At 65.9% G+C, this 56,239-nt stretch carries 55 protein-coding genes, 2 tRNA genes and 2 pseudogenes (1 of these 59 cut by a window edge); 42 read left to right on the top strand and 17 right to left on the bottom strand.

The features are described 5' to 3' along the window. The 19 genes from ACEVQ6_RS19855 to ACEVQ6_RS19765 form a co-directional block, all read left to right on the top strand. Nucleotides 1-343 carry the 3' portion of a hypothetical protein gene (locus ACEVQ6_RS19855; protein ID WP_374890788.1) on the top strand. Its footprint begins 38 nt before the window's first position, so only the last 343 of its 381 coding nucleotides appear in the window; its start codon lies off the left edge, out of view; the stop codon is at nt 341-343. Next, nucleotides 340-720 (top strand): hypothetical protein, encoded by a 381-nt coding sequence (locus ACEVQ6_RS19850; RefSeq protein ID WP_374890787.1) that lies wholly within the window; start codon nt 340-342, stop codon nt 718-720. The genes ACEVQ6_RS19855 and ACEVQ6_RS19850 overlap by 4 nt, the downstream gene beginning before the upstream one ends. Nucleotides 721-736: 16 nt before the next feature. Continuing rightward, a complete protein-coding gene (locus ACEVQ6_RS19845; protein ID WP_374890786.1) occupies nt 737-1,102 on the top strand; it encodes a DUF2730 family protein in 366 nt (121 codons plus the stop codon). After that, on the top strand, nt 1,099-1,398 hold the full coding sequence (locus ACEVQ6_RS19840) for a VpaChn25_0724 family phage protein (RefSeq protein ID WP_374890785.1): 300 nt from the start codon (nt 1,099-1,101) through the stop codon (nt 1,396-1,398). Before ACEVQ6_RS19845 ends, ACEVQ6_RS19840 begins: the two co-directional genes overlap by 4 nt. A gap of 3 nt (nt 1,399-1,401) precedes the next feature. Further along, the gene (locus ACEVQ6_RS19835; RefSeq protein WP_374890784.1) at nt 1,402-1,989 is read left to right on the top strand and encodes a DUF3486 family protein; all 588 of its coding nucleotides are present in this window, start codon (nt 1,402-1,404) and stop codon (nt 1,987-1,989) included. Then, entirely contained in the window at nt 1,986-3,635 is a 1,650-nt protein-coding gene (locus ACEVQ6_RS19830) for a hypothetical protein (protein WP_374890783.1), read from the top strand. The genes ACEVQ6_RS19835 and ACEVQ6_RS19830 overlap by 4 nt, the downstream gene beginning before the upstream one ends. 1 nt (nt 3,636) lies before the next feature. Further along, entirely contained in the window at nt 3,637-5,112 is a 1,476-nt protein-coding gene (locus tag ACEVQ6_RS19825) for a DUF935 domain-containing protein (protein ID WP_374890782.1), read from the top strand. 1 nt (nt 5,113) lies between these two features. After that, nucleotides 5,114-6,352 carry a PBECR2 nuclease fold domain-containing protein gene (locus tag ACEVQ6_RS19820; protein ID WP_374890781.1) on the top strand — a complete coding sequence of 413 codons (1,239 nt, stop codon included), beginning with the start codon at nt 5,114-5,116 and terminating at the stop codon, nt 6,350-6,352. Nucleotides 6,353-6,462: 110 nt separating this feature from the next. Then, nucleotides 6,463-6,981 carry a phage virion morphogenesis protein gene (locus tag ACEVQ6_RS19815; protein WP_374890780.1) on the top strand — a complete coding sequence of 173 codons (519 nt, stop codon included), beginning with the start codon at nt 6,463-6,465 and terminating at the stop codon, nt 6,979-6,981. Between the two features lie 200 nt (nt 6,982-7,181). Then, complete coding sequence (locus ACEVQ6_RS19810) at nt 7,182-8,315, top strand: peptidase (RefSeq protein ID WP_374890779.1); 1,134 nt, start codon at nt 7,182-7,184, stop codon at nt 8,313-8,315. A gap of 12 nt (nt 8,316-8,327) precedes the next feature. Further along, nucleotides 8,328-8,699: a hypothetical protein gene (locus ACEVQ6_RS19805; protein ID WP_374890778.1), complete on the top strand. Its 372-nt coding sequence runs from the start codon at nt 8,328-8,330 to the stop codon at nt 8,697-8,699. A 27-nt stretch (nt 8,700-8,726) separates the two neighbouring features. After that, complete coding sequence (locus tag ACEVQ6_RS19800) at nt 8,727-9,662, top strand: major capsid protein (protein ID WP_374890777.1); 936 nt, start codon at nt 8,727-8,729, stop codon at nt 9,660-9,662. A 117-nt stretch (nt 9,663-9,779) separates the two neighbouring features. After that, complete coding sequence (locus ACEVQ6_RS19795) at nt 9,780-10,271, top strand: hypothetical protein (RefSeq protein WP_374890776.1); 492 nt, start codon at nt 9,780-9,782, stop codon at nt 10,269-10,271. A gap of 2 nt (nt 10,272-10,273) precedes the next feature. After that, nucleotides 10,274-10,699: a gp436 family protein gene (locus tag ACEVQ6_RS19790; protein ID WP_374890775.1), complete on the top strand. Its 426-nt coding sequence runs from the start codon at nt 10,274-10,276 to the stop codon at nt 10,697-10,699. Further along, entirely contained in the window at nt 10,696-11,115 is a 420-nt protein-coding gene (locus ACEVQ6_RS19785; protein ID WP_374890774.1) for a phage tail terminator protein, read from the top strand. Before ACEVQ6_RS19790 ends, ACEVQ6_RS19785 begins: the two co-directional genes overlap by 4 nt. Nucleotides 11,116-11,117: 2 nt before the next feature. Then, on the top strand, nt 11,118-11,315 hold the full coding sequence (locus ACEVQ6_RS19780; protein WP_374890773.1) for a hypothetical protein: 198 nt from the start codon (nt 11,118-11,120) through the stop codon (nt 11,313-11,315). Beyond that, nucleotides 11,305-12,234, top strand: coding sequence for a phage tail tube protein (locus tag ACEVQ6_RS19775; protein WP_374890772.1), 930 nt, complete (start codon nt 11,305-11,307; stop codon nt 12,232-12,234). Before ACEVQ6_RS19780 ends, ACEVQ6_RS19775 begins: the two co-directional genes overlap by 11 nt. Nucleotides 12,235-12,267: 33 nt before the next feature. Continuing rightward, nucleotides 12,268-12,681 carry a hypothetical protein gene (locus tag ACEVQ6_RS19770; RefSeq protein ID WP_374890771.1) on the top strand — a complete coding sequence of 138 codons (414 nt, stop codon included), beginning with the start codon at nt 12,268-12,270 and terminating at the stop codon, nt 12,679-12,681. A 77-nt stretch (nt 12,682-12,758) separates the two neighbouring features. Continuing rightward, complete coding sequence (locus tag ACEVQ6_RS19765) at nt 12,759-13,070, top strand: DUF1799 domain-containing protein (protein ID WP_374890770.1); 312 nt, start codon at nt 12,759-12,761, stop codon at nt 13,068-13,070. A 13-nt stretch (nt 13,071-13,083) separates the two neighbouring features. Here the strand turns inward: ACEVQ6_RS19765 and ACEVQ6_RS19760 are convergent, their stop codons facing one another. Further along, the gene (locus tag ACEVQ6_RS19760) at nt 13,084-13,395 is read right to left on the bottom strand and encodes a hypothetical protein (protein ID WP_374890769.1); all 312 of its coding nucleotides are present in this window, start codon (nt 13,393-13,395) and stop codon (nt 13,084-13,086) included. Nucleotides 13,396-13,405: 10 nt separating this feature from the next. Here ACEVQ6_RS19760 and ACEVQ6_RS19755 point away from each other — a divergent pair, with 10 nt between their 5' ends. From ACEVQ6_RS19755 to ACEVQ6_RS19705, 11 genes are all read left to right on the top strand, one after another. Next, entirely contained in the window at nt 13,406-17,101 is a 3,696-nt protein-coding gene (locus ACEVQ6_RS19755; protein ID WP_374890768.1) for a phage tail length tape measure family protein, read from the top strand. Further along, nucleotides 17,095-17,520 carry a hypothetical protein gene (locus ACEVQ6_RS19750; RefSeq protein ID WP_374890767.1) on the top strand — a complete coding sequence of 142 codons (426 nt, stop codon included), beginning with the start codon at nt 17,095-17,097 and terminating at the stop codon, nt 17,518-17,520. Before ACEVQ6_RS19755 ends, ACEVQ6_RS19750 begins: the two co-directional genes overlap by 7 nt. Then, entirely contained in the window at nt 17,517-18,044 is a 528-nt protein-coding gene (locus ACEVQ6_RS19745; RefSeq protein ID WP_374890766.1) for a hypothetical protein, read from the top strand. The genes ACEVQ6_RS19750 and ACEVQ6_RS19745 overlap by 4 nt, the downstream gene beginning before the upstream one ends. Further along, on the top strand, nt 18,041-18,457 hold the full coding sequence (locus ACEVQ6_RS19740; protein WP_374890765.1) for an NlpC/P60 family protein: 417 nt from the start codon (nt 18,041-18,043) through the stop codon (nt 18,455-18,457). The genes ACEVQ6_RS19745 and ACEVQ6_RS19740 overlap by 4 nt, the downstream gene beginning before the upstream one ends. Then, complete coding sequence (gene gpJ, locus ACEVQ6_RS19735) at nt 18,454-21,771, top strand: TipJ family phage tail tip protein (protein ID WP_374890764.1); 3,318 nt, start codon at nt 18,454-18,456, stop codon at nt 21,769-21,771. The genes ACEVQ6_RS19740 and gpJ overlap by 4 nt, the downstream gene beginning before the upstream one ends. 9 nt (nt 21,772-21,780) lie before the next feature. After that, nucleotides 21,781-24,441, top strand: a complete 2,661-nt coding sequence (locus tag ACEVQ6_RS19730; RefSeq protein WP_374890763.1) for an SGNH/GDSL hydrolase family protein — start codon at nt 21,781-21,783, stop codon at nt 24,439-24,441. Nucleotides 24,442-24,449: 8 nt separating this feature from the next. Beyond that, nucleotides 24,450-25,172: a hypothetical protein gene (locus tag ACEVQ6_RS19725; protein WP_374890762.1), complete on the top strand. Its 723-nt coding sequence runs from the start codon at nt 24,450-24,452 to the stop codon at nt 25,170-25,172. 1 nt (nt 25,173) lies between these two features. Next, on the top strand, nt 25,174-29,673 hold the full coding sequence (locus ACEVQ6_RS19720; protein ID WP_374890761.1) for a GDSL-type esterase/lipase family protein: 4,500 nt from the start codon (nt 25,174-25,176) through the stop codon (nt 29,671-29,673). 8 nt (nt 29,674-29,681) lie between these two features. Next, nucleotides 29,682-30,404, top strand: coding sequence for a hypothetical protein (locus tag ACEVQ6_RS19715; protein ID WP_374890760.1), 723 nt, complete (start codon nt 29,682-29,684; stop codon nt 30,402-30,404). Between the two features lie 147 nt (nt 30,405-30,551). Beyond that, a complete protein-coding gene (locus tag ACEVQ6_RS19710) occupies nt 30,552-30,743 on the top strand; it encodes a Com family DNA-binding transcriptional regulator (protein ID WP_374890759.1) in 192 nt (63 codons plus the stop codon). Beyond that, nucleotides 30,718-31,623 (top strand): DNA cytosine methyltransferase, encoded by a 906-nt coding sequence (locus tag ACEVQ6_RS19705; protein WP_374890758.1) that lies wholly within the window; start codon nt 30,718-30,720, stop codon nt 31,621-31,623. The genes ACEVQ6_RS19710 and ACEVQ6_RS19705 overlap by 26 nt, the downstream gene beginning before the upstream one ends. A gap of 491 nt (nt 31,624-32,114) precedes the next feature. On the opposite strand, the gene ACEVQ6_RS19700 is transcribed toward ACEVQ6_RS19705, so the two are convergent. Then, nucleotides 32,115-32,190, bottom strand: a tRNA-Ile gene (locus ACEVQ6_RS19700). 137 nt (nt 32,191-32,327) lie between these two features. Here ACEVQ6_RS19700 and ACEVQ6_RS19695 point away from each other — a divergent pair. Next, nucleotides 32,328-33,083: an SIMPL domain-containing protein gene (locus tag ACEVQ6_RS19695; protein ID WP_374890757.1), complete on the top strand. Its 756-nt coding sequence runs from the start codon at nt 32,328-32,330 to the stop codon at nt 33,081-33,083. A 533-nt stretch (nt 33,084-33,616) separates the two neighbouring features. Here ACEVQ6_RS19695 and ACEVQ6_RS19690 read toward each other — a convergent pair. Then, nucleotides 33,617-33,859, bottom strand: a pseudogene (locus tag ACEVQ6_RS19690) (transposase domain-containing protein); the annotation flags it as partial. A 134-nt stretch (nt 33,860-33,993) separates the two neighbouring features. On the opposite strand from ACEVQ6_RS19690, the pseudogene ACEVQ6_RS23685 reads away from it, so the two are divergent. After that, nucleotides 33,994-34,523 (top strand): annotated as a pseudogene (locus ACEVQ6_RS23685) (IS481 family transposase); the annotation flags it as partial. 77 nt (nt 34,524-34,600) lie between these two features. Then, on the top strand, nt 34,601-34,948 hold the full coding sequence (locus ACEVQ6_RS19675) for a hypothetical protein (protein ID WP_374890756.1): 348 nt from the start codon (nt 34,601-34,603) through the stop codon (nt 34,946-34,948). 47 nt (nt 34,949-34,995) lie between these two features. Here ACEVQ6_RS19675 and pheT read toward each other — a convergent pair whose 3' ends face one another. The 6 genes from pheT to ACEVQ6_RS19645 all read right to left on the bottom strand — a co-directional run bounded on the left by pheT (nt 34,996) and on the right by ACEVQ6_RS19645 (nt 41,046). Continuing rightward, nucleotides 34,996-37,422, bottom strand: a complete 2,427-nt coding sequence (gene pheT, locus ACEVQ6_RS19670) for a phenylalanine--tRNA ligase subunit beta (protein ID WP_374890755.1) — start codon at nt 37,420-37,422, stop codon at nt 34,996-34,998. Between the two features lie 3 nt (nt 37,423-37,425). After that, nucleotides 37,426-38,094 (bottom strand): 3'-5' exoribonuclease domain-containing protein, encoded by a 669-nt coding sequence (locus tag ACEVQ6_RS19665; RefSeq protein WP_374890754.1) that lies wholly within the window; start codon nt 38,092-38,094, stop codon nt 37,426-37,428. Beyond that, the gene (pheS, locus tag ACEVQ6_RS19660) at nt 38,091-39,176 is read right to left on the bottom strand and encodes a phenylalanine--tRNA ligase subunit alpha (RefSeq protein ID WP_374890753.1); all 1,086 of its coding nucleotides are present in this window, start codon (nt 39,174-39,176) and stop codon (nt 38,091-38,093) included. The genes ACEVQ6_RS19665 and pheS overlap by 4 nt, the downstream gene beginning before the upstream one ends. Before the next feature lie 138 nt (nt 39,177-39,314). Beyond that, nucleotides 39,315-39,719 (bottom strand): 50S ribosomal protein L20, encoded by a 405-nt coding sequence (gene rplT / locus ACEVQ6_RS19655; RefSeq protein ID WP_374890752.1) that lies wholly within the window; start codon nt 39,717-39,719, stop codon nt 39,315-39,317. 37 nt (nt 39,720-39,756) lie between these two features. Beyond that, nucleotides 39,757-39,960 (bottom strand): 50S ribosomal protein L35, encoded by a 204-nt coding sequence (gene rpmI / locus ACEVQ6_RS19650; protein WP_374890751.1) that lies wholly within the window; start codon nt 39,958-39,960, stop codon nt 39,757-39,759. 162 nt (nt 39,961-40,122) lie between these two features. Continuing rightward, entirely contained in the window at nt 40,123-41,046 is a 924-nt protein-coding gene (locus tag ACEVQ6_RS19645) for a lysylphosphatidylglycerol synthase domain-containing protein (protein ID WP_374890750.1), read from the bottom strand. A gap of 124 nt (nt 41,047-41,170) precedes the next feature. Between ACEVQ6_RS19645 and ACEVQ6_RS19640 the strand changes: the two genes are divergently transcribed. Together ACEVQ6_RS19640 and ACEVQ6_RS19635 are read left to right on the top strand one after the other, a co-directional pair. Further along, nucleotides 41,171-42,196, top strand: a complete 1,026-nt coding sequence (locus ACEVQ6_RS19640; RefSeq protein WP_374890749.1) for a glycosyltransferase family 2 protein — start codon at nt 41,171-41,173, stop codon at nt 42,194-42,196. Nucleotides 42,197-42,198: 2 nt separating this feature from the next. Continuing rightward, nucleotides 42,199-43,686 (top strand): glycosyltransferase family 39 protein, encoded by a 1,488-nt coding sequence (locus ACEVQ6_RS19635; protein ID WP_374890748.1) that lies wholly within the window; start codon nt 42,199-42,201, stop codon nt 43,684-43,686. A gap of 21 nt (nt 43,687-43,707) precedes the next feature. Here the strand turns inward: ACEVQ6_RS19635 and ACEVQ6_RS19630 are convergent, their stop codons facing one another. Both ACEVQ6_RS19630 and efp read right to left on the bottom strand, forming a co-directional pair. Further along, nucleotides 43,708-44,979 carry a class I SAM-dependent methyltransferase gene (locus ACEVQ6_RS19630; RefSeq protein ID WP_374890747.1) on the bottom strand — a complete coding sequence of 424 codons (1,272 nt, stop codon included), beginning with the start codon at nt 44,977-44,979 and terminating at the stop codon, nt 43,708-43,710. A 104-nt stretch (nt 44,980-45,083) separates the two neighbouring features. After that, nucleotides 45,084-45,653 carry an elongation factor P gene (gene efp, locus ACEVQ6_RS19625; protein WP_374890746.1) on the bottom strand — a complete coding sequence of 190 codons (570 nt, stop codon included), beginning with the start codon at nt 45,651-45,653 and terminating at the stop codon, nt 45,084-45,086. A gap of 160 nt (nt 45,654-45,813) precedes the next feature. On the opposite strand from efp, the gene epmA reads away from it, so the two are divergent. Together epmA and ACEVQ6_RS19615 are read left to right on the top strand one after the other, a co-directional pair. Further along, nucleotides 45,814-46,869: an EF-P lysine aminoacylase EpmA gene (epmA, locus tag ACEVQ6_RS19620; protein ID WP_374890745.1), complete on the top strand. Its 1,056-nt coding sequence runs from the start codon at nt 45,814-45,816 to the stop codon at nt 46,867-46,869. After that, entirely contained in the window at nt 46,866-47,909 is a 1,044-nt protein-coding gene (locus ACEVQ6_RS19615; RefSeq protein WP_374890744.1) for a lysine-2,3-aminomutase-like protein, read from the top strand. Before epmA ends, ACEVQ6_RS19615 begins: the two co-directional genes overlap by 4 nt. A gap of 78 nt (nt 47,910-47,987) precedes the next feature. On the opposite strand, the gene ACEVQ6_RS19610 is transcribed toward ACEVQ6_RS19615, so the two are convergent. The 3 genes from ACEVQ6_RS19610 to ACEVQ6_RS19600 all read right to left on the bottom strand — a co-directional run bounded on the left by ACEVQ6_RS19610 (nt 47,988) and on the right by ACEVQ6_RS19600 (nt 50,028). Then, nucleotides 47,988-48,653, bottom strand: a complete 666-nt coding sequence (locus ACEVQ6_RS19610) for an OmpA family protein (protein ID WP_374890743.1) — start codon at nt 48,651-48,653, stop codon at nt 47,988-47,990. Nucleotides 48,654-48,911: 258 nt separating this feature from the next. Continuing rightward, entirely contained in the window at nt 48,912-49,445 is a 534-nt protein-coding gene (locus tag ACEVQ6_RS19605) for a GNAT family N-acetyltransferase (protein WP_374890742.1), read from the bottom strand. A 10-nt stretch (nt 49,446-49,455) separates the two neighbouring features. After that, nucleotides 49,456-50,028, bottom strand: a complete 573-nt coding sequence (locus ACEVQ6_RS19600) for a helix-turn-helix domain-containing protein (protein WP_374890741.1) — start codon at nt 50,026-50,028, stop codon at nt 49,456-49,458. Nucleotides 50,029-50,149: 121 nt separating this feature from the next. Between ACEVQ6_RS19600 and lepA the strand changes: the two genes are divergently transcribed. Further along, nucleotides 50,150-51,985: a translation elongation factor 4 gene (lepA, locus tag ACEVQ6_RS19595; RefSeq protein WP_374890740.1), complete on the top strand. Its 1,836-nt coding sequence runs from the start codon at nt 50,150-50,152 to the stop codon at nt 51,983-51,985. Between the two features lie 122 nt (nt 51,986-52,107). Next, nucleotides 52,108-52,281, top strand: coding sequence for a hypothetical protein (locus ACEVQ6_RS19590; protein WP_374890739.1), 174 nt, complete (start codon nt 52,108-52,110; stop codon nt 52,279-52,281). Nucleotides 52,282-52,307: 26 nt separating this feature from the next. Here the strand turns inward: ACEVQ6_RS19590 and ACEVQ6_RS19585 are convergent, their stop codons facing one another. After that, on the bottom strand, nt 52,308-52,757 hold the full coding sequence (locus ACEVQ6_RS19585) for a DoxX family protein (protein WP_374890738.1): 450 nt from the start codon (nt 52,755-52,757) through the stop codon (nt 52,308-52,310). A gap of 202 nt (nt 52,758-52,959) precedes the next feature. Here ACEVQ6_RS19585 and ACEVQ6_RS19580 point away from each other — a divergent pair, with 202 nt between their 5' ends. Next, nucleotides 52,960-53,262: a SelT/SelW/SelH family protein gene (locus tag ACEVQ6_RS19580; protein ID WP_374890737.1), complete on the top strand. Its 303-nt coding sequence runs from the start codon at nt 52,960-52,962 to the stop codon at nt 53,260-53,262. Between the two features lie 72 nt (nt 53,263-53,334). Here the strand turns inward: ACEVQ6_RS19580 and ACEVQ6_RS19575 are convergent, their stop codons facing one another. Beyond that, nucleotides 53,335-53,706, bottom strand: coding sequence for a BA14K family protein (locus ACEVQ6_RS19575; RefSeq protein WP_374890736.1), 372 nt, complete (start codon nt 53,704-53,706; stop codon nt 53,335-53,337). 190 nt (nt 53,707-53,896) lie between these two features. On the opposite strand from ACEVQ6_RS19575, the gene ACEVQ6_RS19570 reads away from it, so the two are divergent. Together ACEVQ6_RS19570 and ACEVQ6_RS19565 are read left to right on the top strand one after the other, a co-directional pair. Then, the gene (locus ACEVQ6_RS19570; RefSeq protein WP_374890820.1) at nt 53,897-55,360 is read left to right on the top strand and encodes a phosphomannomutase; all 1,464 of its coding nucleotides are present in this window, start codon (nt 53,897-53,899) and stop codon (nt 55,358-55,360) included. 92 nt (nt 55,361-55,452) lie between these two features. Further along, nucleotides 55,453-55,537 (top strand) — tRNA-Leu (locus ACEVQ6_RS19565). Nucleotides 55,538-55,891: 354 nt separating this feature from the next. On the opposite strand, the gene ACEVQ6_RS19560 is transcribed toward ACEVQ6_RS19565, so the two are convergent. Then, a partial coding sequence (locus tag ACEVQ6_RS19560; protein ID WP_374890735.1) for an ATP-binding protein occupies nt 55,892-56,239 on the bottom strand: 348 nt, incomplete at its 5' end.

Below are 56,239 nucleotides of genomic sequence, written 5' to 3'. Positions count from 1 at the left end.
GCCGGATCTGATCGACCTCCTGATCTCGGTGATCCTCGGCGTGGCGCTGCTGTACTGGCGGCGCTGGACCGGCATCGAGATCGAGGCAAAGCGGCGCGAGGCGCTGCAATCGGCGCTTTCGAACGCCGCTAAACTGCTGCTGCTCGACGATGGCGACATGGATGACGCCGTCTTCTATGTGCGGCGGTCCGTTCCCGACGCGCTCGCCTACTTCGGGCTGGATGACGAGGATATCGAGACGTATCTCGCGCCCAAGATTGCGGCGCAGGGGCGTGACCCGATGCTGGCTCCCGAGCCCGTCCGTGCGGAAGCGGTGACGGGTTTGACGGGAGAGCCGGTATGAGCGGCCGCGCGATCCAGGCCGCGAAGGCCCTGATCTACTGGCTTGCGGTTCTGGTCGTCGGCGCTGTGTTCGGTTTGGGGCTCGGCAAGATCCTTGCGGCGCTATGGCTGTTTCTGATGCCGGCAGCGTTCGCCCATGACGCGCCGGCCGGCTGGAGCTATCCGCTCTCGTGCTGCTCGGGATACGACTGCCGGCCCGTCCGGGGCGCCAGCGTGAAGGAGGGCGCGGACGGCTATACCGTGCCGAGCGGCGAGATCGTGCGCTATCGCGATGCCCGTGTGCGGGACTCTCCGGACGGCGAGTTCCACTGGTGCACTATCGGCGGCAAGGACGACGGCCGGACAATCTGTATCTTCGTACCGCCTCGGGCGTACTGACCAAGGAATTCGCCCTGTGGACCTTCTGGACAATCTCAAATCCTGGCTTGGCCTGCTCGCCCTGGTGATCTCCGTCAGCTCCTCCGTGTGGGTGATCATCTCGTCGAGCGCGCGCAAGACCGCCTCCGAGCTGGAGACCTTCCAGAAGCGCAATGCCGAAGAAATGAAGGTGCTCATGGCGGCGGTGACGGAACTCAGCAAGCGCACCCAATCGCTCGAAAGCGACATGAAGCACCTGCCTGACGCGAAGGCATTCATGGAACTCCGGCTGGCGATCAGCGAGCTTTCCGGTCGCCTGGGCCGGATGGAGGAAACGCAGATCTCGACGGCGCGCACGGTGATGCTCGTCCAGGATCACCTACTCAAGACGAGTGCAGCATGAGCAGCTTTGCCGACCACCTCACCCATGACGCGCGGCTCGTGATCCTGCGCGAGCTCTCCGCCCAGACGGACAACCGCCTGAACGAAACGCTGCTGACCGCCGTGCTCGACAACTTCGGGCATCGCCGATCGCGGGAATGGGTGCGCGTGCAGCTGCGCTACCTCGCCGATATCGGCGCGATCCATATCACCGAGGCCGGATCGGTGATGATCGCCGAGCTCCGGCGCGGCGGACAGGATCATGTCGAGCGACGCATCGTGCTTGAAGGTGTCGCCCGTCCGTCCCTGGGGGCGTAGGAGATGGCGAAGGGACTCGGCCGTCGCTCCAGCATCGAGCTCTTGCCGGAGGAGTGCGCGCCGATCATCGCCTGGGCGGCCGACGAGATGCACGCGAAGAACCGCACGCTCACCGACATCTACGGCGAGTTCGTCGAGCGGCTGGAGGCGTTGCAGCGCGAGTATCGGGGCGAGCTCGAATTCAAGATCCCCTCCTTTTCGATGTTTCATCGGCACGGCGTGAAGCTCGCGACCGTCTCGGCGCGGCTGATGCAAACACGCGAGATCGCCAGCACGCTCGCGGAAAAATTCGACGCAGCGCAATCCGACGACCTGACGCTGATCGCGGCCGAGGCGATCAAGACGCTGATCTTCGAGGTGCTGACCATGGCCGGTGAAGGCGGCATCGATCCGAAGGGCGCGATGGCGCTTGCCAATGCGCTGCGCGCGGCGACGCAGGCGCAGAGCGTTTCCACGCAGCGGCGGCAGAAGGTCGAGAAGGAGTTTGCCGATAAGGTCGACCAGGCCGTCGAGACGGCCGGCCGCGTCAAGGGGCTGAGCAAGGAAACTGTCGACGACATCAAGAGACAGATCCTCGGGGTCGATCCGTGAACGCGATCGTCGACCATACTGCGCTCGTCACGGAAGAAGACTGGACGAAGCATCGCCGCGCCATGCTGCAGGCCTTGCCGCCGGAACTCGCCGGGCAGGCGCTGCCCGACATCCTTCTGCAGCACCAGAAAGAGCTTCTCGCTGCCACCGCCCGCTACAATCTCGTCGTCACCGATAAGAGCCGTCGCGTCGGCGCCACCTGGGGTGTGGGCGCGGATGCCGTCCTGACCGCCGGTGCGACGCTCGCCGCCGGCGGCATGGACGTGCTTTATATCGGCTACAATCTCGACATGGCGCGCGAGTTTATCGACTGCTGCGGCATGTGGGCCAAGGCCTTCGCGCCGGCCTGTTCGGAGGTCTCGGAATTCCTTTTCCTCGAAGAGGGCGAGAAGGGTGAGGACAAGGCGATCAAGGCCTTTCGCATCACCTTCGCCAGCGGCTTCGAGATCGTGGCGCTGTCGTCGAAGCCGCGCTCACTGCGCGGCCGACAGGGCTATGTCATCATCGACGAATTCGCTTTCCACGATGACGCCGAGGCGTTGCTGAAGGCGGCGCTGGCGCTGCTGATCTGGGGCGGCAAGGTTCTCGTCATCTCGACGCACAACGGCGTCGACAACCCGTTCAACGAACTCATCCAGGAGATCCGTGCCGGCAAGCGTCCGGGCCATGTGGTGCGCGTCACCTTCGACGATGCGCTCGACAACGGCCTTTATCGCCGCGTCTGCCTTAAGACCAGGCGCGAGTGGTCGCCGGAGGCGGAAGCAAAGTGGCGCGCCGAGATCTACAAGACCTACGGCGCCGGCGCCGACGAGGAGCTGCGCTGCATCCCCTCACAGTCCGCCGGCGCTTTCCTGCCGCGCACGCTGATCCACGCGTGCATGCACAGCCACATTCCTGTGGTCCGATGGACGCCGCCGCCGGGCTTTGTCGACTGGTCCGAGGACCTGCGCGTAGCAGACGTCAACGAGATGTGTGCGATGCTGCTCAAGCCGCATCTCGACAGTCTCGACCCACGGCGCAGGAGCTGCCTTGGACAGGATTTCGGCCGATCGAGCGACCTCTCCGTGATCCATCCGATGCAGATCCGCCAGGACCTTTCCCGTGCGACGCCGTTTCTGCTGGAGCTCCGGAACGTCCCCTTCGAAGCGCAAAAGCAGATCGTCTTCTACATTCGCGACCGACTACCGCGCTTCTTCCACGCGGCCTTCGACGCGACGGGCAATGGTGCCTATCTCGCCGAGGTCGCAAGGCAGAAGTTCGGGGTTTCCATGGTCAGCGAGATCAAGATTTCCAGCGCGTGGTATCTGCTCAACATGCCGAAGTTGAAGGCGTCTTTCGACGACCGGTCAATCGAGCTGCCGCTCGATGACGACGTCATGACGGACTACCGCGCGATCAAGGTCGTCAAAGGGATCGCCAAGGTGCCGGACGATGCGCGCAGCCAGGGCGCGGACGGATACGATCGCCATGCCGACAGCGCGATCGCCGGTGCCATGGCGATCTATGCCAGCGAGCAGAGCGGCGGCGAGGTCGGCGCCGGCAGCACCGGCGAGACGCGGACGTCGTCGACGATCGCCGAGGCGCTTGGCGGCAGTTTTGGCACGATCCAGCCCAGGGCCGACCTTTCCGATTTCATGAGGATGTGAGATGGCCAACCCGCCGATCGCCGAATTCGCCTCGATCCGGACCGACCCCTATGTGCCACAGTACCAGGGCGTCATGCAGCCGACAGACGAGACGCTGCGCGGACGCGGCAAGGGCGTCGACACCTATGACGAGGTGCGGCGCGATCCGCATGTCTATGCCGTGCTGCAGAAACGCAAGCTGGAGGTCTGCTCTCGGGAATGGGCCGTGTTCGAGGCGAGCGAAAGTGCGATCGACAAACAGGCGGCGGAGCTCGTCCAGACGCAGCTGAAGGGGATCGACTTCGACCGGCTGACGCGCGGATTGATGGGCGCGGTGCTAAAGGGCTACGCGGTCGCCGAGGTGATCTGGAAGCGCGTCGACGGGGCCTGGACCGTCGCCGATGTCAAGGTCAAGAAGCAGCGGCGGTTCCGGTTCAACTCGGACGGCGAGCTGCGCATGCTGACGCGCAGCAATATGCAGGACGGCGTTGCCGTGCCGGACCGAAAGTTCGTCGTCCACCGGCATTCGATCGACGACGACGATGACGATCCATACGGCGTCGGCCTCGGCTCGGTGCTGTTTTGGCCGGCCTGGATGAAGCGCCAGGTGCTGGCGCACTGGCTGAGGGCGACGGAAAAACACGGAACGCCGACGATCAAGGCGACCTATCCCGGCGGCTATGACGAGAAGCGGCAGAAGGAGCTGCTCGACATCCTGCGTCAGGTGGCGAACGATGTCGGCATCGTCGCGCCCGAAAACACCCTGATCGAGTTGCTTGAAGCCAAGGGCGGCGGCGGTGGCGAGTTTCTGGAGGCGCTTAGCCGCTATCTCGACGAGCTGATGAGCGAGGCGGTTCTCGGCGAGACGCTGACGACCAATTCCGGCGAGCGCGGCGCCAGGTCTCTCGGCGAGGTGCACAACGAGGTGCGCGAGGCGATCGCCAAGGCCGATGCCGACCTGATCTCCGCGACGCTGAAGCGGACGCTGGTGCGCTGGATCGTCGAATTGAACATACCGGGCGCCGGCGTGCCCGACGTCTGGCGCGACTTCTCGGAGGCCGAGGACCTGAACGACAAGGTGGTCCGCGACAAGACCCTGCACGATATGGGCTACGAGCCGAAGGACGTGCAGTACATCGACGACACCTATGGCGGCGAGTGGGTGAAGCGCGCGAAGGAGCAGACGACGGCGCCGGGGAAGCCGCCCGCGACGGCGGGGCTTGAGTTTGCCGAGAACCCTTTCCGCGCGGCGGCCGATGCGCGCAACCAGGCTGTCGCCGAGCTCGCCGACCAGACGGCGACCGCGGCAGCACCCTCGATCGAGGCGATGGTCGAGGCGATCCGCCTGGAGTTCGCCGAGGCACGCGACTATGACGACCTGATGGTGCGGCTTGCCCGGCTTTCGGGCACGCTCGGCGTCGACGATCTCGCCGGGACGCTGGAACAGGCGATCATGCTCGCGCGGCTCGAAGGCCACGACAGCGTGACGGCGGCCTGACATGGCGGGCGTGCTGCCGTTCCAGGAGGCGATCGACTTCCTTGCCGGCAAGGTCAACCTGCCGACATACCGGTCCGACGACCTCAAGGCGGCCGCGCATGTGCGCGCCTTCTCGGTCGCCGGGGTGACGCGCGACGACATGCTGGCGGATTTTGCCGCGGCGATCCTGCGGGCGCGGACGGACGGCAGACCTTACGAGGATTTTCGCAAGAGCTTCGACGAGATCGTCGACCGCACAGGATGGGTGTTCAAGGCGCGCGGGAAGACGGACGAGGAGCGGCGCGACTGGCGGGCGCGGATCATCTTCAACGCCAACATGCGCGTCAGCTATATGGCCGGCCGCTACGCGCAGATGACTGATCCGGACGTGCTGCGCTACCGGCCTTACTGGCGCTATGTCCATTCCGGCGCCGAGCATCCGCGCCTGCAGCATCTTGCCTGGGACGGGCGGGTCTGGTCGGCGACCGACCCCGTGTGGACGTACATCTACCCGCCGAACGGCTTCGGCTGCGGCTGCGACGTCGAGGCGCTGTCGCGGCGCGATCTCCTGGCCGAGGGGAAGACCGAGGCCGATCCGTCGCCGGAGCTCAAGTTTTACGACGGCCGCGATCCGCGCACCGGACTGCCGGAGCTGCGCGTCGGCGGCATCGATCGCGGCTGGGAGTACAATGCCGGCGAGGAATGGCTTTCCGGCATCGTGCCGCGCGCGCTGCGCCAGCCGCTGGCGCCGATCGATACCGAAGCCCCGGCCATGGACCTGCCCGAGCTACCACTACCGACGCGCGCCGGACCGGATGCGGTGCTGGCGGACAATCTCACGGATGAGGCCTATGCCGAGCACTTCCTTTCCCGCTTCGGGCTGGAGCCTGGTGAGGAGGGCTTTTTCCGTGACCGTTCCGGCGGCATCATCACCATCTCACAGCGCCTGTTCGAACAACGCAATGCCGAGGGCCAGCCCATCCGCCTGAAGAGCAACAAGCTTGGTCGAGGCCGCTATGTCAGGCTGATGGCGGAGGCGATCCAGGAGCCAGACGAGATCTGGGTAAACTGGGCCCGGATCGGCGATCGTGTCGTGCTCCGGCGAAGCTATCTGCGTCGTTTCGTGCTCGCGAACGGCCAGCCGATCTTCGTCAGCTTCGAGTGGACCGGAAAAGGATGGCATGCGGCGACCGGCTTCGATGCATCAGAGGCCTACCTGCAGAGGTTTCGGCGTGGCGCGATCCTCTACCGCAAACGATAGGGGCACCCCTCCGATCCGGGGCGCCCCACCCGCGTGGCTTACCGGTGCGGATCGGCCGCTCACCACGCTTGGCATAAAGAAAATAAGCCTGCGGGCGGAAGGATGCAAGCATGGCCGGCGCGACACTGACCTTCGACGCTTCTGACGCCGACGACGCGCTCGGCAGGATGCTTTCGGCCGCCGGCGATCTGCGGCCGGCGCTGAAGAACATCGCCGAGCACGAGGTGCCGGCGACGAAGCGGCGCTTCATCGCGCAGGCCGATCCCGAGGGAAAGCCGTGGGCGGCGCTCAATCCGCTCTATGCCACGACGAAGAAGGGGCCGGGCATCCTGCGCAGTCCGAACCGGACGCTGTCGCGCGAGATCCTCTACCAGCTCGCCGACCAGTCGGTGACGATCGGCTCCAACCAGATCTATGCCCGCATCCATAACGAGGGCGGCACGATCGTGCCGAAGACGGCCTCGGCCCTGGTGTTCTCGATGGGCGGGCAGACGTTCAAGGTCAAATCCGTGACCATCCCGCGCCGGCAGTTCCTCGGCTGGTCGGAGACGGACATAAGGGCGGTGATCGACATCGTCGCCGACCATCTGATGCCGGATCGCGGCGCTCCGGAGCCCGATCCGAATTAGCGGCCGCTGGAGCGCTCTGGCGATCCGAGCGCGGCAATGATAGCCTTGAGCCGTAAACGCGCGCCCACGGGCTTTGAAGCCGCTTCAAAATCGATGCTGGCGGCCTCCCGGGGAGACTGTCGGCCGCCCCGATGAGGGGGCGTTACCCACAAGGTGGTTGCGAATAGTTTCGGCCGTGCCGGTCGGGCACTGTCCGGACCATGAAACCGTTCGAGATCTTCCGCGCCGGACAGCACACGTCAAGCCAGGGCATTGCGCTCGGGGCGAGCGTGGAAAGCCTTGTCGCCTTCGCCGAGGCCTATGATCCGGCGCAGCACCAGGCGCCGATCGTCATCGGCCACCCGAAGACCAACGCGCCGGCCTGGGGCTGGATCAAGAGCCTATCGGTCAAGGGCGACCGGCTGATCGCCGAGGCCGAACGGGTCGATCCGACCTTTGCCGAGATGGTCCGCGAGGGGCGCTACGACAAACGCTCGATCGGCATCTACGCACCGGCCTCGCCCGGCAACCCCACGCCCGGCCAGTATCATCTGCGCCATGTCGGCTTCCTCGGCGCCGAGCCGCCGGCGGTCAAGGGGCTGGCGCCGATCGAGTTCGCCGAGGCCGAGGATGGCGTCATCACCATCGATCTCGATTTCGCCGAGGGGCGGCGCGCCTGGATGTTCGAAAGCATCGGGCGGCTCCTCTCCGGTATCCGCGATCATTTCATCGCGTCGAGCGACGTCGAGACCGCCGACCGGCTCATCCCGAAATGGGAGCTGGACCAGCTGACGCAGGGCGCGGCCGAGATGCGCGCCGAGGATCGCCCTGCCTCCCCGACCTTTTCCGAAACCGAAACCACGGGTGACCCCATGCCATCCCCCACCATTCCGCCGGCGACGTCGTCGCCGGGCGATGCCGATCAGCGCCTTGCCGAGATCGAGGCGCGCGAACAGAAGCTCGCTGCCGATCAGCTGGCGTTCTCCGAGGCGAGCCGCAAGGCGCAGGCAAAGCAGGATGCCGACTTCGTCGACAGCATCGTCAAAGCGGGCCGCCTGCCGATCGGGCTGAAGGACAAGGCCGTCGTGCTGTTCTCGGAGCTCGACGACGGCGTCTTGACCTTTTCTGAGGGCGGCACGGACGTGACAAGCACGCCGCGCGCGGCCTTCCGCTCGCTGCTCGAAAGCCTGCCGGTCCAGGCGATCGAGAAGGAGCTGGCGCCGGGCGAAGGGCTCGACTTCTCGGACCCGAAACAGGTTGCCGCCGCCATCGACACCGAAATCCGCGACGCGAAGGCGAAGGGCGAGGACCTCGGTCCGGCCACGGCCGCCATGCGCCTGCAGAACCGCCGCTGAGGGGACACGACCATGAACCCGCATACCCAGACCTTCGTCGCCTCCGGCGCCATCGGCCATCGTCGGCTGGTGAAATTCACGAGCAACGATGGCGAGGTGGCGCTGGCGACGGCTGCGACGGACCTCGTCATCGGCGTCACCGACTTCCCGAACGGCGCCGTCAGCGGCGGCCGCGTTGACGTGGTGATGTTCGGGCCGACCGAGGTCGATGTCGGCGGCACGATCACGCCGGGCGCCTACTTCGTCGCCGACGCCAACGGCAAGGCGGTCGCGGCCGCGCCCGCCACCGGCGTCAACAACAATGTCGGCGGGCGTCTATCCGTCAACGGCGCCGATGGCGACATCGCCCGGTGCTTCGTCAACCCCGTCCGCATCCAGGGCTAAGCCCGGTCGATCTACAGGAGCCTTTGCATGGCTGGACAGCCCTTCCCCGTCGATCCGGTGCTCACCGGCATCGCGATCTCCTACCAGAACGGCGAGATGATCGCCGACCAGGTGCTGCCGCGCCTGGAGCCGCGCCTGACAAAGTCGCTGTTCAAGTACATGATCTTCTCGTTCGGCCAGATGATCACAATCCCCGATACCAAGGTCGGCCGCAAGTCCGAGCCCGGCACGGTCGAGTTCAGCGGGACCGAACAGCCCGGCGTCACGCTCGACTACGGCCAGGACAGCATCATCCCGATCGACGACATCAACCAGGCGCCGCCGGGCTACGATCCGCGCGCCTTCGCCACGCAGATGCTGACCAACCTCGTCATGCTCGACCGGGAGCGCCGCGTGGCGACCAAGGTCTTCGACGCCAACACCTATCCGGCCGCGAACAGGGAGACCCTGTCCGGCTCGTCGCAGTGGTCGCACGCCGACAGCACGCCGATCGACGACGTCGCCGAGGCGAAGGACAGCATGGTGATGGACCCGAACATCGCCGTGATGGGCCGGCTCACCTGGTCGGCACTGCGGCGCAACGCGCAGATCCTGAAGGCGCTGACCCCCTCCGGCACGAGCGAGGGCGTCGCGACGAAACGCGCCGTCGCCGATCTCCTCGAGCTCGACGACATCATCGTCGGCCAGAGCTTCGCCAACTCGGCCAAGCCGGGCCAGACACCGGTGCGCTACCGGCTCTGGGGCAAGCACTGCGCGCTCATCCGCCGCGAGCGCAGCGTCTCCTCGCTTGGCGAGGTGCCGACCTTCGGGTGGACGGCGCAGTATGGCGACCGTGTCGCCGGTTCGATCGACGAACCGAAGATCGGCCTGCGCGGCTCGGTGCGGGTGCGCTCCGGCGAGAGTGTCGCGGAGGTCATCTCGGCCGCTGACCTCGGGTACTTTTTCCAGAACGCCGTCGCCTGACGCCGCACGACTGGCGGCGCGGACAGACGGCATGGGCCGGGCCTCTAACCCGGCCCGAACCATCCGCAAAGGGCCTTTGAAGACCCTTTGCCGATCGTTCGAAAGAGGCAGACGCTCATGGCCCCGAAGAAAACCAACAAATCCGAAAGTGCATCCCCGGTAGAGGCGGATCAGCCTGCCGCCACGACAGGGGTGCCCGAGGACGTGGATGCGGTAAGCTCCTCGTCTGCCCCGTCAGGTGAGAGCGCGCCTGACGGGATGAATACCGGCCCCGCCGACGGTGAGGATCAGGCAGCCACAGGCGCTGATCCGCATGTAACCGAGGGGCACGACCAGACCGATGCGGCGGCGGCCGCTGCATCGGTCGACCATTCCGAGATAACCCCCGAGAGCGACGCGGGCGGGGACGGCAATCCGGCCGTCCCCGCAGGCGGTCTCCCCCAGAGTGAGCCGACGCAGAAGCGCCGTTTCGCCGTCTATGCACGCGTGCGTCACAACGGGGCGGCGCTCGACTTCGGGGATGACATCGTCCTGACGAAGGCGGAGCACGATGTTCTGCCCGAGCATGTCATCGCGCTTGCGCCCTGGGAAGCCGGTGAGGTCGTCTGAGGATGCCCTACGCCAACCTTGAGGCCCTGATCGAGCGCGCGGGCGAGGCGGAAATCCTCCAGGTGGCGGACCAGGACGGCGACGATGTCGCCGACGCCGATGTCGTCGCCGCCGCGCTCGACCATGCCGACAACCTGGTCAATTCCTATCTGGCAGCGCGCTACGCCATGCCGCTTGGCCCCGTCCCGCCGATGGTGGTGACCTGGGCAGTGGCGATCGCGCGCTACTACCTGCACCGCGACGGGCCGCCGGACTATGTCGTGCGTGACTATCGCGACACGCTCAATCATCTGGCGCTGGCGGCACAGGGCAATATCGCCATTCCCGGCCTCGACGGCGCGACGCCGGAGGCTTCCGGGGCGGGGCGCGTGCTTATCACCGGGCCGGCCCCGGTGTTCACCGCCGAGAAGCTTCAGGGCTGGCTATGATCAACGCGGTCATCGCCCGGCTCAAGGATCGCGCGCCCGAACTTGCCGACGTGCTGCCGGCCGAGGATGTCGATGCGATTGGCAAGGGGCCAGCACCGAGGAACGGCACGGTGTTCGTGCTGCCCTATCGCGAGCAGGCCGAGCCGAATGAGCTCGCCATGGGCGGTTTCGAGCAGCGCGTGCTGGTGCAGATCCTGACCGCCTTCGTCGTGCGCCGGCATGACGATGCCAAGGGCGGCAGGCGGGTGCTCGACTTCGACGCGATCAAGGCGGCGATCGAGGGCGCGATCGCGGGATGGGCGGTCTCGCCTGGCAACGATCTTTTCGAGCTGGTCGCCGGCCAGGCCGGGAGCCTTGGCAACGGCGTCAGCATCTACGTGCAGACCTGGCAGACGAGCCGGGTATTGGAGGCCTGACGATGACGGACACGAATACCGGCGGTTCTTGGGTCCGCCAGCCGGACGGCTCGCTGAAGCGGGTCGAGGGCACCGAGCAGCTCACCGCGCACGAACTCTCCAGGAAAGCCGAGGCTGAACAGGCCACGGCCGACGAAGCGCCGGCCACCGCGCCGGCGGCGAAGAAGTCGGAGAAGAAGGACGCCACGCATGGCCAGTAAAAAGTGGGCGATGCGCGCCCTGCTGCTGAAGCTCGAAACCACCTACGGCGCGGACAGCGTCCCGACCGGCGCCGCGAATGCGATCAAGGGTGTCGAAATCGACTTCAACCCTTCTGTCGGCGGCGAGATCCCGCTCGATTACATCGTGCCCTGGCTCGGTCATCAGGGCGTGATGCTCGACGGCACCTATGGCACGGTGTCGTTCTCCGTCGACATCACCGGCGCCGGTGCTGCCGGAACGGCGCCGGCCTATGGCCCGGCTCTGCGGGCGTGCGGCCTGCGTCAGGTGATCAACACCGGTGTCGACGTCCAGTACAACCCGATTTCCTCGCTGGAGGAGTCGTGTTCGATCCGCTGGATCGGCGACGGCATCCAGCACATTCTTCTCGGCGCGCGCGGCACCTTCACGCTGTCGATGCAGCCGGGGCAGATCCCGCGCATCCGCTTCACCATGTCCGGCCTCGTCGGTACGATCTCCGACGTCAGCAATCCGGCGCTGACGCTTGCGAGTTTCCAGCCGGTGCAGCGCGTCAACAAGGCCAACACCACCTTCTCGCTGCATGGCTATGACGGCGGTACCGAGGGGATCACCATGGACCTCGGCGGTCGGGTGGAGCCGGATTTCCTCATCAACTCCGAGGCGATCGAGATTACCGACCGGCGCACGACGGGCAACGCCACCATGCGCGCCGCCGCTCTTTCCACCGTCAACTGGCTCGCGATTTCCGAGGCTGAGACCCGTGGCGAGCTGGTGGCTCAGCATGGACAGGGCGCCGGCAAGATCTTCAGGCTGGAGGCCGACTACACCCAGATCGGCCGCGTCGGCTACAGCCAGACGCGCGGCTTCATGAACAACACCCTGCCGCTGATGATGACGACGGGCAGCGGCAACGACGAATTCCTGATCACCGTCAAGTGACGGTCGCCATCCCCTCGTTTTCCGGAGATCCCCATGTTCGTTGTCGTCGATACGCTTACCTGCTGGTGGCCCGTCAAGGTCCTGGAGCCGCACCCGACCAGGGTCGGCGTGGTCGTCGAGCACGAGTTCGAGGTGGAGTTCGAGATCCTCGACCGTGAGGAAAACAAGGTCCTGCAGGACATGCGCGCCGCCATCCTGAAGGAGGCGGCCGAGATCGGCGGCGATGACGCCATTGCCCAGGCGGAACGCAAGCTTGAGGAGCATGACGAGGAAGCCTTCCGGCGGGTGCTGCGCAACTGGCGCAAGATCGTCGACCAGAACAAGGCCGAGATCCCGTTCACCCTGGAAAACCTCTCCCGCGTCCTGACGCGCGACCATGTGCGCGCGGCGATCAACCGCGCCTACCAGGACGCGATCAGCCAGGACAAGGCCCGCCGAAAAAACTGACAGAGGCGGCCGTCGCCTGGGCGCATGCCCGCCTTGGCCGCCACGACCGGACCCGACCGGTTCCGCTCACCGACGACATGCGCGAGCAGTTCGCGCGGATGGGCGTCGTGATCGAGGAGCCGGAACCCGACGATGACGACGCGATCGAGGACGATGACGACGCCATGCAGATCCCGCTTGCCAACCTGCCCAGCATCAACGCCTGGTGCGCCTGCGAAACGCAGTGGCATGTGGATGCGACACCGCACGGGCTCGTCTGGTTCGGGCTGCGCTACGCGGATTGCCGCGCCGTCCTGGATGACCTCGGCTCGCCGCCTCATGTGTTCGCCGACCTCCGCCATATGGAGGCGGAGGCACTGCCCTATCTCAACGCGCGTGAGGACGGCTGATCATGGCCGCGCCCTATCGCGTCAATATCTCCGCCAACATCGATGCCGCCGGCGCCAAGGCCGGCGCCGCCGAGACGAAGGCGGCCGTCGAAGGGATCGGCGCGGCGGCGAAGGCGGCGAAGCCGAGCCTCGACACGCTCAACAGCACGATTGGCCTCGGCGGCAGCGCCAACGACAACCTTGGCGCCTCGCTCGACCGGCTACGCGCCAAATATGTGCCGCTGGCTGCGACGATGCAGCGCCATGCCGAGACGATCGGCGAGATCGCCCGCGCCGAGAAGGACGGCGCGCTTTCCGCCTCGCAGGCGATCGAGGCGCGGATCAAGGCAAAGAATGTGCTCGACGCCGAGGCGAGCGCCTGGCAACGCCTCGGCGCCGCGCGCAAGGCGGCGGCCGAGGCGATGGTGTCCAGGGCGTCGATCGTACCGGATCGCGGCGCGGATATCGGTGCATTCCTGCAGCAGCGCGACGATCTGCGCGCGCGCTACAATCCGACCTTTGCCGTGATCCGCGACTACAAGGCCGAGGTCGCCGGCATTCGCGAGGCGCACCGCACCGGTGTCATCGGCGTCGACGAGATGACGGCGGCGCTTTCGCGGGAACGACGGGCGGCACTTGCCTCGATCGACGCCATCAAAGGGCGCAAGGCGGCGCAGGCGGCAGGCGGCGGGCTTGAACCCTGGCAGCAGCAGAACCTGCGATATCAGGTGATCGATACCGTGCAGAGCCTCGCGCTCGGCATGCCGGCGCATATGGTGCTGATGCAGCAGGGGCCGCAGGTGCTGCAGATTTATGGCTCGATCGGCGCGGCGGCGAAGGCGGCGGCGGCCGCGGTGACGCCACTGCGGCTGGCGATCGGCGGCACGACGGCGGCGCTAGCCATCGGAGCGACCGCCTGGCAGGGGTATCTGACCTCGATTAAGGAAGTGGAGACGGCGGCCTCCGGCCTCGGACGCTCCGTTGCCGGAAGCCCGGCGGAGATGGAGCGGGCGGCGCAGGCCGGCGCGGCCGCCGCCGGGATCTCGGTCAAGGCGGCGCGCTCGATGGAGGCGCAGTTTCTCAGGACGGGGCGGATCGGCTCGGAGAACTTTGAGGGGCTGATCGGGCTTTCGAAGGACTTTGCCGCGACGATCGGCGTCTCGGCCGACGAGGCCGGCGGTGCGCTTGCCGAGATGTTCGCCGACCCGGCCCGGGCGGCCGACACGCTCTGGCGGAGGATGGGGCTGATCGACGGCGCGACCGCCGAGCTCGCGACCTCGCTTGCCCGGCAGAACCGGATTTCCGAGGCGCAGGCCGTGTTGATCGACGCACTGCCCGACCGGCTTGCCAAGGCCAGCGAGGCGACGACGGCGCTCGGTCGGGCGTGGAACTGGGTAGCGATACAGGCCGGCGACGCGATGGACGCGATCGGCGGGGCCATCGACAAGGTTGCAGACGGTGTCGTTAACGGTGAGCGGCCGCTTGCCGTCGAGCAAAACCTTGATAGCGCCATCAAAACCGCCCAGAGCCGCCTTGACGCGCTCCGCAAGGGCGATGTCGGAATGTTCGACCGTGTGCGGCAGATGTCTGGACTTGGCCAGTCCGAGGAGGGGAACCTCCAGGCCGATCTCAACACATTGTACGCCATGCGGAACCGTCGCCTGGAAGCCGACGCCCGGCGGTCGGAACGCGAACTCTCCATCAGACAGGGAGCTGACGCCTACTCGACGGCTGAAAGCTCGCCAGCCAATCAGTCCGCAATCCGGCGACGGGATCTTGCTGCCGAGCTGGAGCGTCTCCGGCGCGGTGCAATCGCCGAAGGGCTTGGTGCGGAGCACCGCGCCTTTATAGAGCGCGCTGACGCCGCCACGCAGCGCGCGATCGAAACCTACATCCCCGAGGCCGAGAAGGCCTTGCGCATCGCGGAACTGGACCTGCGCATCCAGACAGAGCGCAACGGCCAGATGCGGGCGACGCTGGCCGGCGAGCGTGAACGGGTGTCGCTGGCGGGCGAGGTGATCGAGCCGAAGACGGCCGAGGCGCGGATCGAGAATGCGCGGCGCACCTCGCTGCAGCAGTCGATCGCCGTCGAGCGTCAGGCGGCGGAGGAGCGCCTGCGCTCCCGCGACGAGATGATCGCCGGCCAGGAGCTGGAGATCTCGCTGATCGGCAGGACGGCGGGCGAAGTCGAGCAGCTCCAGGCGCGCCACCAGATGCTGGCCGATGCACGCGCGGCGGCCTTTGCCGAGGGGCGCAGCGTCGACGCGGCTGAACTCGCCGCGATTGAGGAAAAGGCCGCGGCGCTCGGGCGGCTCGCCGACCAGGCCGCGCGCGTGAACTTGCGCAGCAATCTCCAGTTCGAGCGCGACCAGCTTTTCCGATCGCCGGTCGATCAGCGCATCGCCTCGGAGCTGCGCGGGGCCAATCTGCCGGTCGATCTCCAGTCGACCGAGGCGCAGGAAATCAGGATCAACGAGATCCTGAAAGAGCGCGTGAAGATCTGGGAGGATACCCGCGATGTCGGCCGCGACGCAGTGGACAGCCTGGTCGACAGCGCGAGCAAGGGGTTTTCCGATATCGGGGACGTCGCCGAGGATATCGGCAAGGAAGTCCAGAAGACGTTTCTCGATCTCGCGATCAAGAACCCGCTGAAAAATGCGATCTACGGCGACAGCGCGCCGACACTCGACAGTGTCGGCGGGATCGGCGGGCTGTTCGGCGCTCTCCTGGGCAAGCCGAACCCGGCATTGCAGGCGGGTGCACAGTCGGTCGGTGCCATGACGGTTTCCGCTGGAACCGTCGTCGTCAATGGCGGGATCGGCGGCGGATTGCCGGGCACTGGCACGCCGGGAAGCGCTGGCCTGCCGGCACTGACGGGCGCCAATGATAATGCGGGTGGCTTGCCAATCGCCGGGAAGACGCGCGGCGGGATCGACCTCGCCACAGTCAAGACCGCCGAGGGACTGACGGCGCAGGTCAATGCCAAGTATGCGGCAAACTTCCAGGGCGTGATCGACGACCTCGAGGCGACCGGCTACCGGATCAAGTCGCTCGGCGGTTACAACTACCGCAACATTGCCGGCACGAACCGCCTTTCGAACCATGCTTACGGCAATGCGATCGACATCAACCCGGCCGAGAACCCGATGGGGTCGCGGCTTGTGACCGACATGCCGTCGACGGCGAGCATGATCGCGCGGCAGAACGGCACCTCCTGGGGCGGGGACTGGCGATCCAAGAAAGACGCCATGCACTTCGAGATCAACGAGGGCAGCGCCATGGGCGCGGTGCAGCGCATGGCGAAGGGCGCAGATCAGGCGGCCGCGAACCTGACGCAGGTTTCGCAATCGTCATCTCTCGCCACCCAGGGCCTCGGCACGCTCGGATCGGGCATGAACAGCTTCGGCCAGCAGCTCGGCAACCTGCAGTTCCCGGCCGCGCCTTCGGGGGGCGGTGGAGGGCTGTTTGACGGGCTCCTCAAGCTGATCCTGCCGGACTTTGTGCCTCACGGCGCTCAGGCATCGCTGGCCGCGTCGGGCAATTATATAGGCATGTTCGCCGACGGCGGCGGACCGCTGTCTGCGAAGAGTGCGAAGGGCAAGATCTCCGGCCCGGGCGGCCCGCGCGAGGATGCGATCCTGCTGAGTGCCTCCGCCGGCGAGTACATCGTCAATGCGGACGCGACCGCACGGAACCTACCGCTGCTGGAGGCGATCAACGCCGGACGGCCGGTGACCTATATCGGCGGCCGCGCTAACGGGGGCCATATCGAGACGCGGCCGGCGCCGGCGATGCAGGCTATGGCGGGTGCACCGTCGCAGGCCGCAGCCGGCGGCGCTGCACGGGGTTGGCAGCCGATGACGCTGGCGGTCCACGATTATGTCGGCGGCGTCGATGTCCAGGGCCGCCAGCGCCAGGACCAGAACGGCAATCCACAGATCGAGCTGCAGCTGTCCCGCGCGGTCGCGCGCGGCATGTCGGCCGCAGGCGGCGAGGCGGATGAACTGCTGGATCAGCGCGGCGCGCGGAAGCCGGTGATCAGGCGATGGTAAATCCCGTCTGGCCGACATCCCTTCCCCTCCCGAACCGCGACGGCTTCCGGCGCGGATGGGAAGATCCGCGCACCCGCCGCCAGCGAGAAGCCGGCCCGCCTGGCTATCAGCGCCGCTATTCCCGGCCGGCAAAGCCGATGACGCTCGTCCTCGATTGTTCCCGCGATCAGTTCGCGGAGCTTGAGCGGTTCTTCGAGGACGATCTCCAGCATGGATCGCTTGTATTCCAGATGCCGGATCCGATCACCGACGGCTGGCCAGCCCTGCTCGATGATGGCCAGCCTTGGCTTGACGATGACGGAACCCCGATCCTGCTCGATGCGACACTGCTGATGCTCTGGGGCGACCAGCCGCCGGAAGTCACAGGCATCAGGGGCGTGCGGTTCACGGTCGTCTGCCCGCTGTGGATCATGCCATGACGCGCGCGATCTCCCTCACCAAACGCAAGTCGGACGACGCCGAAACCAGCGGGGACGTCGAGGTCTTCCTGCTGCACATCACCCATCCGGAAATGGAGGAGACGGTGCGGCTTTCGTCCGACGACACCGTGCGGATCTCGCACGATCCGCTCCTCTATGCGACCCACTCGACCTGGCTGACCGCCAATCCCTATGCGGACCCGTATATGTTCATGCCCATGACGGTCGACCGCCCGCACGACCAGAAAGGCGTCCAGGCGTCGGCCACACTGCGGATGCCGAACATCAGCGCGGAAATGGAACGCATCCTGCGCAGCGTGCGCAGCCGATCGACGGTCGACATCGCCGTGGTGATGGCCTCGGATCCGAACTACGTGCAGGACCAGGTGCTCGGCCTGAAGCTCGTCGATCATTTGATTTCCGCGACGGAAATCTCTCTGTCGATCTCGCGCGCGTGGAAGGGCGACGAGCCGTGGCCGTCCGGCCGCATGACGCAATTCGTGCTTCCGGGGCTGCATCTATGAGCTGGACGGACCGCTATATCGGCATCCCCAAGGTCAATCTCGGCCGCGATTGGCAGGGCTGCGATTGCTACGGCCTTGTGCGCCTCGTCTACGCCGAGGATCTCCGCATCCCCTTGCCGACCTATCTCGGCGCCTATGCCGACGCCGACGAAAGCGCCGAGGTGCACCAGCTGCTCGGCGAGGCCCGCACGTCAGGATCGTGGGTGAGGGCGGAGCGGCCGCAGGCTTTCGATATTGTCTGCTTTCGCCGGGCGTCGATGGACCGGCATCTCGGCGTCGTCGTCGACCGGACGCTGATGCTGCATATGCCCGAGGGCCATTCGCGCATCGAGCCCTGGAGCGAAGGTCGCTGGTCGCACAGCCTGGAAGGCGTTTACAGGCATATCGAGATGGCTTCGAGGGGGATTGAATGACCCTTCACAGCGTTCCCGTCCTTGCCACGCCCCTGATCGATGTCGATGCAATCCGGGTCGAGATCGAGCTCCCTTTTGGTCTGACGATCACGGCGATGATCGCCGCCGCCCTGCCGGATGGCGGGCCGGCCGAGCGCTCGCGCGTGCGGGTGACGCTGGTGACATCGCGCGGCGTCGAGGTCGTGGAGCCACAGTTCTGGCATCGCACGCGGCCTCGTCCCGGCGTGCAGGTCGTGATCCGTGTCATTCCTGCCGGCAAGATCTTCTCGTCGCTCATCCAGATCTTCGTGACGGTCGCGGCGCTGGCGCTCGGGCAGTTCTGGTTCCCCGGCCTTGCCGCCACGACCCTTGGGAAGGCCGTGATCGGCCTGGCTGCGAGCGCAGTCGGTTCGCTGGTCGCGCGGGCGTTCGTCAAGCCTCCCGAACAAGACAAGCGGCGCGATCGCTACACGATTTCGGGCATTCGCAACGAAATTCGGCTCGACGGCGTCATCCCTTACCCGTTCGGCACGATACGATGGACGCCCCCCTTCGCGGTCGCGCCCTACAGCGTCATCCGCAACGGCGAGCAGTATGTGCGCCTCGCGCTGCTCGCCGGTTATGGCGAGCAGGTCATCGACGAGGACGATATCCGCATCGGCGAAACGCCCTGGTCGAAATACGACCACAAGAAGATCGAGATCATGCCGGGCGTGGCCGGCGACCCGACGTCGACCATCATCACCGAGACGGTGATCGAGCGTCTCTATCGTTCGGAACTGACCCGGCCCCGGCCGCGCGACCAGTATGGCGAGATCATCGATGGCGAGGCGATCGAGACGCCGGTCGTGCGCTACTCGGCCCGGGACGCCAAGACGCTCAGGGTGATCCTCTGGTTCGGCGGCGGCCTGTGCTCGGTCGACGACGAGGGCGGCCTGCGCGAGCTGACCGTCGAGGTCCGCATCCGCATGCGCCCGGCCGACAGCACCGGCGACTGGACCGATGTCGTCGTCCTCACCATCGCCGAGGCGACCCGGACGGCGTTCTTCCGCGAGCATGTCTGGGACGTCCCCGTCCGCGGCGCCTATGCCGTCGAGATCACCCGCATGACGCCGGAGCGCCGGTCGACGCAGGCGCAGGACACCATGACGCTGCTGGCCATCCAGTCGATCCTGCCCGAATACCCGCTGAATTTCTCCGAGCCGATGGCGCTGGTGATCGCAGAGATCAAGGCGACCTACCAGCTTTCCGACACGCTCGACCCGATCAGCATCCTCAGCCGGCGCAAGGCGCTTGACTGGAACCACCTGACCGAAGCCTGGGAGATGCGCGAAACACGCAGCCCCGCATCGGCGCTGCGCCAGGTACTGCAGCGGGGCACGCTGTTTCCCGAGGATGACGCCGGCATCAACCTGCCGCAGATCGAGGACTGGCACGACCTCTGCAGGGTGCGCGGCTACACCTATGACCGGGTGCATGACTTCGAGGCGAAGCGCGACGAGGTGCTCGAGGCGATCGCTGCCGTCGGGATGGCCGCACCGCGCTTCGACGGCGTGCGCGAGGGGGTCGTGATCGACAACCCTGCGGCCTTGCCGATCATCGACCATATCGACAGCCGCACGGCCGACGGCTTCGAGAGCACGCGCGAATACATCGACCCGCCGCATGCCTTCGTGGTCGAATTCCTGGACGAGACCAACGATTACAAGCCTGCGAAGCGCATTGTCCGCTGGCCCGGCTATACCGGCGACATCACCGTCACCGAGCGGCTGGAGTTGCCGGGCCTGACGGATCCGGCACAGGTCTGGCGCGCCGCACGCCGCCGGCAGCTGGAGTTCGTTCATCGGGCCGACGACTACAAATGCGTCCAGACAGGCACCGCGCGCATTGCGACGCGCGGCAGCAAGGTCCGCGTCGCAAGCCCGGTCCTCTCGACGCTCCATCGCGCGGCGCGGGTCCGGCAGATCTCCGGCGGCTCGATCGTCCTCGATGACGACGTGCGGATGACCAACCCGGAAGGGACCTACGCCGTCGCCTACAAGGTCGGCGGCGAGGATGGCGATGCCGCCGGTACATCGATCATCCGGCAGGTGAAGACCGTCACCGGCACCACGCGCGTCCTGCGCATGCTGGAGGCTGACAGCCGCTTGACTGTCGGCATGACGGTGCATTTCGGGCCGATGTCGGCGGCGTCGACCGAGAAGATCGTCACCCGTGTCGAGGCAGGGCAGGAACTGACCACCATCCTGCATATGGTGGATGCGGCGCCGCAGATCGACACGATCCTCGCAGCAACGGAAGTGCCGGCCTGGTCGAGCCGGCTTGGTACCGAAGTGCCGACGATCACCGAAGCGCCGGATGCGCCCGTGTTCGCGCGCATCCTCTCAGGCGTCAAGGGCACCGCGAGCGCCAACGGGCTCACCGTCCGGATGAGGCAGGCGACCACCGGCGGCGATGTCCATGTCTTCCAGGTGCAGCACCGCGGGGCCGGCGACACCGTCTGGAACACGATATCGATCCCTGCCGGCTCATCGTCGACCGCGATTGCCGGCTATGTGCGAGGTGACAGTGTCCAACTGCGCGCGCGGGGCGTCGCGAAGGACGGAACCACGGGCGCCTATACCGACGTTGTCACTGTCGTGATCGGCTCGCTTGATCCCGGTGCGCCGCTTGCCCTCGATGGCGCGGCGATCTCGATTACCGGCGGCCTTGGCATGGCGACCGTCAGCCTGCGCACCGGCGCTGACCTCAACACATCCTCGATCGCCATATGGCGCGCTGCCGGCGTCTCGCTCAACAAGGAGACAGACGTGCTGGTGACGACGATCGATGTGGCCCCACGGCGCAACTACACGGTCACCGATGGCGATCCGGGCCTCGTCAACATGCTCGATGCCGACGAGGAAGGGAACCTCTACTGGCGCTTCGACGATGGCTGGCGGGCCTTTAACGGCTCCGCAACCCATTCGACATCGGGCCCCGGCGTCCTGTCCTTCTCGATCCCTGCTGCCTCGGGGAGCGTCTATCGCATCGGCTGGCGCATCCGCAGGATCACCGCCGGCACGGTCAAGGCAAGGCTTTCTGGGTCGCCGAACGTCGATGGAGCCGAGCAATCGACCACCGGCCGCAAGCTGGCACGGCTTGCGTCGACCGGTCAGGGGGCGCTCTCGCTCGTCGGCTCGGCCGATTACGCCGGAGAGATCGACAGCATCGTCGCCTACATCGAGACGCCGGCGTGCCTTTCTCAGGGCACCGCCCGATACTTTTTCGAGCCCCTTAATTCGATCGGCGAACCCGGACCTCTGTCCGGTCCGCACACCGTCACCATCATCTGAGAATCGGACATGACAGGCATCAGAACCAAGAATTTTCCTGAGAAGCTGCTCGTCACCGATGTCATCGTCCGTGACGAGATGGGCACCGGTCTGATGTCTATCGGCAACCTGAAGGCACAGCTGGACGCCACGCCCGGTGCCCTCTACGAGACGCGGGCCGGGCTTTATGCCGATCTTGCCTGGGCCGCCGGATCTGTCGGCCGCGTGTTCGGCGACAGCAATACCGCCTATCGTGGCGTCTATCTCAAGCTCGGCGGCGTGGGCTCCGGCTCCTGGACGCGCATCGGCCCCTTGCCCGACGAGGCCGGCCACGGCGCGGCGATCGCGGCGGAGACGAACCGCGCGTTGGCAGCCGAGGCGGCGGGACTGCAGCGCGCGAACCATCTCGGCGCGCAGGCGATCTCGACCATCACCGGCCTCGACGCGGAACTGACGCAGGAGACGGTGGAGCGCATCGCCGGCGACACGACCTCGCGCGCGCGATCGAACCACACAGGCACTCAGCCGATCTCGACTATCACAGGTCTCGATGCGGAGCTGACGCAGGAGACGGCCGAGCGTCAGGCAGCTGACGCGGCGGCAAGCACCCGCATGGACGGCCTGTCGGACGCGCTGATCCAGCGCCAGGGCCGCCCCGGCGATGCGATCGCGCGGTTTACATCGACCCTCTCCGGCAAGGGTTCGCTCGGTGCTCCGCCGCCGGGTGTCGTCGGTGAAGACAGCCATGGTGCCTATCTGGAGGTCACCGGCGCCGGTATCGTCGCCACCCGGGAACGCATCGCCATCTGGCCCGGCAGCATCACGCGCCTGCGCTACAGCGTGCGGCGGTCGGTCAATCCGACCGATCCGATGGGCGATGCGATCGGTATCTGCGTCCAGCCTCTGTCCGGCACCAAAACCCCGATCGGAGCGCCGATCACGGTTGCAGCACCGCCGCTTTCCGTCGCCGCCAATCCGCATCGCGTCGACATTCACGGGTCCGATACCGATGGCGCCGACATCGACGTCGTCTGGCCCGCGAACACCCACTACGTCGTCGCCCACGTCGAAACCTACGAGGGCGGCAAGACGCGGATCTACGACATCGAGGACGACGATATCACCGACGTCGTCGCCGCCGGGGCGGATGTCTCCGCGCTCGCCGGACGGGTGACGACGGCGGAAAGCGACATCGAGACGCTTGACGATCGCATCGATACATCGATGTCGCGGATCGGTGCGCTCGAGGGCCTCGTCACCGATGAAGAGACCGACGAGGTGGCATGGGCCGTAGTGACCCAGGACTATGACGCGCTGCTTGAAGCCGATCCCTACGGAGGGCTGCGCTCCGCGCGGTTCGCGCTGGCATCCTCCAGGGTCGGCACTTACACCATGCCCGACGAAGACGGTTTTGTCGGCTTCGGCCTCGACCTCGATGGCAGCGCCTATCTCGGCGATATGACGGTATCGGCAGACTTTCCGGCAGGATGGCTGCTGCTGGACCACGACTACATGGAAATCATCCGCGCCATCGGCAGCAGCGTCGAGATCCTTGGCGTGCCTGTCGGGCCTCCATCCGCACAGATGCTTTCTTCGGTCGCTCCCGAGGTCAATCTTGCCACATTCAACTACCTGTCACGCGGAGCGGTCGACCTGCCGCGCTACCGCATGGACCGCGCAAAGGTGCTGCTCGGTGACCAGGGGCCAGGGACCGTCGTCTGGATTGGCGACAGCAATCTTGTGGCCTGGGCGGCCGAGGGGAGCGGCAATCACAGGCTGGCCAAGTCACCGCCGACCGTCCTCGCTCGCATGCTCGACCGGACGATGCCGACGACGGCGGCCTCATTCTTCGGCCAGCAGATCACCTCCTCGAGCGTCAGCGCCTACGAGGCCTTCAATGCAAGCATCGACCTTGGCGCCGGCTGGTCAATCGGCGCAGATATGTCGATCGGGGGCGGGATGTTCGAGGTGTCGAGCGGGACTGATCCTCTCGTCTTCACGCCCGGCGAGGTCTGGGACCGCGCTCGGGTGACGGTCTCCCTCGGCGCGGCCGCGTCGCTCAGTCTCGATATCGGCGGTACCGCGACGACGCTGACGCCGGCGACCGGCTCCATCCAGACCATCAGCTACTCCGCACCTTCGCGCGGCGCGAACCCGCTCAACATCCGCCGCGTCTCCGGCACGGTGCGCATCAACGGCGTCTCCGTCTATGACAGCGTCTCGCCGCCGATGCGGATGCTCAACGTCGCCCGCTCCGGCTGGCGCGCATCCGACTGGATCTCCCAGGCCGCCTTCTACTCCCCGGGCAACGGCGTTCTGCACCTGGCGGCGACGGCCTCGACCTTTGTCATCCAGCTCGGGCTCAACGAGTTCAACCAGGACATCGCGCCCTCTGTCTTCCAGGCCAATCTGGCGACGCTCGTCGGGCTTTGCCGGACCAACGGCGCGGATGTCGTCCTGGTCGTGTCGGTCCAGCCGGGCGGCACCTCAGCCTACGCCTGGGAGCTCTACCGCGCGGCGATCTATGCCGTCGCCCGCCTCCATGGCCTGCCGGTGGTCGACCTGACGCTGCGCATGGGATCGCGCGCGGCGGCCGAGGGCGGCGGTTTCACGACCGACGCCTTGCATCCCAACCAGTACGGCTACGCCGACACGGCCAGCGCTTTCCATCGCTTCTTCACGTCCTTCTGAGGTAGGTTATGAGCTTCCAGAAACTTGGGCCCCAGGCCTCCGTCGTCTCCTCCCGCTATCTTCCGCCCGTCGAGCGCGGCCTGGAGTTCTTCAACCTCTTCATCCACGGGGCGGCCGGGATTGCGCGCAACCTGGTGCGCGACAAGCCGCAGCCCAGCCTGACCGGCTCTCCGACCTATGGCAGCGGCTATGCCCGCTTCAGTCCGGCCGCATTCCTCGACAGCTTGCTCGACGATTTTCCCCAGTTCACTTTTTTTGCCGTTTGCCGTGGCGTCGGCGTCACCACGGACCCCGCGACGCGGCCGATCTTCATGGGCGACTATGGCGGGTCGACCGTCGCGCTTGGCGGCACCAGCCTGTTCGTCAAAACCTCGGTCGCGATCAGCGGCATCATCAATACCAACGATGGCGGGTCGAGTGTCTTCGTCGAGGCGGCCATTACGCGCGACCCGAATGCGTGGGGCATGCCGTGCGTGACCTTCGACGGGACCACACTGACGACCCGCGATCTCGCGCGTCCGGACATTGCGCCGGTGAGCGCAGCGATTACCCATTCCCGCGCCTTCAATGCCGCGACGACGCGCATCGGGGCCGGATACTCCGCATCGTTTGGCGGCACCTGCGATCTGCATGCCGCCGGAATCTGCAGCGTGGCCCTGAACCCCACCGAACAGGCCGCCTGGTATGCAAGGCTCAAGGCGAGCGCCGGCCGCCGGGGCATCGTGATCTGACGTGACGGCAGCACTCGGTCCATTCCTGTTGAGCAATGTCGCCGGCCAGGTGCCGGCGGCATCGCCATCCTCGCCGCCGACATCGTTCTACAACTTGGCGGACGAGCGCATCTACATGACCAACGGTGTGAGCACGGCCGCCTTCTGGCCGTTCTCGCAGATCGAGACATGGTTCACGGCGACAAGCGGCGGCATCACCGATGCCGATTTCACGGTCAACGGCTGGATGGTGCGCGTGTCGGCGGGCGTCTATGCCAGCCGAAGCCTGTCGTCCGGCACGGGCATTGCTATCACCAATGCCAACGGCGTCGCGGGCAATCCGTCGATCGGCCTGTCGTCGACAGCGCAGGCATCGCTTGCCAAGGCAGACAGCGCGCTCCAGCCGGGCGCGGCGATCAGCACCATCTCCGGGCTTCAGACCGCGCTCGACGGCAAGGCGGCGACCTCGCACAGCCACGCCGACGCCACGACGTCCGTTTCCGGCTTCCTCTCGGCCGCCGACAAGACCAAGCTCGACGGCGTGGCCGCCGGCGCGACCAACTACATGCATCCGACCGGCGACGGGAACCTGCACGTTCCGGCGACCGGCACGACCAACAGCGGCCGGGTTCTCAAGGCCGGCGCGACGGCCGGGTCGATCTCCTGGGGGACGCTCGCCAAGGCGGATGTCGGCCTCGGCAATGTCGACAACACCGCAGACCTCGCCAAGCCGGTGTCGACGGCGACGCAGACCGCGCTCGACGGCAAGGCGGCGACTTCGCACACCCATTCCGACGCCACGACGTCCGTTTCCGGCTTCTTGTCGGCGGCCGACAAGACCAAGCTCGACGGCGTGGCCGCCGGCGCGACCAACTACACGCATCCGACCGGCGACGGGAACCTGCACGTTCCGGCGACCGGCACGACAAACAGCGGCCGGGTTCTCAAGGCCGGCGCGACGGCCGGGTCGATCTCGTGGGGGACGCTCGCCAAGGCGGACGTCGGCCTCGGCAATGTCGACAACACCGCAGACCTCGCCAAGCCGGTGTCGACGGCGACGCAGACCGCGCTCGACGGCAAGGCGGCGACTTCGCACACCCATTCCGACGCCACGACGTCCGTTTCCGGCTTCTTGTCGGCGGCCGACAAGACCAAGCTCGACGGCGTGGCCGCCGGCGCGACCAACTACACGCATCCGACCGGCGACGGGAACCTGCACGTTCCGGCGACCGGCACGACAAACAGCGGCCGGGTTCTCAAGGCCGGCGCGACGGCCGGGTCGATCTCGTGGGGGACGCTCGCCAAGGCGGACGTCGGCCTCGGCAATGTCGACAACACCGCAGACCTCGCCAAGCCGGTATCGACGGCGACGCAGGCCGCGCTCGACGGCAAGGCGTCACTGTCGGGGGCTAATTTTACAGGTGGCATCACTTTCCCGAACCTTTCTGGCGGCATCTATCCAGGGACTGGGGATGGCGCCTCATACAGCACTTACAACTACATGCTGCAGGGGTGGTGGGGCATGGGGATGCGTGACGCAAACAGCGGCACGATCAAGGGCTACTACGACTTTCGCGCGGGGAAGTGGGACACCAAAGGGGGATATTACAAAGACGGCATTGAGGTCAGTTACAACGGCCATAGTCACGCCGACGCCACGACGTCCGCCTCGGGATTTTTATCGGCGGCCGACAAGACCAAGCTCGACGGCGTGGCCGCCGGCGCAACGCAGACGAATGCCACCACCGTCGCCGCCGCCGGCGCAATGATGGACACGGATTTCAGCCAGAATGGCATTATGGTCCGTCGCGCGAGCGGATCTTACGCCTCGCGCGTCCTGACGGCCGGTACAGGCATCCTGGTTACGGAGCCGATCGGCGCTACGGGTGACCCGACTATCGGACTGTCTTCAGCATCCCAATCCTCGCTTGCCAAGGCAGACAGCGCGCTCCAGCCCGGGACGGCGATCAGTACCATCTCCGGCCTGCAAAGCGCCCTCGACGGCAAGGCATCCGCCGCGCACACCCATTCCGACGCCACCACGTCCGTCTCCGGCTTCCTGTCGGGCGCCGACAAGACCAAGCTCGACGCGACCTCATCGATATACGCACCCACCGGATCTGCGATCGTCGCGTGGCGCGGCTATTCCGAGCTTAACGTCTTCTCCTTCAGCGGCACAAAGTCCGAGCTCAATGGCTCCCTGCGCCTGACGGCAAGCGCCGGCGACAGCCAGTTGACGCGATCAATCAGCTTTTCGGGGGCAACGGGCCGCTATGTCGCTTTCCGCTATCGGCGGATCGCCGGCAACCACGAAGGCCTGCTGCTTTATTCCACGACCGGCCACGGCCATTCTGGGTCTTATCTGCGCTCCTGGGCGGACCCCGGCCTCGGCATCTGGGCGACGATCGTGCTCGACATGTGGGCGCTTTCGGCCGGCGGGACCGATTGGCAAAATGGCTCGATCACCTCATTACGGTTCGACTTCGCGCCTGGCGCCGACTTCGTCGGGGATGTCGCCTGGATCGCGGTCCTCGAGGACAAGCCGGCATACGGTATCGCAGAGATCGATGCCCTGCTCGCAGCCAAGGCCGGCACGGCCATAGCCACCACGGCGGCCAACGGGCTGATGTCGGCCGCCGACAAGACGAAGATCAATGGCATCGCACCTGGCGCCACGGCAAATTCGGCCGACGCGATCCTGCTCGATCGCGGCAACCATACCAATACGCAGCCGATGAGCACGGTGGCCGGCCTGATTGCGGCACTCGGAGACAAGGCGGGCCTGACCGTTGCGACCGGCAGCAATGCCGGCTTGATGTCTTCGGCCGACAAGGCCAAGCTCGACGCGCTGATCAGCGTCAGTCCTGTGCCCGTGGATCTCTCCGGCCTGATCGGCCCGACCGCCAATGACGACGATCCCTTCACCTTCGAGGATGTCCTGGGCTTCGTTCTGGCGCGCCTCTCCGCCACCGGCGGCATGCGCTCCCCCCTCTTCGATCTGGCCTACGACCCAACGGACAATGAGTTTCGGATCGAAGATCCGCAGGGTTTCGCGGCCTTCGTCGTCGAGAAAGAGGGGGCTCTGCGTTTCGCGGGGCTGCGTATCGCTCCAAGCAGCGACGGCGGGCTGCTGATCGAGGACGAGATGGGTTTCACGCCCTTCGAGATCACAGCGGACGGGCGGGTGCTCATCAGCGGCATGTCCCTCCAGACGACGGAGGATGGCGGCTTTTCCATTGAGGATGCCCTTGGCTTCCAGGCCTTCAGCATTTCGCCGGCCGGAGCGGTATCCTTTGCGGGATTGACCTTCGAAAGCTACTCGGACGGGGCGCTTGAGATCGCCGATGTCATGGGGTTCGTCGGCCTTCGGCTGTCGTCTACCGGGCTCGAGGTCATGGGCGTGCCTGTTGGATCGCCTGGAGCCGTCCAGGTCAATGCGCCCTCGCTCATCGCCTCGGTCTCGTCGATCTACACCCGTGGCGCCATGCAGCTCGACCGCTGGCGTTACGCCCTCTCCAGTGTCGCGCTTGGCCTCGGCCGCGTGCTGGTCGCCTGCGTCGGCGACAGCAACACCATGGGATGGGCGGTCGAGGGCACCGGCATCCACCGGCGCGCGAAGTCCTGGCCGACTGTGCTGGCATCACTCACGAACCGGATGATGCCGGCCAATGCCGCGTCCTTCTTCGGCCAGGCGATGACCAACTCAGATGTCAGCAACTTTCTGGCCTATGACCCGCGCTTCACCTTCGGCTCGGGCTGGGGCATCAACGGGGTCGTCTCGCTCGGTGGCGCGGCATTCGCGAATTCGACGACCACGACCGCGCTCGTCTTCAACCCGGGCATCGTCTGGGACACGGCCGAGATCTACGTGGTGGTGTCTTCTGCCGCGACCTTCTCCCTCGACATCGGCGGCACTGTCACGAGCTTCACCCCGGCGACCGGCTCCGTGCAGCGGATAGTCTACACGCCGACACGCGGCGCCAACACGCTCTCTATTAAGAGAGTGTCGGGCGACGTGCAGATCGCCGGCGGGTTCGTTCATGACAGCCTCAACCCCTCCGTCTGCTTCCTCAACATGGGGCGATCGGGGTGGAGGTCATCAGACTGGGCCGCGACCGGCAGCTTTTTCTCACCACTTTCCGCTTTGCAGGCGCTGGCCCCGCATCTCGCCGTCATCGAGCTCGGCCTCAACGACATCAATCAGGGCATCAGCCCCGCCGTCTACCGCGCCAATCTGGAGCAGATGATCATCGGCCTGCAGTCGGTCGGCTCCGACGTTGCCCTGATGGTATCGCTGCCGCCGGGCGGCAGCTCCTACGACTATCCCTGGAGCCAGTATGTCGGCGCGCAGTATGAGCTGGCCGATACCTATGACCTGCTCGTCATGGACATGACGGCCCGGCTCGGCACCTACGCCGCCGCCTTCGCCTCCGGCTTCGTCAACGACGCCCTCCACCTCAATCAATATGGTCACGCCGACAAGGCCCGACTGGCCCTGCGCGCCCTCATCCTCGACAGTTAGGACACGTCATGACACGGGTTACAACCTACGGAGAATTCTCCTTCAGCGCGGATTTCCGCAGCCCGGCCCCGCGCGGCGCACGCTACTTCAATTTCTTTCGAGGGGGCTCCGGCGTCCTGCTGCGCAACCTCGTCAAGGGACAGCCGGCGGCACAGCTCGCCGGCACGCCGACGTTCGGCGCAGGTTTCGCCTCTCTCAAATCGCAGACGACCTATCTCGACACCGTGGCGGCCGAGACGGCCAGCATGACGTTCTACTGTGTCGCCCGTGGCGTCGGCTCCTCGACTGGCACGACCAGGCCCATTTTCCTCGGCAACTACGCCGCCTCGGCGCTCGGCTCCGCCGGCGTGTCGCTCTACCCCAACAACGCCACCACCATCGGAGGATCGGCCGGCACGAACAACTCCGGTGCACTGTCGTTCGTGACCGCAACGGCAAACACGTCCCCGAACAACTGGTCGTTCTACTCGGTAGTCGTCGACGACGCTGCCGACCTCGTCACCGTCAGGGACTGGACCGCCGGCACCGTCGGCACGATGGCGATGCCGTATGCCCGCGACCTGACCAACACGCGCACCATCCGCATCGGCTCCGGCTACGCCAGCACCTTTGCCGGCAACTGCGATATCAACTGCGCGGGCATCCACACGGTCGCCCTTAATGACAATGAGCTGACGCAGGTCTACGCCCGGGCCCAGGCCGTCGCGGCGCTCGATGGGATCACGATCTAAGCAGCAGGTGCCGGTGCGCTCACGCGCACCGAGGACGGGCAGTAGTTTGGCCGCCACGACCCGTCCGACAGCCGAAAACGATAACTGTCACACCTGATCCGGCAGAGCCGGACAATTACCGTGTGACTGAGTCGTGAGCTTTTTGACATGCAGGATATTCGTTGCGGCTCCTGTTCGGCCCTGCTTTTCCGGGCTGGACAGGGAGCCATCGCCAACGCTATCGAAATCAAGTGTCGCCGGTGCGGCACCGTCAATCACCTGAGGCCCGCAGAGCCCGTACCCGACCGCCGAGAGCGGCCAAGGAAACATCTGTGTGGCTCTACATTCCCCCTCAAGTGATCTCCGAGGTATTGCCCTCTGCGCCGGCGTTGGAGGCCTGGAGCTCGGCCTCCATATCGCAGAACCCGGATATCGCACTGTCTGTTTCGTCGAGCGGGAGGTCTTCCCCGCGGTCACCCTCGTGGCGAGGATGGAGGACAAGGCCCTGGATCACGCGCCTGTCTGGGACGATGTTACGACCTTCGACGGCCGCCCTTGGCGTGGCAAGGTTCATCTCCTCACTGGAGGATATCCGTGCCAGCCGTTCTCCTTCTCCGGCCTGCGACGAGGCGAGGACGATCCCCGGCATCTCTGGCCCCATATCCGGCGGATCATCAGGGAGCTCGACCCCGAATGGTGCTTCTTCGAAAATGTCGAGGGACACCTGTCCCTGGGAGCCGCCAGCGTCATCGCAGACCTTCGCGGCATGGGCTTTGCGGTCAAAGCAGGCCTGTTCTCGGCGCTCGAAACCGGCGCAAGCCACATTCGGCGACGGCTCTTCATTGTGGCCCACGCCGACGAAATCACAGGCCGGCAATCAGGTCGACCTGATGCTGTCAGGCAAGGGATGGAGGGTCAGCTACGACCCCGACAAGGTCGGGAGCCAAGCGGGACTTGGACGGGTTGCGCGGATCTGGACGTTGAACTATCTGCTGATGACCGCGTGCGGAGCGCGACCGACGGCGGCCTTCAGCTTCCCTTATATCCGCCCTCTCCACATCAGTTTGACTGTTGGGCCGAGATCCTCGCCCGGAGACCTGACCTCCAACCCGAGCTTTTCGGACTGGATGATGGGATGGCCGATCGGATGGACCGATGCGAGGCAGCCGGTAACGGAGTGGTCAGCTTGGTTGCTGCGTATGCGTGGCGCACTCTCAAGAATGCTTTGATGACGTGTTGACGCAGCAGGCTGACGAGGTCGATCATGTCCACGACATGCGGCGATTCTTCTCATAAAGGAGACGCCATGAGACGGCACCAAAGACGACGTCAGCTGAGTGGGCTTGAGGCGAGCCACTGGCTGGCAAAAGCGACGGATTTCCATACTGCCTGCATTTCACATGTGGCCAATCTGGATACGTCGAGCGATCAATACAGGGCTTTCGGGGTTTTGACGGAGCAGATCCGTATTGCGATTGTTGCGATAACGGGTGAGCCACCACCCTGGACCAATCCTCGTCCCTCGGACAGCTATCCGGGAGAGGTTCTTCCTCAGTTTAAGGACTGATGTGCAAAGGGGGTTCAAAGAGACTTTGAGGCCCCTTTGACACCATCTCCGGAATTCTCAAAATTCCAGATTTAGCTGTCAAAATTCCGGAAATTCGCGTCCGGCTACACCGGTGAGACAAATCGAGGAAAAAGCAATGGAAAAACAACGTCCGAAGACGGAAATGGTGGGCCCGGAGGGACTCGAACCCCCAACCAAGCGGTTATGAGCCGCCGGCTCTAACCATTGAGCTACAGGCCCCTCCGAGATTAACCCATCAACCTTGAACCAAGTGTCGATCGAGCGCTACGCGTTCCCGATTTACATGAGATGTGTCAGTACGACAAGGGATCCGCCGTAATCCTCACACAATCAGGCGGCAACTCTTTCTACAAGGAATGAGCCACCGGAGAAACGACATGCATTTTCATCACCGCCGAATCGCCTTTCTTTTTGTCGCAACGCTGCTTGCTTCGACGGCCACCGGCCAGGCAGCCGAAGGAGAGCGTCGGGAGGCCACGATCACGGTGTCAGGTGAGGGTGAATCGTCGCTGGCCCCCGATATGGCTTTCATTACGCTCGCCGTGGTGAAGGATGCCCCGACGGCGAGGGGTGCCCTTGATGCGAACAACAAGGCGATGGCAGACGTCCTGAAGGCCTTGCGCGAGAACGAGAATATCGCGGATCGAGACCTGCAGACCGCGGGGTTTTCGATTGCGCCGCAGTATCGCTATCCCGACAATTCCGACGGCGGCAATCGCCCACCTGAACTTTACGGATACCAGGTTACCAACGGTCTCAGCATTCGCGTGCGCGATCTGTCCAAGCTTGGCGGCATTCTCGACCGCGCGGTCACGCTGGGTGTAAACCAGGGCGGGAACATCAATTTTTCAAATGACACGCCGGATGAGGCAATCACTGCCGCCCGCAAAGAAGCTGTCGCGAATGCGATGGCCAAGGCCAAGGTATTGACAGAGGCGGCGGGTGTGTCGCTCGGGCGCATCATCGAGATCTCCGAGCGAAACCTTCAAGCGCAGCCGATGTCGATGCGAATGATGGCGAAGGACAGTGCTGCAGAAGGAATACCTGTTGCCGCTGGCGAGAATGGTTATAGTGTTTCCGTTGAAATTACATTTTCTATAAAGCAAAATTGAAGAAAAAATCATAAACATGCGAATTTTTCCTGTGATTTGTTGGAGCCGATCATTTGGATCGATGCTTCCGATGCAAGTGGGCGTACACAGCCATTGATCAGCAATTTTGAACTTAAGACGGGAAATTTCCCGTCTTAAGCCCTCTGTCTTAAAAGCACCTGCTATGGTCTGAGCGGCGTCATCATCTTCAGCCGCAATGGTCTCTGGTCCAAGACCGCCGAATACGACAAGCGCCACGACGAACGACGCAACCAAATTGAGATCATGTTCGGCGTCCCAGGACCTTCCGGAGAGTCATGATCAACGTATGATCCGCCTCACGAGTGTCATAATGCCAAGAAGCGCTGATCATGGCTGATGTGCCCGTTGGCGATGTCCGACTGGTATGATTTTTTCTGGCTGGCCGGTGAGCTTGTTCTAGGCGTCGCAGCGATGGGTGGCGGTATCGTCGTCGTCCTTGACGATGCGTTTTGACAGTCCGTTGTCCCGCATGAACTGCCAGATGTTGGTAAGGGTACGGTAAAGAGCGCATGTCATGCCGCTTGAGCGTCGATGGTGGGCGACGAAAAATTCCAGGGGAGCAGTTGCTCGAGCCTGATCATTGGGGTGTCTCTAATACGGGCAAGGACGTCGGCGAGCCGCGCCTGCGGATCGACGCCGCAGGTCTCTGTTGTCATGATCAGCGTCGCCATGAAGGCGGCACGGTCAGCGCCGCGCTCCGCGCCAGCGAAGAGCCAACACTTCCTGCCAAGGGCATAGCCTCGCAGGGCTCGCTCGACATATCGTCTACGAGCGGCTGGCTGTCTTTGCGGCGACGCTCCCGTCGTTGGCTGTGTTGGGCATGGAACAAGTACTCCGCGCATGGCGTGATCGTCGTCCAAACGGAACTTACATCTGCGATAGGGTTGCAACGTCTCACATTGCCTTCGTTGAACTCCATGCCAAGGCCGGGAAAATGAATGCCGCCCAATTCCTGCGCAATATCGTCGTGGCCGTGCCTTCCATCATCCACACGACTCTGACGAACAACAGTATAGAGTTCATCAATCAGCAGCGGCCTCACTATCCTTCTCACCATACCTTCGACCGGCTTCGGCAACGAGAACAACATCGACAACCGGCTTACAAAGGTGACGTACCCCTGGAGCAACGGAAAGGTCGCGCGAATGACACGGACGATCAGCGGCGCCATCGTGAAGCGCTTCCACGACGACGATCATGCACAATGGGAAAGCATATTGCCCACATCATCGACGCTGATAATTTCGGGCAAAGCTCGAGACGCTGAGGGGCCTGACCCTTTGAAAATTCATCTATAAACAATGGACAACCGAGCCAGATCGTTTCATCATCGATCCAATCCATCAGATGCAGGGGCTAAAAACGCAGGGCATTTCCGGTCGGATCCAAATCGGACTTGAGGTCCGGACAACGCGTTAAAACAGAAAGATAGAGCATTTCCAGCGAAGCGGAAGCGCGTTGGAGTCGGACAATGCGGCAAAACAAAAGGAGAGAGCATGAGAAGCCGACATCTCGTCGTCACGGCATTGCTGGGCCTGATACTGACCGGCTGCACCGCCATGACGGAGCCCCAGTACGAGGCGTTCCAGACGGCACTGGAGGGCAGCCCCGGCTTGAGGCGGGAGGCTGTGCGGCAGTGCATGACGGAAAACTGGAGCACTTGGCCGAAAAACAGGCCCATGATGGCCAAGCTGATGAATGTTTCACCGGAAAGAGCTCGGAACACGTTTTGCCAGCGCATGACCGGCGCGATCGCCAGCAAGCGGCTGACCTATGGGGATGTGGTCCGCATATGGCGCGGATCGCCGACGCCCAACGCTATCCGCGTGCTCCAGGGAAGATAGGATGAGGCGGCGCCGCACGCAGGGTCCAGCGTGCGGCGCCCTTTGTTCTATCCCCGCAACACCCCACCGGTCGACTTCGCCACGTTGGCGACGATCTTGCCCGTCAAAACCTCGAAATCCTCGTCGGTCAGCGTGCGCTCGACCGGCTGGATCGTCACCTCGACGGCGACCGACTTCCTCTCCTCGCCGAGCGACGCGCCTTCGAACACGTCGAAGACGGTGACGTTCGTGACGAGCTTGCGGTCGGCGCTTGCCGCCGCCTTGACGATGGCGCCCGCTTCGACCGCGCGGCCGACGACGAAGGCGAAGTCGCGCTTCACCGCCTGGAAGGGCGAGAGATCGAGCGGCGGCTTGGTGCGGCTCGCCTTCTTCTTCGGCTCGGGGATGGCATCGACATAGATCTCGAAGCCGGCGAGCGCACCGGAGACGTCGAGCGCTTCCAGCGTCTTCGGGTGGAATTCGCCGAAGGCGCCGAGCACGACCTTGGGACCGAGCCGGATCGTGCCGGAGCGGCCGGGATGATACCAGGCCGGGCCGCCGGCCTCGAACTGGACATTCCCCATCGGCACGCCGCAGGCTTCGAGCACGGCGATCGCATCCGCCTTGGCGTCGAAGACGTCGACCGGCTTGCCACCGCCCTTTGCCGCGTTCGACCATAGGCGGCCGCTGCCGGCAAGCGTCGCCGTGCCGCGGCGGACACCGCCGGCGACGCGGCGCTGGCCGGCCGGCGTGTCGTTCTGATAGGTGCCGGAGACCTCGAAGAGGGCGACGTCGCCAAACCCCTTGTCGGCATTGCGCTGGGCGGCCGCAAGCAGCCCCGGCAGCAGCGACGGGCGCATGTCCGACATGTCGGCGGCGATCGGGTTGACCAGCGACAGCGACGGCTGGCCGCCACCGAAGATCTCGGCATGCGCCTTCGGGATGAAGGACCAGGTCACCGCCTCCAGCATGCCGCGCGCGGCGAGCGCCCGTTTGGCCAGCCGGGTGCGGATCTGCAGCGTCGTCAGGATCCGGCCGTTGACCGCGCCGAATCCGGGCAGGGGCGCGGCCTTGATCTTGTCGACGCCGTGGATGCGCATCACCTCCTCGACCAGATCCGCCTTGCCGGCGACGTCCGGGCGCCAGGACGGAACGGAAACGGAGACGCGCGCGCCTTCGCCGCCGACCTTGAAGCCGAGGCGGGTCAGGATCGCGGTCGCATCGGCGGCGTCGATCTCGATGCCCGTCAGGCGCTTCACCTCCGAGAGGGGGAAGTCGATCACCGGCGCGTCGTAGCCCTTGTAACCGACAATCTCAGCCTTAGCCGCCGTGCCGCCGCAGAGTTGAAGCACCAGTTCCGTCGCGCGGTGAAGGCCGGGCAGCATATATTGCTGGTCGACGCCGCGCTCGAAGCGGTAGCGCGCATCGGTGATGATGCCGAGCGCGCGGCCGCTGCGGGCGATGTTCATCGGGTCCCACAGCGCCGATTCGATCAGGACGTCGACCGTGTTTTCGTCGCAACCCGAATGCTCGCCGCCCATGATGCCGCCGATCGATTCGACGCCGTTGTCGTCGGCGATCACGACATTCGCCGGCGAGAGCCGGTATTCGCGCGTATCGAGCGCCAGCACGGTCTCACCCTCGGCGGCGCGGCGCACCTTGAGGTTGCCCCTGACCTTGGCGGCATCGAAGACATGCAGCGGCCGGCCCTGGTCGAAGGTCATGTAGTTGGTGATGTCCACCAGCGCGTTGATCGGGCGAAGCCCGATGGCGAGCAGGCGCTGCTGCATCCACTTCGGCGACGGGCCGTTCGTCACGCCACGCACGAGGCGCAGCGCGAAGCCCGGGCAGAGATGGGCATCCCCGCCGAGATCGAGCACGACCTTGACCGGCGTCTCGCCCTCCTCTGCGAAGACAGGCGCGGGCGGAACCTTGAGCGTGCCGAGGCCGGAGGCGGCAAGATCGCGGGCGATGCCGTGGATGCTGGTGCAGTCCGGCCGGTTCGGCGTCAGGTTGATCTCGATGACGGGATCGTCGAGGCCGGCATAGGCGGCGAAGCTCTCGCCCACCGGCGCGTCCGCCGGCAGGTCGATGATGCCGTCATGATTGTCGGACATCTGCAATTCTTTTTCCGAGCACATCATGCCGCGGCTCTCGACGCCGCGGATGGTGCCGACGGCGAGCGTCACGTCGATGCCGGGGACGTAGGCACCGGGCGCGGCGAAGGCGCCGACAAGGCCGGCGCGCGCATTCGGCGCGCCGCAGACCACCTGGACCGGAGCGCCTGCCCCGGTATCGACCATCAGCACGCGCAGCTTGTCGGCGTTCGGGTGCTGCTCGGCCGAGACGACGCGGGCGATGACGAAGGGTTTCAGCGCCGCCTTGGCATCGACATCCTCGACCTCGAGGCCGATCGCGGTCAGCCGCTCGCAGATCGCGTCGAGCGAGGCTTCGGTGTCCAGATGGTCCTTCAGCCAGGAGAGAGTGAATTTCATGGCTCAGCTTTCCTTCGTCAGGGTTTGCGGCAGGCCGTGCGATCCCCTGTCGGCACGTCTGCTGAAAAAGTCGTCGCGATGCGGCGTTCGCCGGGCAAGACCAAGAAGCCGCGCCAGTACGCAGGCATAGCCGCGCGCATCGTCGATGGCGCGATGACTGTGCGGATGATCGCCGAACCATTCGGCCGGCACCGGCAGGTCGCGATAAAAGGGATCGGTGCGGCCGAGCACGCCGATCAGATAGCTGCCGATGTCGAGCGGCGTCGCGGTGAAGATCGACCGTCCCCAGACCGGCATGTCGACGACGAAGCTGTCGGCATAGGCGCGCAGATAGGCGTCGATCCAGGCACCGTCGAAGGCTACGGGCTTGGCGGCGAAGCAACGGCGGCCGGGAAAGCTCTCGACCCAGCCGGCAAAGCGCGGCATCACCGCCTCGGGCGGCTCGGGGTTTTCCGTCGCCGCCTTCCAAGCCTCCGGCTCGCTGGCCCACCATTCCATCGTCCGGGCGTTCGCGGCGCGATCGGCGCGCGGCGTCAGCACCGCCTCGAACTCGCCGCACAACGTTCCGTCCTCGCGCACCACGACAGTGGCGAAGCTCAGCATCGAGTTCTGCGCCGGATCGGGTCCGTCGCACTCGACATCAGTGACGAAATAATGCGCGGACGCGCTCACGCGCTGAGGCCTCCGAACAGCGTCGGCATGTCCAGCGGGCGAAAACCGTAATGGCTCAGCCAGCGGACATCGGCATCGAAGAAGTTGCGCAGGTCCGGCATGCCGTATTTCAGCATGGCGATGCGGTCGAGGCCCATGCCCCAGGCAAAGCCCTGATATTCGTCCGGATCGAGCCCGCCTGAGCGCAGCACGTTCGGATGGACCATGCCGCAGCCGAGGATCTCCATCCAGTCGGTGCCCTCGCCGAACTTGACGATCGGGCCGGAGGATCGGTCGCACTGGATGTCGACCTCGAAGGAGGGCTCGGTGAAGGGAAAGAAGGACGGGCGGAAGCGCATGGTGACGTCCGGCACCTCGAAGAAGGCCTTGCAGAACTCCTCCAGCACCCAGCGCATGTTGGCGACGTTCGCCGTCCTGTCGACGACGAGGCCTTCCACCTGGTGGAACATCGGCGAATGGGTGGCGTCGGAATCCTGCCGGTAGGTCTTGCCGGGGATGATGATGCGGATCGGCGGCTTTTGCGACTCCATCGTGCGCACCTGCACCGGCGAGGTGTGGGTGCGCAGCACCTTGCGCTCGCCCTTGTCGTCCGGGGCTAGGAAGAAGGTGTCGTGCATCTCGCGGGCCGGATGGCCCTCGGGAAAGTTCAGCGCGGTGAAATTGTAGTAGTCGGTCTCGATATCCGGGCCTTCCGCGATGGAGAAGCCCATGTCGGCGAAGATGGCAGTGATCTCGTCGACGATCTGGCTGATCGGGTGGATGCGGCCGCGCTCGGCCGGCGAGGCGCGCACCGGAAGACTGACGTCGACGCGCTCGCGGGCAAGCCGCGCGGCGACGGCCGCCTCCTTCAGGTCTGCTTTCCGCGTTGCGATCGCTTCGCCGACCTCGGTCTTCAGCGCGTTGATCGCCGCTCCCCGCGTCTGGCGTTCCTCCGGCGTCATCGTGCCGAGCGTCTTCAGCAGTTCGGAGATCGACCCCTTCTTGCCGAGCGCCGCGACGCGCACCGCCTCGATCGCCGCCTCGTCGGCGGCGGCCTCGACCTCGGCGATGAGGGCGGATTTCAGTGTATCGAGTTCGGACATGTTCATCTCGTCGGAAGCGGGCGGCGGCCGGGCCTCGCGGGTCCCGCCGTCCATGGGAATCGGCCAATGAAAAACCCGCGCCAGACCTGCCAGCGCGGGTTTCCCAATTCTCGAAATGCGGAGCCGGGAAGCGCTGGCTTAGCTGACCGCGCCTTCAAACTCGTTCGGGGTGCCGGTGTCCTTGAGGTATTCCAGCGCCGTCTTGGCGGCGGCGACCAGCGCGCCAAAGGCGGCGGACTCATGGATCGCCATGTCGGACAGGACCTTGCGGTCGACCTCGATGCCGGCCTTGTTCAGGCCGTCGATGAAGCGGCCGTAGGTGAGGCCATGCTCGCGCACGGCGGCATTGATGCGCTGGATCCACAGGGCGCGGAAGTTGCGCTTGTTGATCTTGCGATCCTTGTAGGCAAACTGCTTGGAGCGATCGACGGCCGCCTTGGCGGCGCGGATCGTATTCTTGCGGCGGCCGTAGAAACCCTTGGCGGCCTTCAGCGTCTTCTTGTGCTTGGCATGGGCGGTTACACCGCGCTTGACACGTGCCATGGTATGATCTCCTTAAAATCCAGAACGCCGGAAGGTCTCAGAGACCGTTGGGCAGGTAGTTCTTGACGACCTTCTTGCCGTCGGCTTCGGCGAGCACCATGGTGCCGCGCGCGTCGCGAATGAACTTGTTGGACCGCTTGATCATGCCGTGGCGCTTGCCGGCGGCGGCTGCCAGGACCTTGCCGGTTCCGGTGATCTTGAACCGCTTCTTGGCAGACGACTTCGTCTTCATCTTGGGCATTTTGCTACTCCATTGTTCTTGATGTCGAGACAGCCAGACGAAGACCGTCTCCAGCGTAAAGAACGGCCACGGCATGCCCTGCCGGACCGTTCGGACGCGCGCTTATAACCGCAGTCGCGCCAAAGCGCAACGGGGTGACGGACGATGCCGGCGCTCTTCGCGTCAGTCCGGCCGCCGGCCCTCGAATGCGGAGAGGAGCAGGGCAAGGCCGGTGCCCGCCAGCGCCGAGACGACCATCAGCAGGTGCGTGTTGACGCTCGCCCGGCCGAGGGTGTCGAGGCTGATGCTGGCACCGCCGAAGGCCGCGGCGCCGGCGGCGATTCCCGCCGGGTAGGTCCCGACGCCGGCCGGCGCGTGCACGGGAAGAACCGAGGAGAGTTCCCCGCCGAGCGCGCCGCCGAAGGTGGCGGCGACGGGGGCGACGCCCATCAGCCCGAGCACCCAGGCCAGCACCAGAACCTTCACGCCCCAGTTGACCACCGTCAGGGCCCAGGCCCGCAGGAAGGCGCCGAGATCGGGCGGAATGCCGGCCTCCACATGTGCGACCATGCCCGAAAGGCGCTGCGGCAGAAGGCGACGCGCCTTCGAAAGAAGCGGCCGGCGCAGCGGAAAGAGGAGGAGCGGCAGGACGAGGAAGGCCAGCCAGAGCGCCCCGGCGGCGCTCGGATCCGGCGCGGCCAGCACCAGGCCCAGGCCGGCGGCGGCGGCGAGCGCGTGCAGGTCGAGCAGCCTCAGCACGACGAGCGCCGCCGCGCCGCGCGCCAGCGGAATGCCGAATTCCGCCCGCATCAGCACCGGAAAGCTGGTCTCGCCGGCACGGAAGGGCAGCATGATGTTCAGGAGATTGTGCACCTGCACGACGCGGAACAGCCTCACGCCTCGGCCGGCGGTCTCGCGCGGAAAATAGTCGCGCATGCGGTGGGTGCGCACGGCATAGGTGGCAACCAGAAGGGCAAGCGCCGCCATCACCGCCGGCAGGCCGACCGCCTTCCAGCCGGCAAGGATCGCCGCCCAGCCGAACATCCATTCGATGAAGAGCGCATAGAGGACGACGACGGCGACGGTCAGCAGGGTGATCCGGTTCATCGGCCGCGACCGGTTGCGCGCGCAGGGGCGGCCAATCCTCTTCCGACGATCCCGTCCGTTTCCTCCTGCATGCCGCGGCCGCTCCGATTGCCATGTTCAAGGCTTCGCTATAACAGAAGGCCCCATGAAGACCAGCCGGAGTGCCGACGTGCCGCAAATCCCTTCCGCTCCGCAGCCCGATGGCGACCCGGCCGGCGCGGTGGCGCTCACCGTGCTCGTGCCGGTGTGCAATGAGGAGGAAAGCATCGCGCCGCTCGTCCAGCGGATCTGCGACGCACTCAAGGATTTCGGCCGGCGCTGGGAACTCGTCGTCGTCGACGACGGCTCGACGGACGGCACGCTTACCAATCTCCGCAGGGAATTCGCCCGGGCGGAGCTCGACCTGCACATCATCGAGTTCCAGCGCAATTTCGGCAAGGCGGCGGCGCTCCAGGCCGGCATCGACGCGGCGCGCGGCGAACTCATCGTCATGCTCGACGGCGACCTGCAGAACGATCCCGACGACATTCCGGCGATGGTCCGAACCCTGGAGGAGCGCGACCTCGACCTGCTCTGCGGCTGGCGCAAGGCGCGGCAGGACGGGCTGGTGCTGCGACTCATCCCCTCCTGGATCGCCAACCGGCTGATCCGCCGCGTCACCGGCGTGCACATCCATGACTATGGCTGCGGCCTCAAGCTATACCGGGCAGCGATCATCAAGCAGATCCGCATCCTCGGCGGCATGCACCGCTTCATCCCCGCCTGGGTCGCAAGCGTCGTGCCGACCTCGCGCATCGGCGAGATGGTGGTCAGGCACCATCCCCGCCAGTTCGGCGAATCGAAATACGGGATCCTGCGCACCTTCCGCGTCTTCCTCGACCTCCTGTCGGTCCTGTTCTTCATGCGGTTCCGCCAGCGGCCGGGCCATTTCTTCGGCTCGATCGGGCTCGCCTTCGGCGGCCTGAGCTCGCTGATGTTCCTCCACCTCGCCTGGGTCAAGTTCATCCTCGGCGAGGCGATCGGCACGCGGCCGATGCTGATCGTCGCCGTCATGCTGTTCCTCGCCTCGATCCAGACGATCACCACCGGCATCCTCGCCGAAATGCTGGCACGGCTGCGCACCGACGACACCAATTACATCATCCGCACGCGCCACATGCGGGAGACGTGAGGGTGACAGGCCCGCTGACGCGGGGAACGGGCGCACTGATGCTGGCGCTGGCCGTCTACTTCGCCGTCCATGTCCTCGTGCGCCTCTGGCTTCCCGGCAGCCTGGAGCTGGACGAGGGCCAGCAGCTCTTCCTCGCCCAGTGGCTGGCGGTCGGCTATGACAGCCAGCCGCCCTTCTACAACTGGCTGCAATACGGCGCCGTCCAGCTTTTCGGCGACACGGTGCTGGCGCTTTCCGTGCTGAAGAATGCGATGCTCTTCTGCTGCTTCGGGCTGGTGGCGCTGACCGCCCGCCTCGTCATGCGCGACGAGAGGCTGGTGATGACCGCCGTCGCCGGGCTGCTGACGCTGCCGCAGATCGCCTTCGAGGCGCAGCGGGACCTGACGCACACCGTCGCCGTGCTCTTCGCCGCCGCGCTGTTCATGGCCGCGCTCGTCGCCACGCTCAAAAATCCGCGCCCGTTCACCTATGCGCTGACCGGTATCGCCGTCGGCCTCGGCCTGCTTTCCAAGTATAATTTCGCCCTCCTGCCGCTTGCCGCCGGCCTCGCGCTCCTGCCCGATGCCGCCTTCCGGCGCAGGCTTTTCGATCCGCGTTTCCTGCTGACGGTGGTGGTCGCGCTGCTGATCGTCGCGCCGCATGCGCTGTGGTTCTCCGACCATGTCGATATCGCGACCGGCCGGACGATCGGCAAGATGACACGCAATGCCGTCGACGATCCCGTCCGCCGGGCGCTGGGCGGGCTCCTGTCGCTGGCGATGGCGGTGGTGGCCTTCTCGGTGCCGACGATCGCCGCCTTCTGGATCGGCTTCGGCCGGTCCTTTCTCCGGTCGTTAAGACTTTCGGATCCTTGGACGCGGATGATCGGCCGGATGTTCCTCGTCATCCTCGCCGCCATCGCGATGATGGTACTGTTCGGCGGCGTCTCGAACATCAAGGACCGCTGGCTCGTTCCCTATCTCTTCCTGCTGCCGCTCTATTTCAGCCTGAAGCTCGCGCTCCTCGCAGATCCCGTCGAGGGCGGATCGCGCCGTTTCGCCCGGCTCGTCGCGGTGGTCATGGTCGGCGTGCCGCTCGCGCTCGCCCTGCGCCCGCCCGTCCAGGGCCTCCTCGGGACATACGGAAAGATGAACGTCGCCTACGGCCCGGCGATCGCGGCGATCCTTTCGACCGAGCCGCGCCGGCCGTCGCTGATCGTCACCGACGACCAGCAGATGGCGGGCAATCTCAGGCTCCAGGCCCCGGACGTGCCGGTCGTCATTCCGGGCTACGAACACTTCCTCGCCGACGAGGCGCCCGACCCGGCCCGGCCGGTGCTGATCGTCTGGCGCCAGCGCGGCAATCCGGCACCCCCCTTTCCCGAGGCGCTTCGTCCCTGGCTCGCGGGGAAGGATCCGCCGGTCGGCAGCATCGCCGTCCCCTATCACTATGGCCGGCCCGGCGACCTCTACCATTTCGGCTATCGCTGGGTGGAGCCGCAGCCGCGATAGACGGGGCCCGCCAGCGTCTCCTCACGGCATGGCGGCCAGCGCCGGCTCGGGCGCCGGCACCGGCGCAAGGGTGCGCTCGCGCTCGAGATAGAGCCGCTGCGTATCGGTGACGTAGTCGCGCACGATCGGGGCGGCGGCGCGGGAGCGGGCGAGCTGCATGTGGAAGACGAGCTGGCTGCCGTAGCGGAACATCGCCTCGCAGGCGAGCAGGTAGAACTCCCACATGCGGGCGAAGCGTTCGTCATACATCTCGACGACGGTATCGCGGTTCTCCCGGAAACGCGCCTCCCAGTGGGCGAGCGTCGTCGCGTAATGCAGCCGCAGGAATTCGAGGTCCGTGACCCAGAGCCCGTTGTTCTCGACATGCGGGAACACCTCGGAGAGCGCCGGCGTATAGCCTCCGGGAAAGATGTACTTGTGGATCCATGTGCTGGCCACCGTCGGCGGCGTCATGTGGCCGATCGAATGGAGGAGCGCCAGCCCGTCCTCCGGCAACAGCGATTTCACCTTGGCGAAGAACTCGTCGTAATGGCCGACGCCGACATGCTCGAACATGCCGACGGAGACGATGCGGTCGAACGGCCCCTCGACGTCGCGGTAGTCCTTCAGCTCGAAGCGGACGCGGTCGGCAAGGCCCGCCTGCCGCGCGCGTTCCGTCGACAGCGCCTGCTGCTCCCTCGACAGCGTCACGCCGACAACCTCGACATTCTCCATGCTGGCGAGATAGAGCGCCATGTCGCCCCAGCCGCTGCCGATGTCGAGGATGCGCTGGCCGGGTTTCAGGTCGAGCTTGGCCGCGATCAGCCGCAGCTTGTTGCGCTGCGCCTCCTCCAGCGTTTCTCCCGCCTCGCGGAAATAGGCGCAGGAATAGAGCATGTTGCGGTCGAGGAAGAGCCGGTAGAAATCGTTGCCGATGTCGTAGTGGTGGGCGACGTGCTGCTCGGCCTCGCCCTTGCGGTTCGACTGCTGGCGCCGCTTGAACAGGCCGCGGAACCAGAGGATCGCCTTCTGCAGCGGATGCGCCTCGAGATAGGTGACGTTGCTGCCGTAGAGCTCCAGCATGTCCTTGAGGCCCGACCCCTCCTCGAAGGTGATCGTGCCGTCCATATAGGCCTCGCCCGCCGCCATTTCGGGATCGGTCGCAAGCGTCCAGTGGAGTTTCGGATCATGCAGGCGGACCGTCACCCGCGGACCGGGCTCGCCGCTGAACACATGCCGCCTGCCCGCGGCATCGATGATGGTCAGGTGACCCTTGCGGACGAAGGCCCGCATCAGACGCGACAAAAGAAACATGCAAACCCCGTGACGAATGGACCCACACGGAGCCCATTCTACCACCGGATTTATAAAATGCCTGAGGCGAAACTTAACCTATCGGGCGGAATTGTGGCGAGGCCTCAGTCCTTGGCGCGTTCGACGTAGGACGCATCCTCGGTCATGATGACGATGCGGGTGCCGACCTCGATATGGGGCGGCACGGCGGTGCGCACGCCGTTCGACAGCACCGCGGGCTTGTAGGACGACGACGCCGTCTGGCCCTTGGTCACCGGCTCGGTCTCGACGACCTCGAAGGTCATGCGCGCCGGCAGTTCGATCGCGATCGCATTGCCCTCGTGCACGGAAAGCGTCACCGTCATGCCTTCCTGGAGGTAGGGCTTCAGGTCCCCGACGATGTCCTCGGTGACGACGAGCTGGTCGTAGCTTTCCGGATTCATGAAATGGAAGCCCTCGCCGTCCTCGTAGAGGAAGCTGTGCGGGCGGTCCTCGACATAGGCGCGCTCGACCTGCTCGGTGGTGCGGTAGCGCTCCGACACCTTCACGCCGTCCGAGATGCGGCGCATGTCGACCTGCGTCACCGGCGTGCCCTTGCCGGGATGGAAGTTCTGCGCGGTGAGCACGACGTAGAGCTTGCCGTCGACGTCGAGCACGTTGCCCTTGCGGACGGAAGAAGCGATGACCTTGACCATGGAGAACCTCGTGAAGCGCGCCGGACGCGGCCGCCTGAGCCGACGACGCTGGCGTCCGGATGCAAAAAGACTTAAGTGAGGCCGCACCTAAACCATATCCGGCCGGATTTCCAGCCCGACATCATCCGCCGCCCGAAGAAAGCGTGTGCGAGACCGCCCGATGCCCGATCCATCCCCCTTCTGGACGCCTGACGTCCATGCCGATCGCCGGCCGTTCCTGATGGCGCGCAACCGCATCCAGGCGGCGCTGCGCGGCTTCTTCGAGGACCGCGATTTCATCGAGGCCGATCCCGCGACGCTGCAGGTCTCGCCCGGCAACGAGGCGCATCTGCATGCCTTCCGCACCGAGGCGATGAATGCGGACGGCAGCACGGCCGCGCTCTACCTGCACACCTCGCCGGAATTCGCGCTGAAGAAGCTCGTCTGCGCCGGAGAGGCGCGGCTGTTCTCCTTCGCCCATGTCTACCGCAACCGCGAGCGCGGGCCGCTGCACCATCCCGAATTCACCATGCTCGAATGGTATCGCGCCGGCGAAGGCTACGAGGCGCTGATGGGCGACGCCGCCGCGATGCTGGCGCTCGCCGCCGAGACCGCCGGCGCGCGGCACCTGACCTACAGGGGCCGCTCGACCGATCCCTTCCTCGAACCGGAGCGGCTCGCCGTCGCCGATGCCTTCGACCGCTTCACCGGCATCGACCTGCTTGCGACCGTCCGCGCGGACGGCGCCACCGATCGCGACGGGCTCGCCGCCGCGATGCGCCGGGCCGGCCTGCGGGTGGCGGACGACGACACCTGGTCCGACCTCTTCAGCCGGGCGCTGGTCGAGCGGATCGAACCGCAGCTCGGCCAGGCGCGGGCGACGATCCTCGACCGCTATCCGATCGCCGAGGCAGCCCTCGCCCGTCCGGCCGCCGACGATCCCCGCGTCGCCGAGCGCTTCGAACTCTATGCCTGCGGCGTCGAGCTCGCCAATGCCTTCGGCGAGCTGACGGATGCCGCCGAGCAGCGCCGGCGCTTCGAGATGGAGATGGCGGAGAAGGCGCGCGTCTATGGCGAGACCTATCCGCTCGACGAGGATTTTCTCTCTGCCCTTGCGATCATGCCGGAGGCGAGCGGCATCGCGCTCGGCTTCGACCGCCTGGTGATGCTGGCGACCGGGGCGCCGCGCATCGAACAGGTGATCTGGGCGCCCGTCGCCCGGACCGACCACCGATGACGGCGCCGCTGAAATCCCTGCCGGCCCTCGTCGGGGCTGGGCTGGTCGCACCGGGCGCCGCGCCGGCGCTCGCGGCGGTCGCCGAGCGCTATGCCGTCGCCGTGACGCCGGCGGTCGCCGCGCTGATCGACCCGTCCGACGAACGCGACCCGATCGCCCGCCAGTTCGTCCCAGACGCCGCCGAGCTTGCCGTCGATCCGGCCGAGCGCGCCGATCCGATCGGCGATACCGCGCACAGCCCGGTGACGGGCATCGTCCACCGCTATCCCGACCGGGTTCTGCTGAAGGCCGTGCATGTCTGTCCGGTCTATTGCCGCTTCTGCTTCCGCCGCGAGATGGTCGGGCCGCAGGGGCTCGGCACGCTGACCGCCGGCGAACTCGACGCGGCGATCGCCTATATCGCGGAACACAAGGACATCTGGGAAGTGATCCTGACCGGGGGCGATCCGCTGGTGCTGTCGCCGCGGCGCCTCGGCGAGACATTGAGCCGGCTCTCGGAAATCGACCATGTGAAGATCGTCCGTCTCCACAGCCGCGTGCCGGTGGTCGAGCCGGGACGGATCGATGCGGCGCTCATCGAGGCGCTCCACGCGAGCGGCAAGACGACCTATGTGGCGCTGCATGCAAACCATCCACGCGAACTGACGGCGCAGGCGCGGGCCGCCTGCGCCCGGCTGGTCGATGCCGGCATCGTGATGGTCAGCCAGTCGGTGCTGCTTAGGGGCGTCAACGACGATGTCGAAACGCTGGCGGCCCTCATGCGCGCCTTCGTCGAGGCGCGGATCAAGCCCTATTACCTGCACCATCCGGACCTCGCGCCCGGCACCGCCCATTTCCGCCTGACGATCGAGGAGGGCCAGGCGCTGGTGGCGGCGCTGCGCGGCCGCATTTCCGGCCTCTGCCAGCCGACCTATGTGCTGGACATTCCCGGCGGCCACGGCAAGACGGTGATTTCCGCGGCGACGATCGCGGCCGGGGACGGCGGCTGCCATACCGTCATCGACTTCAACGGCACGGCGCACCGCTACCCGCCGGCCTGAAACCGGCCTGAAACCGGCATGGAAAAGGCCGGAGCGGCATCGCCGCCCGGCCTTTCTCAGGATGCCGCAGGCCGCCGATCAGCCTTCGCGGATCGGCGCGATCGAGATCTCGACGCGGCGGTTCTGCGCCTTGCCGGCTTCGGTGGAATTGGAGGCGACAGGCCGCTCGGGACCGTAGCCGATCGCCGACATGCGGCGCTGGTCGATGCCCTGCGAGGCGAGGTAGTTGGCGACGGAGGCGGCGCGGCGCTCCGAGAGCGCCTGGTTGTGGGCCGCACTTCCGGTCGAATCGGTGTGCCCGTCGACGTCGATCAGCGTCTTGTTGAACTTGCGCAGCACGATCGCCACCGAGTTCAGAGTCGGGTAGAAGCCCGGCATCACCTGGTCCTGGTCGGTGCCGAAGGTGATGTTCGAGGGCATGTTGAGGATGATGCGGTCGCCGGCGCGGGTGACGGAGACGCCGGTGCCCTGAAGCTGCGCGCGCAGTTCGGCCTCCTGGCTGTCCATGTAGTTGCCGATGAGGCCGCCGCCGAGCGCGCCGATGCCGGCGCCGATCAGGGCGCCGTTGCGCCGCTCGCGGGCGTTGCCGCCGATCAGCAGGCCGGTGGCCGCACCGAGGCCGGCGCCGATCAGCGCACCGCCGGAGGTGTTCGACATCTTCTGCTCGCCCGTGTAGGGATCGGTGGTGGTGCATGCCGAAAGAGTGGCGGCTGCAACCGTCACCAGCACGATTTTCTTCATCATGGAAGCTGTCGTCCCCTTGCTCTCAAACGCTGATTTGCCCCTTGCGCGGAGATAGTCTGCCGATTGCGGCAGGAAAATGGAAGCACGGAAGATTGGGGAGGCGCACAGCGGACAGGCTGGCGCAAGGACGGCACACGGCGGCCGGTCTTTGAGGGGACGCCGATTCCGCGCCGATTGCACCCTTGCGGGGGATGGATCTGTTTTCGCCGTGGGGAACCCGGAGCTGTTTCGCCGTCACATATTACAGACCCTTCTCGATCAGGCGGGCGGCGTCAGGTGGCGGTAGAAGAACGTCGTGCTGCAGGGCGCGCCGTCCGGCATCAGGGCAAAATCCGGAACGTCGCCGACGCGCTGCCAGCCGAGGTCGATGTAAAGACCGTAGGCGACGCTGCCGGTGACGGTGTCGAGCACCAGCACGCGGCGTCCGCGCCGGGCCGCCTCGACCTCCAGCGCCATCATCAGGTGCCGCGCCACGCCCGTCCGCCGGGCCTTGCGATGCACCAGCATCTTCTTCACGTCGGCGCGATGCGGCTGGTTCGGCGGCATGGCGAGACCGAGCTGCACCGTGCCGACGATCTCGCCCTCGCGCTCGGCGACGATGACGCAGGCCGCGTCCGCCTTCACCGCCGCCGCGACCCCCTGCCAGAAGGGGATCGCGTCCTCAGGCGGGAAGGGCGCCATGAAGCCGACCGAGGCGCCGCCCTCGACGCAGTCAGAAAGGATGGCCGCGAGCGCGGGGATGGCGGCGTCGACATCCGTCCCGGTAAGGACGCGAAGGGTGACGATGGACATGGACGGGGGCTCAGCTCCGGTTGCGATTGAGGATGACGGCGTAGCGGGCGGGGCCGGGGCCGGGATTGTGGAAGATGTGGCCCTCGGCGAATGTCATGAACAGGCAGTCGCCGGGCGCCATCGCCACCGGCGCGCCGGTGCCGACCGTCATCAGGAGCCGCCCCGACAGCAGCCAGACATGCTGGCTCATCCGCGCGCCCGCCGTCGCCGGCGGGAAACCGACGGTGGCGCCTTCGGGAAACTCCACCTCGACCACGTCGACCGGCGTCGGCAGGCCGGGCGGCGAGACGGCGCGGCGCAGGTAGCCGGTGGCCGGATCGCGCCATTCGGGCTGGGTCTCGCGGCGCGCCAGCCGTTCCGCCGAGGGCGTCTCCCCGGCGAAGAAGGTCGACAGCGACTGGCCGAGCGCCGTGCAGAGCCGCGCCAGCAATTGCGCCGTCGGGCTCGCCTCGCCGCGCTCGATGCGCGAGATCATCGCGCGGCTGACGCCCGAGCCTTCCGCCAGCCCGTCGAGTGTCAGTCCCGCCTCGACGCGCAGGCGGTGCAGGCGGTCGCCGATGGCGATGTCGGTTCGATTTTCCATGATAAGAGAATTGATCGGTCTTATAAGAGAGTCAAGCGTCCGGAAGAGCCGCTTTCAACGGCCGGCGCAATCGTTAAAAAGCCCGGTATTCCGGCTTTGCGGCGCATCATGTCGCTGCTATATGCGGGCCATGAGCTCAGATTCTTCCCGCACGCCGCTGTCGCACATCCGCAACTTCTCCATCGTCGCCCATATCGACCATGGCAAGTCCACGCTCGCCGACCGGCTGATCCAGCTGACCGGCGGTCTTGCCGAGCGCGAGATGTCCGAGCAGGTGCTCGACAGCATGGACATCGAGAAGGAGCGCGGCATCACCATCAAGGCGCAGACCGTGCGCCTGCACTACAAGGCGAAGGACGGCGACACCTATGTGCTGAACCTGATCGACACGCCCGGCCATGTCGACTTCGCCTACGAGGTGTCGCGCTCGCTGTCGGCCTGCGAGGGCTCGCTGCTCGTCGTCGACGCCTCGCAAGGCGTCGAGGCGCAGACGCTGGCGAATGTCTACCAGGCGATCGACAACAACCACGAGATCGTCACCGTCCTCAACAAGATCGACCTTCCGGCCGCCGAGCCCGAGCGGATCAAGGCGCAGATCGAGGAGGTGATCGGCATCGACGCCTCCGACGCGGTGATGATCTCGGCCAAGACCGGCCTCGGCATTCCCGACGTGCTGGAGGCAATCGTCCACCGCCTGCCGGCGCCGAAGAGCGCCGGCGGCGAGACGGCGCCCTTAAAGGCGCTGCTGGTCGACAGCTGGTACGACACCTATCTCGGCGTCATGGTGCTGGTGCGCATCATCGAGGGCGTGCTGACCAAGGGCCAGACGATCCGCATGATGGGCACGGGCGCGAAATACGGCGTCGAGCGCGTCGGGGTGCTGACGCCGAAAATGGTCAATGTCGACAGTCTCGGCCCCGGCGAGATCGGTTTCATCACCGCCTCCATCAAGGAAGTGGCCGACACCCGCGTCGGCGACACGATCACCGACGACCGCAAGCCGACGGCGGAGGCGCTGCCGGGCTTCAAGCCGGCCCAGCCCGTGGTCTTCTGCGGCCTCTTCCCGGTCGATGCCGCCGATTTCGAGGAACTGCGCTCGGCGATGGGCAAGCTGCGCCTCAACGACGCCTCGTTCTCCTTCGAGATGGAAAGCTCGGCCGCGCTCGGCTTCGGCTTCCGCTGCGGCTTCCTCGGCCTCCTGCATCTCGAAATCATCCAGGAGCGGCTGTCGCGCGAGTTCGACCTCGACCTGATCGCCACCGCCCCCTCCGTCGTCTACCAGCTGACGATGACCGACGGCACCGAGAAGGAACTGCACAATCCGGCCGACATGCCGGACGTGGTCAAGATCGAGGAGTTCCGCGAACCCTGGATCAAGGCGACGGTCCTGACGCCGGACGACTATCTCGGCGGCATCCTGAAGCTCTGCCAGGACCGGCGCGGCATCCAGACCGAGCTCACCTATGTCGGCAACCGCGCCATGCTCACCTACGAGCTGCCGCTGAACGAGGTCGTCTTCGACTTCTACGACCGGCTGAAATCGATCTCGAAGGGCTATGCCTCCTTCGACTACAACCTCGCCGACTATCGCCCGAGCGACCTCGTCAAGCTGTCGATCCTCGTCAACGGCGAGCCGGTCGACGCGCTCTCCATGCTCGTCCACCGCTCCGCCGCCGACCGGCGCGGCCGCACCATGTGCGAGAAACTCAAGGACCTGATCCCGCCGCACATGTTCCAGATCCCGATCCAGGCGGCGATCGGCGGCAAGGTGATCGCCCGCGAAACCGTCCGGGCGCTGCGTAAGGACGTGACGGCGAAGTGCTATGGCGGCGACGCCACCCGCAAGCGCAAGCTCCTGGAAAAGCAGAAGGAAGGCAAGAAGCGCATGCGCCAGTTCGGCAAGGTGGAGATCCCGCAGGAGGCCTTCATCGCCGCGCTGAAGATGGGCGACGAATAAAAGGCCTGCCCCGGGCGTCTTTCCTGTTCCGGCGGGAACAGCGCCGGCAGGCCTCTCCCGGCATGATCGGATCATCGGATGGCAGGACGCCGTCCCCCGTGTTCCGCTCCAGGGAGATCCCCATGCGCCGTATCCTGCTCTCCGCCCTCGTCGCGCTGACCGCCGCCACCTCCTTTGCCGCGACCGCCGAGGCCGGCGGCTGCATCGCCTACGGGCAGACCTGTTACACGAAGAAAATCCGCGCCTATGATGATTACGGCAACCTCGTCATCCGCAAGGTGCGCGTCTGCCGCTGAGACGGCGTGCCGGGGGCGGGCCTTCCTCAGAACTGCCGCCCGATCCGCGCGTCGACCGACTGGCCGTTCGATCCGCGAACCGCGAAATAGAGGAAGATCGCCGACCAGAGGATGGATTTCTCCGCGCCCATCAGCCCTTCCGCGCGCACGACGCCGTGGACATAGACGGTGACCAGCAGCACGATGAGGCCGGCGAATGCCGCCGGGCGGGTGAAGAGGCCGATGGCGATCAGGATGCCGCCGAAGAATTCGGTGGCCGCCAGCAGCGGCGACCAGAACACGCCGGGATAGAAGCCGAGACCCTCGACCATGCCGACGGCACCGAAGGGATTGAGGATCTTGCCGTAGCCGTGCACCGCGAAAAGCGCGCCGGCGACGACACGCATCAGCGTCTCCGCGCTTACGCCGAGGCCGGCATAGACGCGGTCGAGCGCGGGCAGGAGAAGGCGGGGACGGTTGTCGGTGAAGTCGGTCATCGGCGGCATCCTTTCATGTTGCAATGCAGCAGATGCCGTCGAGGACAACGACATGGCAAGGCCCGGACGCGCACAAGGCCTTCACGGCGGCTGACGTTTCGGTGAGGGCGGCGCGGGCCGTCGCCGGCTTGCCGGCCCGGCCGGGGGCGCCTATCCTGCCGGCACCCTTCCACCCGATCCAGCCAGCCGGGACAGCCACGCCATGACGGAAAAGCCGCGCGTCACCATCGTCTACTGCACGCAGTGCAACTGGCTGCTGCGATCCGCCTGGATGGCGCAGGAACTGCTCTCGACCTTTGCCGACGCGCTCGGGGAAGTGTCGCTCGTGCCGGCGACGGGCGGCCTCTTCGAGATCCGCGTCGATGGGGTGCTCGTCTGGGAACGACGCAGGGACAACGGCTTTCCCGGCCCGAAGGAACTGAAGCAGCGCATTCGCGACCTCATCGAACCGGGGCGCGATCTCGGCCATGCCGACCGCAAGCCGGCCGGCGACGCTGCTCCGTGAGCCCGGGCGGCGTGCCGCGCCCCTGGCCAAGACGGCGTGCCGCGCCGGACTCACGGAGCGGCATGCCCGGTGTTAGCGGTAGGGAGAACGGCAGGCGCGGTAGACGCCCGCATAGGCGAGATAGCGGTTGGTCGCCGGGTCGTAGGACCGGTAGCGGTTGAGGCACCAGCGGACATGGGCGCCGTAGCCCCGGCGCACAGAGGGGTCGCGGTAGATGATGCGCGGCGCGACATAGACGCGCGGCCGGTAGTGGGGCCGGTAGTGATGATGATAGGGCCGGTAATGGCGGCGGTGCGGGTGGCCGCGATGATAGACGGTGACGACGTCGGTCTGGCCGGCGGCGACGGGGGCCATGGCGGGCAGGGCCTGCGCCCCGGGCATGCCGGTCAGCACGGTGGCGATGCCGAGCATGGCGGCGGCGGCAAGGCGATACAGTTTGATCATGGCTTACACTCCTCATCCTGTTTCTTGCGACGAAAGGCTGTCTGCAGCGCGTCCTCCCGAACCCGCAGGCGGAAGTGTTCCACAACACGCGCCTATCCGCTACAACGCGGCGGCAATTTGTTTTATTCGTGAAAACAAGAAGAGCGGCCATCCCGGCCGCCGCATGCGCCAAGAGGAACGCCCGGTGAGCCTGAAATTCGGTACAAGCGGCCTGAGAGGCCTCTCCGTCGACCTCGCCGGCGGCAACAGCGCCGTCTATGCGCTTGCCTTCGCCCGCTACATACTGGGCACCGGCCAGGTGAAGCCGGGCGACACGGTGCTGGTCGGGCGCGATTTTCGCCCGTCGAGCCCCCGGATCGCGGCAATCGCGATGGCGGCGCTGAGGGATGCCGGTCTGGTGCCGGTGGACTGCGGCACCCTGCCCACGCCGGCACTGGCGCTCTACGGCCTCGAGACGGGCGCGGCGGCGCTGATGGTGACCGGCTCCCACATTCCCGCCGACCGCAACGGCATCAAGTTCTATCTTCCGACGGGCGAAATCGGCAAGGACGACGAGCAGGCGATCAGCGCGATCGCCGCCGACATGTTCGCCCGCGGCGTGGTGCCGGAACCCGTCGAATTCGTCGGGGAGAACCGGGAGACGGAGGCGATGCGCCGGTTCTCGGCCCGCAACAGCGCTCTTCTTCCGCAGGCGGCGCTGGCGGGGCTGAAAATCGGCGTCTACCAGCACAGCACGGTGGCGCGCGACCTCTTCGTCGAGATCCTCAGGCATTACGGCGCAGAGACCGTCGCGCTCGGCCGCTCCGACAGTTTCATCCCGGTCGACACGGAAGCGGTCTCGGCGGAAACGGTGGCGCTGCTGAAGCGCTGGGCGGCCGAGCACGGGCTCGACGCGATCGTCTCCGCCGATGGCGACGGCGACCGACCGCTCGTCGCCGACGAGACCGGCGAGCCGCTGCGCGGCGATCTCCTCGGCCTCGTCGCCGCCCGCTTCCTCGATGCCGACGTCGTCGCCACGCCGGTCACCTCGAATTCGGGCATCGACCGCTGCATGGGCCTGCCCGTCACGCGCACGCGCGTCGGCTCGCCCTATGTCATCGCCGCGATGACGGAGGCGGTCCGCGCCGGCCACCGGCGGGTGATCGGTTTCGAGGCGAATGGCGGCCTGCTGACGGCCTCCGACCTCGAGGTGAACGGCGCGGTGATCCGGGCGCTGCCGACACGCGACAGCGTCCTGCCGGCGCTCGCGGTCCTGTCGCTGCGCGCCCTCGTCGGCGAGCCGCTGTCGCGCATCGTCGGCACCTATCGCCTGCCCGTGGCGCTGAGCGACCGGCTGGAGAATTTCCCCGTCGAGACCAGCAGCGCCCTGATGCGCGCGCTGTCGCGCGGGCCCGAGGCGGTCGCGGGCTTCCTGGAAGGCATCGGCGTTCCCGCCGGCGTCGATACGCTGGACGGGCTGCGCATCCGGCTCGAGGACGGGCGCATCGTGCATTTCCGCCCCTCGGGCAATGCGCCGGAGATGCGCTGCTATGTCGAGGCCGGCACGCCGGAGGAGGCCGCCGACCTGCTCGCCTCAGCCTTCGCGCGCATCCGAGCCTGGGAAGCGGCGAGCCTGACCGCGACGACGGAAACTGGTTTTAAATCAGCTGTTTGACACAAGGCATCCCAAAAATCGCCGGCCCGATGTGACATTTCTTCAAAATCCTTGTTGACACCTTCCCGCAGGCCTTCTACATGCCTGTCCGCGCCCAGATGGCGGAATTGGTAGACGCGCAGGTTTCAGGTACCTGTGCCGAGAGGCGTGGAGGTTCGAGTCCTCTTCTGGGCACCATTTCCATTTTTAAGGTCTATTTGACCCGTTAAAGCCTTAAACGGCATGGCAATTTTCGGTGTTCTAGGACCGCTTTTCCGGCAGTATTCGATGCGGTCTGCGAAGGCCAGTTTGAGCACCGTACGCCTCAGTGCAATATTGCCGGTTTTCCAGAGTTTCCAAGGGTTTGTGAGGAATGTCAGGGCCGGTTCTAGCTGGTCCTCGAATTTCCCTTTCGGCTTGGCCTGATGGCCAAGCTTTTCGGCAAGCACGATCTTGCTGCGCTCCAATTCCGAGATTTTGTGTTGGTTTGCACGCGGAACTGAGCCGGTTTTTCCACCGAGCATTGAGCCACCTCTAAGTATGGTTTTCTGGTCAGGCTTTGGTCAGTGGGCTGGGCTTTTCTCCTCTTTTCTGTGCCGCTGCGGCCGAGCTGGCCTTGAAACGGAAGCTGTCGTTACCGGTTTTCAGGATATGGCAACGGTGGGTCAAGCGGTCGAGGAGAGCTGTCGTCATCTTGGCGTCGCCGAAGACCGTGGCCCATTCGCTAAAGCTGAGGTTAGTGGTGATAACGACGCTGGTGCGCTCGTAAAGCTTGCTGAGCAGGTGGAAGAGCAGCGCTCCGCCTGAGGCGCTGAACGGAAGGTATCCAAGCTCATCGAGAATTAGCAGATCGAGACGGACCAGCGTCTCGGCAATCTGGCCTGCCTTGCCTTTTGCCTT

The organism is Ensifer soli (assembly GCF_041928815.1).
Lineage (GTDB): Bacteria > Pseudomonadota > Alphaproteobacteria > Rhizobiales > Rhizobiaceae > JBHFEI01.
The sequence above is the reverse complement of the archived record's forward strand: the minus strand, read 5'-3'. Positions and strand labels throughout refer to the sequence as shown.

Coding starts and splice junctions, on each gene's coding strand:
- ACEVQ6_RS19850 (WP_374890787.1), top strand. CDS start 340: ATGAGCGGCCGCGCGATCCAGGCCGCGAAGGCCCTGATCTACTGGCTT.
- ACEVQ6_RS19840 (WP_374890785.1), top strand. CDS start 1,099: ATGAGCAGCTTTGCCGACCACCTCACCCATGACGCGCGGCTCGTGATC.
- ACEVQ6_RS19835 (WP_374890784.1), top strand. CDS start 1,402: ATGGCGAAGGGACTCGGCCGTCGCTCCAGCATCGAGCTCTTGCCGGAG.
- ACEVQ6_RS19825 (WP_374890782.1), top strand. CDS start 3,637: ATGGCCAACCCGCCGATCGCCGAATTCGCCTCGATCCGGACCGACCCC.
- ACEVQ6_RS19820 (WP_374890781.1), top strand. CDS start 5,114: ATGGCGGGCGTGCTGCCGTTCCAGGAGGCGATCGACTTCCTTGCCGGC.
- ACEVQ6_RS19815 (WP_374890780.1), top strand. CDS start 6,463: ATGGCCGGCGCGACACTGACCTTCGACGCTTCTGACGCCGACGACGCG.
- ACEVQ6_RS19810 (WP_374890779.1), top strand. CDS start 7,182: ATGAAACCGTTCGAGATCTTCCGCGCCGGACAGCACACGTCAAGCCAG.
- ACEVQ6_RS19805 (WP_374890778.1), top strand. CDS start 8,328: ATGAACCCGCATACCCAGACCTTCGTCGCCTCCGGCGCCATCGGCCAT.
- ACEVQ6_RS19800 (WP_374890777.1), top strand. CDS start 8,727: ATGGCTGGACAGCCCTTCCCCGTCGATCCGGTGCTCACCGGCATCGCG.
- ACEVQ6_RS19795 (WP_374890776.1), top strand. CDS start 9,780: ATGGCCCCGAAGAAAACCAACAAATCCGAAAGTGCATCCCCGGTAGAG.
- ACEVQ6_RS19790 (WP_374890775.1), top strand. CDS start 10,274: ATGCCCTACGCCAACCTTGAGGCCCTGATCGAGCGCGCGGGCGAGGCG.
- ACEVQ6_RS19785 (WP_374890774.1), top strand. CDS start 10,696: ATGATCAACGCGGTCATCGCCCGGCTCAAGGATCGCGCGCCCGAACTT.
- ACEVQ6_RS19780 (WP_374890773.1), top strand. CDS start 11,118: ATGACGGACACGAATACCGGCGGTTCTTGGGTCCGCCAGCCGGACGGC.
- ACEVQ6_RS19775 (WP_374890772.1), top strand. CDS start 11,305: ATGGCCAGTAAAAAGTGGGCGATGCGCGCCCTGCTGCTGAAGCTCGAA.
- ACEVQ6_RS19770 (WP_374890771.1), top strand. CDS start 12,268: ATGTTCGTTGTCGTCGATACGCTTACCTGCTGGTGGCCCGTCAAGGTC.
- ACEVQ6_RS19765 (WP_374890770.1), top strand. CDS start 12,759: ATGCGCGAGCAGTTCGCGCGGATGGGCGTCGTGATCGAGGAGCCGGAA.
- ACEVQ6_RS19750 (WP_374890767.1), top strand. CDS start 17,095: ATGGTAAATCCCGTCTGGCCGACATCCCTTCCCCTCCCGAACCGCGAC.
- ACEVQ6_RS19745 (WP_374890766.1), top strand. CDS start 17,517: ATGACGCGCGCGATCTCCCTCACCAAACGCAAGTCGGACGACGCCGAA.
- ACEVQ6_RS19740 (WP_374890765.1), top strand. CDS start 18,041: ATGAGCTGGACGGACCGCTATATCGGCATCCCCAAGGTCAATCTCGGC.
- gpJ (WP_374890764.1), top strand. CDS start 18,454: ATGACCCTTCACAGCGTTCCCGTCCTTGCCACGCCCCTGATCGATGTC.
- ACEVQ6_RS19730 (WP_374890763.1), top strand. CDS start 21,781: ATGACAGGCATCAGAACCAAGAATTTTCCTGAGAAGCTGCTCGTCACC.
- ACEVQ6_RS19725 (WP_374890762.1), top strand. CDS start 24,450: ATGAGCTTCCAGAAACTTGGGCCCCAGGCCTCCGTCGTCTCCTCCCGC.
- ACEVQ6_RS19715 (WP_374890760.1), top strand. CDS start 29,682: ATGACACGGGTTACAACCTACGGAGAATTCTCCTTCAGCGCGGATTTC.
- ACEVQ6_RS19710 (WP_374890759.1), top strand. CDS start 30,552: ATGCAGGATATTCGTTGCGGCTCCTGTTCGGCCCTGCTTTTCCGGGCT.
- ACEVQ6_RS19695 (WP_374890757.1), top strand. CDS start 32,328: ATGAGCCACCGGAGAAACGACATGCATTTTCATCACCGCCGAATCGCC.
- ACEVQ6_RS19675 (WP_374890756.1), top strand. CDS start 34,601: ATGAGAAGCCGACATCTCGTCGTCACGGCATTGCTGGGCCTGATACTG.
- pheT (WP_374890755.1), bottom strand. CDS start 37,422: ATGAAATTCACTCTCTCCTGGCTGAAGGACCATCTGGACACCGAAGCC.
- pheS (WP_374890753.1), bottom strand. CDS start 39,176: ATGTCCGAACTCGATACACTGAAATCCGCCCTCATCGCCGAGGTCGAG.
- rplT (WP_374890752.1), bottom strand. CDS start 39,719: ATGGCACGTGTCAAGCGCGGTGTAACCGCCCATGCCAAGCACAAGAAG.
- rpmI (WP_374890751.1), bottom strand. CDS start 39,960: ATGCCCAAGATGAAGACGAAGTCGTCTGCCAAGAAGCGGTTCAAGATC.
- ACEVQ6_RS19645 (WP_374890750.1), bottom strand. CDS start 41,046: ATGAACCGGATCACCCTGCTGACCGTCGCCGTCGTCGTCCTCTATGCG.
- ACEVQ6_RS19640 (WP_374890749.1), top strand. CDS start 41,171: ATGAAGACCAGCCGGAGTGCCGACGTGCCGCAAATCCCTTCCGCTCCG.
- ACEVQ6_RS19630 (WP_374890747.1), bottom strand. CDS start 44,979: ATGTTTCTTTTGTCGCGTCTGATGCGGGCCTTCGTCCGCAAGGGTCAC.
- efp (WP_374890746.1), bottom strand. CDS start 45,653: ATGGTCAAGGTCATCGCTTCTTCCGTCCGCAAGGGCAACGTGCTCGAC.
- epmA (WP_374890745.1), top strand. CDS start 45,814: ATGCCCGATCCATCCCCCTTCTGGACGCCTGACGTCCATGCCGATCGC.
- ACEVQ6_RS19615 (WP_374890744.1), top strand. CDS start 46,866: ATGACGGCGCCGCTGAAATCCCTGCCGGCCCTCGTCGGGGCTGGGCTG.
- ACEVQ6_RS19610 (WP_374890743.1), bottom strand. CDS start 48,653: ATGATGAAGAAAATCGTGCTGGTGACGGTTGCAGCCGCCACTCTTTCG.
- ACEVQ6_RS19605 (WP_374890742.1), bottom strand. CDS start 49,445: ATGTCCATCGTCACCCTTCGCGTCCTTACCGGGACGGATGTCGACGCC.
- ACEVQ6_RS19600 (WP_374890741.1), bottom strand. CDS start 50,028: ATGGAAAATCGAACCGACATCGCCATCGGCGACCGCCTGCACCGCCTG.
- lepA (WP_374890740.1), top strand. CDS start 50,150: ATGCGGGCCATGAGCTCAGATTCTTCCCGCACGCCGCTGTCGCACATC.
- ACEVQ6_RS19590 (WP_374890739.1), top strand. CDS start 52,108: ATGCGCCGTATCCTGCTCTCCGCCCTCGTCGCGCTGACCGCCGCCACC.
- ACEVQ6_RS19585 (WP_374890738.1), bottom strand. CDS start 52,757: ATGACCGACTTCACCGACAACCGTCCCCGCCTTCTCCTGCCCGCGCTC.
- ACEVQ6_RS19580 (WP_374890737.1), top strand. CDS start 52,960: ATGACGGAAAAGCCGCGCGTCACCATCGTCTACTGCACGCAGTGCAAC.
- ACEVQ6_RS19575 (WP_374890736.1), bottom strand. CDS start 53,706: ATGATCAAACTGTATCGCCTTGCCGCCGCCGCCATGCTCGGCATCGCC.